47 protein-coding genes and 1 tRNA gene (1 of these 48 cut by a window edge) are annotated in these 53457 nt (G+C 66.1%); 29 read left to right on the plus strand and 19 right to left on the minus strand.

All coding sequences use genetic code 11. The features are described from left to right. From ybgC to folD, 11 genes are all read left to right on the plus strand, one after another. A protein-coding gene (ybgC, locus tag EYE42_RS13475) for a tol-pal system-associated acyl-CoA thioesterase (protein WP_165455796.1) crosses the window boundary here: on the plus strand, positions 1-207 show its 3' portion. The gene continues 207 nt to the left of window position 1, outside the view; the window shows 207 of its 414 coding nt (coding positions 208-414); its start codon lies off the left edge, out of view; its stop codon occupies positions 205-207. 116 nt (positions 208-323) lie between these two features. Then, positions 324-1016, plus strand: a complete 693-nt coding sequence (tolQ, locus tag EYE42_RS13480) for a protein TolQ (protein ID WP_130991843.1) — start codon at positions 324-326, stop codon at positions 1014-1016. A gap of 3 nt (positions 1017-1019) precedes the next feature. Continuing rightward, entirely contained in the window at positions 1020-1475 is a 456-nt protein-coding gene (locus tag EYE42_RS13485) for an ExbD/TolR family protein (RefSeq protein WP_130991844.1), read from the plus strand. Between the two features lie 4 nt (positions 1476-1479). Next, positions 1480-3279: a hypothetical protein gene (locus EYE42_RS13490; RefSeq protein WP_130991845.1), complete on the plus strand. Its 1800-nt coding sequence runs from the start codon at positions 1480-1482 to the stop codon at positions 3277-3279. 55 nt (positions 3280-3334) lie between these two features. After that, a complete protein-coding gene (tolB, locus tag EYE42_RS13495) occupies positions 3335-4642 on the plus strand; it encodes a Tol-Pal system beta propeller repeat protein TolB (protein WP_425466569.1) in 1308 nt (435 codons plus the stop codon). A gap of 26 nt (positions 4643-4668) precedes the next feature. Further along, a complete protein-coding gene (gene pal / locus EYE42_RS13500; protein ID WP_130991846.1) occupies positions 4669-5208 on the plus strand; it encodes a peptidoglycan-associated lipoprotein Pal in 540 nt (179 codons plus the stop codon). Next, entirely contained in the window at positions 5205-6083 is an 879-nt protein-coding gene (locus EYE42_RS13505) for a tetratricopeptide repeat protein (protein ID WP_130991847.1), read from the plus strand. The genes pal and EYE42_RS13505 overlap by 4 nt, the downstream gene beginning before the upstream one ends. A 4-nt stretch (positions 6084-6087) precedes the next feature. Beyond that, on the plus strand, positions 6088-7323 hold the full coding sequence (gene tilS, locus EYE42_RS13510) for a tRNA lysidine(34) synthetase TilS (RefSeq protein ID WP_130991848.1): 1236 nt from the start codon (positions 6088-6090) through the stop codon (positions 7321-7323). Between the two features lie 56 nt (positions 7324-7379). Then, positions 7380-9269, plus strand: a complete 1890-nt coding sequence (gene ftsH, locus EYE42_RS13515; protein WP_130991849.1) for an ATP-dependent zinc metalloprotease FtsH — start codon at positions 7380-7382, stop codon at positions 9267-9269. 94 nt (positions 9270-9363) lie between these two features. After that, positions 9364-9663, plus strand: a complete 300-nt coding sequence (locus tag EYE42_RS13520) for a chorismate mutase (RefSeq protein WP_246020800.1) — start codon at positions 9364-9366, stop codon at positions 9661-9663. A 14-nt stretch (positions 9664-9677) separates the two neighbouring features. Further along, positions 9678-10553 carry a bifunctional methylenetetrahydrofolate dehydrogenase/methenyltetrahydrofolate cyclohydrolase FolD gene (gene folD / locus EYE42_RS13525; protein ID WP_130991890.1) on the plus strand — a complete coding sequence of 292 codons (876 nt, stop codon included), beginning with the start codon at positions 9678-9680 and terminating at the stop codon, positions 10551-10553. Here the strand turns inward: folD and ruvB are convergent. From ruvB to dnaE, 5 genes are read right to left on the minus strand one after another with little or no spacing between them, the layout of a single operon-like run. Further along, complete coding sequence (gene ruvB, locus EYE42_RS13530) at positions 10550-11581, minus strand: Holliday junction branch migration DNA helicase RuvB (RefSeq protein ID WP_130991850.1); 1032 nt, start codon at positions 11579-11581, stop codon at positions 10550-10552. The genes folD and ruvB overlap by 4 nt on opposite strands. Beyond that, a complete protein-coding gene (htpX, locus tag EYE42_RS13535; RefSeq protein WP_130991851.1) occupies positions 11581-12486 on the minus strand; it encodes a zinc metalloprotease HtpX in 906 nt (301 codons plus the stop codon). The genes ruvB and htpX overlap by 1 nt, the downstream gene beginning before the upstream one ends. A 14-nt stretch (positions 12487-12500) precedes the next feature. Then, positions 12501-13190 carry a Holliday junction branch migration protein RuvA gene (gene ruvA, locus EYE42_RS13540; protein ID WP_130991852.1) on the minus strand — a complete coding sequence of 230 codons (690 nt, stop codon included), beginning with the start codon at positions 13188-13190 and terminating at the stop codon, positions 12501-12503. Continuing rightward, entirely contained in the window at positions 13187-13684 is a 498-nt protein-coding gene (ruvC, locus tag EYE42_RS13545) for a crossover junction endodeoxyribonuclease RuvC (RefSeq protein WP_130991853.1), read from the minus strand. The genes ruvA and ruvC overlap by 4 nt, the downstream gene beginning before the upstream one ends. A 57-nt stretch (positions 13685-13741) precedes the next feature. After that, complete coding sequence (dnaE, locus tag EYE42_RS13550) at positions 13742-17227, minus strand: DNA polymerase III subunit alpha (protein WP_130991854.1); 3486 nt, start codon at positions 17225-17227, stop codon at positions 13742-13744. 76 nt (positions 17228-17303) lie between these two features. On the opposite strand from dnaE, the gene EYE42_RS13555 reads away from it, so the two are divergent. Genes EYE42_RS13555 through EYE42_RS13570 form a run of 4 tightly spaced genes read left to right on the plus strand, consistent with a single transcriptional unit; the run spans position 17304 to position 21906 of the window. After that, positions 17304-18842, plus strand: coding sequence for an ABC transporter ATP-binding protein (locus EYE42_RS13555; RefSeq protein ID WP_246020802.1), 1539 nt, complete (start codon positions 17304-17306; stop codon positions 18840-18842). Then, positions 18839-19915, plus strand: coding sequence for an ABC transporter permease (locus EYE42_RS13560; protein WP_130991856.1), 1077 nt, complete (start codon positions 18839-18841; stop codon positions 19913-19915). Before EYE42_RS13555 ends, EYE42_RS13560 begins: the two co-directional genes overlap by 4 nt. Continuing rightward, positions 19912-20799: an ABC transporter permease gene (locus EYE42_RS13565; RefSeq protein WP_130991857.1), complete on the plus strand. Its 888-nt coding sequence runs from the start codon at positions 19912-19914 to the stop codon at positions 20797-20799. Before EYE42_RS13560 ends, EYE42_RS13565 begins: the two co-directional genes overlap by 4 nt. 27 nt (positions 20800-20826) lie before the next feature. Continuing rightward, a complete protein-coding gene (locus EYE42_RS13570; RefSeq protein ID WP_130991858.1) occupies positions 20827-21906 on the plus strand; it encodes a BMP family ABC transporter substrate-binding protein in 1080 nt (359 codons plus the stop codon). A gap of 301 nt (positions 21907-22207) precedes the next feature. On the opposite strand, the gene purU is transcribed toward EYE42_RS13570, so the two are convergent. Together purU and EYE42_RS13580 are read right to left on the minus strand one after the other, a co-directional pair. Next, entirely contained in the window at positions 22208-23092 is an 885-nt protein-coding gene (gene purU, locus EYE42_RS13575; RefSeq protein WP_130991859.1) for a formyltetrahydrofolate deformylase, read from the minus strand. A gap of 120 nt (positions 23093-23212) precedes the next feature. After that, positions 23213-24379 (minus strand): M20 aminoacylase family protein, encoded by a 1167-nt coding sequence (locus EYE42_RS13580; RefSeq protein WP_130991860.1) that lies wholly within the window; start codon positions 24377-24379, stop codon positions 23213-23215. 208 nt (positions 24380-24587) lie between these two features. Here EYE42_RS13580 and EYE42_RS13585 point away from each other — a divergent pair, with 208 nt between their 5' ends. After that, positions 24588-25745: a GGDEF domain-containing protein gene (locus tag EYE42_RS13585; protein ID WP_165455794.1), complete on the plus strand. Its 1158-nt coding sequence runs from the start codon at positions 24588-24590 to the stop codon at positions 25743-25745. A 19-nt stretch (positions 25746-25764) separates the two neighbouring features. On the opposite strand, the gene EYE42_RS13590 is transcribed toward EYE42_RS13585, so the two are convergent. Further along, positions 25765-27597: an ABC transporter ATP-binding protein gene (locus EYE42_RS13590; RefSeq protein ID WP_170309512.1), complete on the minus strand. Its 1833-nt coding sequence runs from the start codon at positions 27595-27597 to the stop codon at positions 25765-25767. A 255-nt stretch (positions 27598-27852) separates the two neighbouring features. Between EYE42_RS13590 and EYE42_RS13595 the strand changes: the two genes are divergently transcribed. The 8 genes from EYE42_RS13595 to EYE42_RS13630 all read left to right on the plus strand — a co-directional run bounded on the left by EYE42_RS13595 (position 27853) and on the right by EYE42_RS13630 (position 38287). After that, the gene (locus tag EYE42_RS13595; RefSeq protein WP_130991862.1) at positions 27853-29556 is read left to right on the plus strand and encodes a peptide ABC transporter substrate-binding protein; all 1704 of its coding nucleotides are present in this window, start codon (positions 27853-27855) and stop codon (positions 29554-29556) included. 97 nt (positions 29557-29653) lie between these two features. Continuing rightward, positions 29654-30661 (plus strand): ABC transporter permease, encoded by a 1008-nt coding sequence (locus tag EYE42_RS13600; RefSeq protein WP_130991863.1) that lies wholly within the window; start codon positions 29654-29656, stop codon positions 30659-30661. Further along, positions 30654-31649 carry an ABC transporter permease gene (locus EYE42_RS13605; protein ID WP_130991864.1) on the plus strand — a complete coding sequence of 332 codons (996 nt, stop codon included), beginning with the start codon at positions 30654-30656 and terminating at the stop codon, positions 31647-31649. Before EYE42_RS13600 ends, EYE42_RS13605 begins: the two co-directional genes overlap by 8 nt. A 70-nt stretch (positions 31650-31719) precedes the next feature. Further along, a complete protein-coding gene (locus tag EYE42_RS13610; protein WP_130991892.1) occupies positions 31720-34095 on the plus strand; it encodes an ATP-dependent helicase in 2376 nt (791 codons plus the stop codon). A 61-nt stretch (positions 34096-34156) separates the two neighbouring features. Further along, positions 34157-34438 (plus strand): hypothetical protein, encoded by a 282-nt coding sequence (locus EYE42_RS13615; protein WP_130991865.1) that lies wholly within the window; start codon positions 34157-34159, stop codon positions 34436-34438. A 12-nt stretch (positions 34439-34450) separates the two neighbouring features. Then, positions 34451-35014: a DUF1523 family protein gene (locus EYE42_RS13620; RefSeq protein ID WP_130991866.1), complete on the plus strand. Its 564-nt coding sequence runs from the start codon at positions 34451-34453 to the stop codon at positions 35012-35014. Continuing rightward, positions 35011-35952, plus strand: a complete 942-nt coding sequence (gene deoC, locus EYE42_RS13625) for a deoxyribose-phosphate aldolase (protein ID WP_130991867.1) — start codon at positions 35011-35013, stop codon at positions 35950-35952. Before EYE42_RS13620 ends, deoC begins: the two co-directional genes overlap by 4 nt. A 7-nt stretch (positions 35953-35959) precedes the next feature. After that, positions 35960-38287, plus strand: coding sequence for an aldehyde dehydrogenase family protein (locus EYE42_RS13630; RefSeq protein ID WP_130991868.1), 2328 nt, complete (start codon positions 35960-35962; stop codon positions 38285-38287). Here the strand turns inward: EYE42_RS13630 and folE2 are convergent. The 7 genes from folE2 to EYE42_RS13665 form a co-directional block, all read right to left on the minus strand. Beyond that, positions 38284-39246 carry a GTP cyclohydrolase FolE2 gene (gene folE2 / locus EYE42_RS13635; protein WP_130991869.1) on the minus strand — a complete coding sequence of 321 codons (963 nt, stop codon included), beginning with the start codon at positions 39244-39246 and terminating at the stop codon, positions 38284-38286. The genes EYE42_RS13630 and folE2 overlap by 4 nt on opposite strands. A 103-nt stretch (positions 39247-39349) precedes the next feature. Further along, positions 39350-40537 (minus strand): O-succinylhomoserine sulfhydrylase, encoded by a 1188-nt coding sequence (metZ, locus tag EYE42_RS13640; protein ID WP_130991870.1) that lies wholly within the window; start codon positions 40535-40537, stop codon positions 39350-39352. Between the two features lie 622 nt (positions 40538-41159). Continuing rightward, positions 41160-42485: a sigma-54-dependent transcriptional regulator gene (locus EYE42_RS13645; RefSeq protein ID WP_130991871.1), complete on the minus strand. Its 1326-nt coding sequence runs from the start codon at positions 42483-42485 to the stop codon at positions 41160-41162. 19 nt (positions 42486-42504) lie between these two features. Further along, positions 42505-44220, minus strand: a complete 1716-nt coding sequence (locus EYE42_RS13650; protein WP_246020805.1) for a sensor histidine kinase — start codon at positions 44218-44220, stop codon at positions 42505-42507. 141 nt (positions 44221-44361) lie between these two features. Continuing rightward, a complete protein-coding gene (gene purQ, locus EYE42_RS13655) occupies positions 44362-45030 on the minus strand; it encodes a phosphoribosylformylglycinamidine synthase subunit PurQ (protein ID WP_130991872.1) in 669 nt (222 codons plus the stop codon). Positions 45031-45137: 107 nt separating this feature from the next. After that, a complete protein-coding gene (locus EYE42_RS13660; RefSeq protein ID WP_130991873.1) occupies positions 45138-46349 on the minus strand; it encodes an NADP-dependent isocitrate dehydrogenase in 1212 nt (403 codons plus the stop codon). A gap of 206 nt (positions 46350-46555) precedes the next feature. Next, positions 46556-47218: an alpha/beta hydrolase gene (locus tag EYE42_RS13665; protein WP_130991874.1), complete on the minus strand. Its 663-nt coding sequence runs from the start codon at positions 47216-47218 to the stop codon at positions 46556-46558. A gap of 164 nt (positions 47219-47382) precedes the next feature. Here EYE42_RS13665 and iscR point away from each other — a divergent pair, with 164 nt between their 5' ends. Further along, positions 47383-47841, plus strand: coding sequence for a Fe-S cluster assembly transcriptional regulator IscR (iscR, locus tag EYE42_RS13670; RefSeq protein ID WP_130991875.1), 459 nt, complete (start codon positions 47383-47385; stop codon positions 47839-47841). Positions 47842-47844: 3 nt separating this feature from the next. On the opposite strand, the gene EYE42_RS13675 is transcribed toward iscR, so the two are convergent. The 3 genes from EYE42_RS13675 to gltX all read right to left on the minus strand — a co-directional run bounded on the left by EYE42_RS13675 (position 47845) and on the right by gltX (position 49945). Continuing rightward, complete coding sequence (locus EYE42_RS13675) at positions 47845-48384, minus strand: acyltransferase (RefSeq protein ID WP_130991876.1); 540 nt, start codon at positions 48382-48384, stop codon at positions 47845-47847. 46 nt (positions 48385-48430) lie between these two features. Further along, positions 48431-48507 (minus strand) — tRNA-Met (locus tag EYE42_RS13680). Between the two features lie 112 nt (positions 48508-48619). Further along, entirely contained in the window at positions 48620-49945 is a 1326-nt protein-coding gene (gene gltX, locus EYE42_RS13685; RefSeq protein ID WP_130991877.1) for a glutamate--tRNA ligase, read from the minus strand. A gap of 77 nt (positions 49946-50022) precedes the next feature. On the opposite strand from gltX, the gene EYE42_RS13690 reads away from it, so the two are divergent. Next, a complete protein-coding gene (locus EYE42_RS13690; RefSeq protein WP_130991878.1) occupies positions 50023-50430 on the plus strand; it encodes a metallopeptidase family protein in 408 nt (135 codons plus the stop codon). Then, positions 50427-51392, plus strand: coding sequence for a 1-phosphofructokinase family hexose kinase (locus EYE42_RS13695; RefSeq protein WP_130991879.1), 966 nt, complete (start codon positions 50427-50429; stop codon positions 51390-51392). Before EYE42_RS13690 ends, EYE42_RS13695 begins: the two co-directional genes overlap by 4 nt. A 66-nt stretch (positions 51393-51458) precedes the next feature. Here the strand turns inward: EYE42_RS13695 and EYE42_RS13700 are convergent, their stop codons facing one another. Further along, positions 51459-51785, minus strand: a complete 327-nt coding sequence (locus EYE42_RS13700) for a DUF6280 family protein (RefSeq protein WP_130991880.1) — start codon at positions 51783-51785, stop codon at positions 51459-51461. Positions 51786-52134: 349 nt separating this feature from the next. Here EYE42_RS13700 and efp point away from each other — a divergent pair, with 349 nt between their 5' ends. Both efp and EYE42_RS13710 read left to right on the plus strand, forming a co-directional pair. After that, positions 52135-52698, plus strand: a complete 564-nt coding sequence (gene efp, locus EYE42_RS13705; RefSeq protein ID WP_130991881.1) for an elongation factor P — start codon at positions 52135-52137, stop codon at positions 52696-52698. A 74-nt stretch (positions 52699-52772) separates the two neighbouring features. Continuing rightward, a complete protein-coding gene (locus tag EYE42_RS13710; protein ID WP_130991882.1) occupies positions 52773-53342 on the plus strand; it encodes an MOSC domain-containing protein in 570 nt (189 codons plus the stop codon). The last annotated feature ends 115 nt before the right edge of the window (positions 53343-53457 follow it).

Genomic DNA, 53457 nt, shown 5'->3' on the forward strand with positions numbered 1-53457 from the left:
TTTGACGATCTGCTGAAGATCGGAACGGTCCTTGTCCAGATCACCGCAGCCCGGATCGTGGTGGATCAGGCGGTTCGTCGGGACGGCGCGACCTTGTTCCAGGCCCGCGTGACGGTGGCCTGCCTGGACGGCGCGGGGCGACCGGTGCGCCTGCCCGGCATCGTGACCCGCGCCTTGACGCGGCCTGCTGGACCTGTCGAAAAGTGACGGCATTGTGTTGCGGCAAGGGGCTGCCACCCGTGCCGCGAAGGCGCTAAAAGGCCCCAAAACCGGTCGCGAAACCGGCCATGCCCGCGACGCATCACGACAAGAAGGCAGTGACGATGGAACCCATCCAGGCCGCCGAGGCCATTGATTTCTCGCTGATGGCGCTGTTTGCGCGGGCGTCGCCGACGGTGCAGGTGGTGATGGTGCTGCTGGTCATCGCCTCGGTCTGGGCCTGGGCGATCATCATCCAGAAGTTCATGGTCTTTGCCCAGGCCCGGCGCGAGGCCGCGCGGTTCGATCGCAGCTTCTGGTCGGGCGAGCCGCTGGACGATCTGTATGACCGGTTGGGCGACCGCCCGAGAGGCGCCCCCGAACGCATCTTCGCGGCCGGGATGACCGAATGGCGCCGCAGCCACCGCGAAGACGGCCGGCTGATCCCGGGCGGTCCGGCCCGCATCGACCGCGCCATGAACGTGGCCATCCAGCGCGAGGAAGCCCGGCTGTTCCGGGGCCTGTCATTCCTGGCGACCGTGGGATCGACTGCGCCCTTTATCGGGCTGTTCGGCACCGTCTGGGGGATCAAGACCGCCTTCGAGGGGATCGCCCTGTCGCAGGACACCAGCCTGGCCGTCGTGGCGCCGGGGATCGCCGAGGCGCTGCTGGCCACCGCCCTGGGCCTGCTGGCGGCGATCCCGGCCGTGGTGTTCTACAACAAGCTGTCGGGCGATGCGGAACGCGTGACCGGCAACTGGGAGGCGTTCGCTGACGAATTCTCGACCCTTCTGTCGCGCCAGATGGACGAGGCCTGAACGATGTCCGCCGCCGTCGTCAAGCGTGTCAGCCGCAAGGGCCGGGGTCGGCGCCGCAACGCGCCGATGGCCGAGATCAACGTGACGCCCTTTGTGGACGTGATGCTGGTGCTGCTGGTGATCTTCATGGTGGCCGCGCCGCTGATGACGGCAGGGGTGCCGCTGAACCTGCCGCAGACCGCCGCCACCGCAGTGCCCGCCGAGCAGGAAGAACCGCTGGTCATCTCGATCCCTGTCAGCGGCGAGGTGATCGTGATGGACGAACCCGTCGCGCCGGACCGGATTGTCACGCATCTGCGCACGATCCTGGCCGGCCGTCAGAGCGAGCGCGTCTTTCTGCGCGCCGACGGGCAGATCCCTTATGCCCGTGTCGTCGAGGTGATGGGCGCGCTGAATGCCGCCGGGCTGACCGACATCGTGCTGGTCACGGATACCGGCGGTCCCCGGATGGACGGCTAGGCCGATGAGCGACCGGGCGGAGCGCATCGGCTGGTGGGTTTCGGGAACGGCGCACGGCGCGCTGATCCTGTGGGCGGTGCTGGGCGGGGTGTTCCTGCGGCCGCAGCCCTCGACCCCGCTGCGTTCCACCCAGGTCGACACCATCAGCAGTGCCGAGTTCGAGGCCCTGGCCGCAGCCTCGCGCGGGGCCGGGCCGGTCGGGTCGGGCGCCACGACGGTTGCGGATCTCGCCGCGCCGCCTGCCGATGCCGGGGCGGCCGAGGCCCCCGCGCCCGCCAGTCCGCCCGACGCCGAAGAGGCGGCGCAGCCCCTGACCCAGCCGGAAGCACCCGAGGCGCGTCCCGACCTGTCCGATTTCGCCCGCCCCGACCCCGTGGCCGTGACCGCCGACCTGTCGCCCCCGGCACTGAACCAGACCCTTGCCGAGGCCGCGCCCGAGGCGCCCTCCGATGCCGAGGCCCGTCCCATCGACACGCAGCCCGCACGGCCCGAGACCCCGGTCGCGGATCAGGCCGCGCAGCCCGTCGCGCCGCGGTCGGAACTGGCGCTTGACCGGTCCGCGCTGCCCCACAGCCGTCCCGAGGGCTTGGTGGAGCGCCGTACCGAGCGGCTTGCCCGGCAGGAGGCCGAACGCCGGGCCGTGGCCGAAGCTGCCCGCGCAGCCGCGGAAGCAGAGGCCGCTGCGGCCGAGGAACGCCGCCTGAGTGCCGAACGCGCGGCCGCCAAGGAAGCCGCCCGCCGCGCCGAGGCCGAGCGTCAGGAAGCCCAGCGTCAGGCGGAAGCAGAGGCCCAGCGTCAGGCGAAGGAAGCCCGCAGCGCGGAGGCCGAACGGCAGGCTCGGGCCGAGCGCGAGGCTGCCGAGGCGGCCAGCCGGGCCGAGGAGGAACGCCAGGCCGAAGCGCAACGGGCCGCCGAACGGCAGGCCGAGGAGGCGCGTCGGGCCGCCGAGGCGCGGGAAGCAGAGCGGCAGGCTGAGGAACGGCGACAGGCCGAGGCCGAGCGGCAGGCTGCCGAGGCGCGCCGGGCCGAGGAGGAACGCCAGGCCGAAGAACGCCGCGCCGCCGAGGCGGCAGAGCGGGAAGCCGAAGAACGCCTTGCCGCCGAGCGGGAATCGGCGGAACGCGAAGCTGCCCAGCGGGAGGCTGCGGCGCGCGAAGCCCAGGAACGCGAGGCTGCCGCCCGGCAGCAGGCGCTCGAGGATGCGCTGCGGGAAGCGCAGGAGAACACGGACGCCGCCGGCCAGGATCAGACAGCGGCAACCGGAGAGGGGCCGGGCGCCGCCACGCAGACGATCGAAGGGGGTTCGGGGGCATCCGCCGCTCAGGATCCGCTGGCGGCGGCGTTGGCCGGGGCCATGTCGGCCTCGGAGGCGCCGGCTGATCCGGCCCCCCTGCCCGGCACGGCCGAGCCGATGCAGCTTGCCCCCTCGTCCCTGCAGGCCCTGCCCGACGAGATCGGGATGTCCAGCCTGTCGCAGGACCAGCCTCTGTCGCTGGCCGAACGCGACGTCTTTCGCACGGCCCTGCGCCAGTGCTGGAACGAGGGCGCGCTGTCGGTCGAGGCGCGGGGGATGGCCGTCGCGGTGGCCTTCAGCATGACCGCCGACGGCCGGCCGATCGGCGACACGCTGCGCATCGCCGATTTCCGGGGCGGTTCCGAGGACGGCGCCCGCCATGCCTTTGACGTGGCGCGGCGTGCGATCATGATGTGCGGGGCAACGGGCTTTCCGTTGCCTTTGGACAAGTATAGCCGTTGGCGCGATGTGGTTGTCGAGTTTCGCCCCGACGGGATCGGGTTCGACTAGGCCTTGCCGGTTTCCCGGCGGCGCCGGAAAGGAAAAGGACATGATGCTTCGCCTTCTGACATTCGCCCTGTCCCTGACAGTTGCGGGCATTGCCCTGCCGGTCCCGCCCGCCTTGGCGCAGGACGGCCCCCTCAGGATCGAACTGACCGATGGCGTGACGGAACCCCTGGCCATCGCTCTTCCGCCCTTTCACGGGGATGCCGGGATCGCGGCCCGTATCCGCGACGTGGTGGCGGCCGACCTGACGGGCACCGGCCTGTTCCGGGATGTCGGTCCGGGCAGTGCCGCCTCGCAGCCTGCCAGCTTTTCCGAGGCCATCGCCTATGAAGACTGGCGCGCCCTGGGCGCCCAGGCGCTGGTGTCGGCCGAGGTGACGCAGGCGGAAGAGGCCATCAGCGTCAAGTTCAGGCTGTTCGATGTTTATGCGGGCGAGGCGCAGGGCGACGGGATGCAGTTCGATGCCCGGGCGGCCGACTGGCGCCGCGCAGCCCACAAGATCGCGGACCAGATCTATGCACGCTTGACGGGCGAGCAGCCCTATTTCGACAGCCGGGTGGCCTTCGTGCAGGAAACCGGTCCCAAGGATGCGCGGATCAAGCGGATCGGCGTCATGGACTATGACGGGCAAAACATCCTGTGGATGACCGACAGTTCCTCGCTGGTCCTGGCCCCGCACTTCTCGCGCGATGGGCAGCGGCTGGTCTATACCAGCTTCGACAGCGGGTTTCCCCAGATCCGCGTCATGGACATCGCAACGGTTTCGTCACGCCCGCTGACCCAGGACACCGGCAGCATGGCCTTTTCGCCCCGCTTCAGCCCCGACGGGCGCTGGATCGCCTATTCCCGCGAGCAGGGCGGCAATACCGACATCTGGCTGATGGACGCGGCCACCGGCGCCCAGCGGCCGCTGGTCCAGTCGCCTGCCATCGACACGGCGCCCAGCTTCAGCCCCGACGGGCAGCGGATCGTGTTTGAATCCGACCGCTCGGGCAGTCCGCAACTTTATATCGCCGGGCTCGAGGGGGGCGAACCGGTGCGCATCACCTTTGGCGACGGGCGCCACGGATCGCCCGCCTGGTCACCCAAGGGGGACCTGATCGCCTTCACCCGGCAGGTCGGCAACCGGTTCCAGATCGCGACCGTGGCAACCGACGGATCGAACGAGAAAACTTTGACCGAATCCTTTCTTGACGAGTCCCCCTCCTGGGCGCCCAATGGCCGGGTCGTGATGTTCACCCGCGTGACGCCGGGCGGCAACGGCCAGCCGCAACTGCATTCGGTGGATATCACCGGGCGCAACATGCGTCCGCTGAACCTTGACTTTGCCGCCTCGGACCCGTCTTGGGGTCCATTGATGCCTTGAAGCCCCGCATCGGAAGGATAAGCCCGATGAGTCTGCCCGCACGATCCCCCGCCGCCCTTCTGCTGCTTGGCCTGGCCGCCTGCGCCCAGCCCGCGCCCCCGCCGGTCCAGACGGCGGTGATCGACCCCTATGCCAATGCGACGGGGGGCGCGCTGTATCAGGGCGATCTGGCCGGCGGAACCCTGGGGATCGAGGCGACGGCCGAATATTTCAACGGCACCGTGGGCAACACGGTGCTGTTTGCCGCCGATCAGGCAACCCTGACGGCCGAAGCGCGGGCGATCCTGACACGGCAGGCGGAATGGCTGAAAACCCATACGACCTTCAACGCCGTGGTGCAGGGCCATGCCGAGGAAACCGGCACCCGCGAATACAACCTGGCCCTGGGCGCCCGCCGCGCCAGTGCGGTGCAGGAATATCTGGTCGCGCAGGGCGTCGGATCTGGTCGGGTGCGCACGCTGAGCTTTGGCAAGGAACGTCCCCTGGCGGTCTGTTCGGACGAGGCCTGCTGGGCCCAGAACCGTCGTGCCGTGACCGTGGTCAGCCCGGCCGGGACCGGATCGTGATCGCCCGCCTTGTCATCCTGGCTGTCCTGACGCTGGGCCTGCCGGCTGTGGCGCAGGAACCCACCCTGGCCGATTTGCGCGCCGAACTGGCTGAACTGCGCGGTCAGGTGCAATCGCTGCGCTCGGAACTGGTCGCCTCGGGAACCGAGGGCTATCAGGCGGTGGGCGGCGTCGAGGCGATCGACCGCATGAATGCCATGGAACACCGACTGGCGCGACTGACCGACCAGACCGAGCAGTTGGGAAACCGCATCGACCGGATCGTGACCGAGGCCGGCCGCCGGATGGCGGACTTTGAATTCCGGCTGTGCGAAATGGACACGGCCTGCGACCTGTCTGCGCTGACCATGCAGGACCTGGGGCGGACAGGCAGCCCGGTGCCGAACCTCGGCCCCGCAATGCCGCCCGCCGACACGAACCGCAAGCCCACCAGCGCGGGCGAACAATCGGATTTCGACGCGGCCCGGCAGGTCATGGCCAGCGGCGATTTCCGCCGCGCGGCGGAAATGTTCGGGGCGGTGGCCCAGGCCCATGCCGGCGGCGCCCTGACGGCCGAGGCGCTGTTCCTGCGGGGTGCGGCCCTGGACGGCGCGGGTGACGCAACGGCCGCAGCCGCAGCCTGGCTGGAAGGCTTTGCAGCCGATCCCGACGGCCCCCGCGCCGCCGAAAGCCTGCTTGGCATCGCCCGCGTCATCGCCGACGAGGGCGATCCGACCGCAGCCTGCCTGTATCTGTCCGAGATTCCGGCGCGCTTTCCCGGCACCCCCTTTGCCGCCGAGGCCGAAACCCGGCTGAGCCGACTTGCCTGCGGCGACCGTGGCCTTGCCGCGAATGACGGGATGGATCTGTCCGGCGATCCGGCCGATCAACCCTGACGCCATGACGTTGACCGCCGCCGATCCAGCCTTTGCCGTTCACGCCGCGCTGGACCGGCTGGCCGCCGACATGCCCGCGCTTGGCATCGCGGTGTCGGGCGGCGGCGATTCGGTGGCGCTGATGCATATGGCGGCGGACTGGGCCCGCGGCCGCCGGATCATGGTGGCCACCGTGGATCACGGCCTGCGGGCCGACAGCGCCGCCGAGGCACGCGGGGTCGCCCGAGCCGCCCGCGCCCTGGGCTTGGCCCATGCCACCCTGCTGTGGCAGCGCGACACCGAGGCCGGCAACCTGATGGCCAATGCCCGCGACGCGCGGCTGCGCCTGCTGGCCGGATGGGCGCGGCGCAACGGCCTCTCGGCCGTTCTTTTGGGGCATACGGCGGATGATCAGGCGGAAACGTTGCTGATGCGGCTTGCGCGGGGGTCGGGCATCGACGGCCTGGCCTCGATGGCGGAATGGCGCGACGCCTTCGGGATCAGGTGGCTGCGTCCCATGCTGGGGGTCGGGCGGCAGACGCTGCGCGATTGGCTGGAGGTGCGTGCCATTCCCTGGATCGACGATCCCAGCAACGACAGCGACGATTTCGAGCGTATCCGGGTCCGAAAGACCATCGGCGCAGCGGGCCTGGACATCGCGGCCCTGGCCCGCGCCGCCAGACACATCGGCGAGGCGCGCGATGCCCTGGCCCATTATGCGGCCCATGCCGCGCGTGATGTCGTTGTCCGCAACGGCAGCCTGATCCTGCCGCGCCGTCCGTTTGTCGAAGCCCCGCCCGAGATCCGGCGGCGGCTGATCGTCGCAGCCTGCCGCTGGATCACAGGCGCGGATTATCCCCCGCGCCGCAACACGGTGCTGCACGCCCTGGGCGCCATCGCCACCAGCCAGCGCGTCACGCTGGACGGCGCCTTGATCGACCCGGCCGGCGACCGCATCCGCCTGTTCCGCGAAACCGCCGCCGCCCTGCGTGCCCCCGACGTTCATAGCGGGGTTTGGGACAATCGCTGGATCATCAGCGGCCTGAAACCCGGCCAGCGCGTCGCGGCCCTCGGCACCGGAGAGGTCGCGCGCGTGAAATGGCGTCTGGCGGGCCTTGCCCGGGACGAAGCCGCCGCGACCCCGGCGATATGGGACGGCGATCGACTGGTCGCGGCACCCCTGGTTCGCGCCACCGCGCCCTATGACGTGCGTCCCCTGCGCAGCATCGCCGATTTCCGCCGCCTTGTAATGGCGCATTGAACCTGCGCCAATAATCCCTATTTTCAACGCAAACGTCCTTCCCCCGGAGATCCGCCTTGGGCAATGCACGCAACCTCGCCTTCTGGGTCGTTCTGTTTCTGATGATCCTGGCGCTGTTCAACCTGTTCAGCGACGGCGCGAACACCATGAACAGCCGGCAGATCAGCTATTCCGACTTCATCCAGCGGGTCGATAACGATCAGGTTGCCGGTGTGGTGATCGACGGTGAGGAGCTTGCGATCACCGGCACCGACGGAAACCAGTATTCGACCATTCGCCCCCAGGGCGAAGATATTGCCGAACGGCTGATCGCGCAGAATGTCGATGTCCGGGTCGTGCGCCAGCAGCAGTCGGGCTTCATGTCCCTGCTGGGGGTCTGGCTGCCCTTCATCCTGCTGATCGGGGTCTGGATCTTCTTCATGAACCGGATGCAGGGCGGCGGCAAAGGGGGTGCGATGGGCTTTGGCAAGTCGCGCGCCAAGCTTCTGACCGAAAAGCACGGCCGCGTCACATTCGACGACGTGGCGGGCATCGACGAGGCCAAGGAAGAACTGGAAGAAATCGTCGAATTCCTCCGCAACCCGCAGAAGTTCAGTCGCCTGGGCGGCAAGATTCCCAAAGGCGCGCTGCTGGTCGGACCTCCGGGAACCGGCAAGACCCTGCTGGCCCGCGCCATCGCCGGCGAGGCGGGCGTGCCGTTCTTCACCATCTCGGGCTCGGACTTCGTGGAAATGTTCGTGGGCGTCGGCGCGTCCCGCGTCCGCGACATGTTCGAACAGGCCAAGAAATCCGCCCCCTGTATCGTCTTCATCGACGAGATCGACGCCGTGGGCCGTGCCCGTGGCGTAGGGATCGGCGGCGGCAACGACGAACGTGAACAGACGCTGAACCAGCTTCTGGTGGAAATGGACGGATTCGAGGCGAACGAGGGCATCATCATCGTTGCCGCCACCAACCGCCGCGATGTTCTGGACCCCGCCCTGCTGCGTCCCGGCCGCTTTGACCGCCAGATCCATGTGCCCAATCCCGACATCAAGGGCCGCGAAAAGATCCTGTCGGTTCATGCCCGCAAGGTGCCGGTCGGCCCGGACGTGGATCTGCGCATCATCGCACGCGGCACGCCCGGTTTCTCGGGCGCCGACCTGATGAACCTGGTGAACGAGGCCGCGCTGATGGCCGCCCGCATCGGTCGCCGTTTTGTCAGCATGGAGGATTTCGAGAACGCCAAGGACAAGGTGATGCTGGGCGTCGAACGCCGCAGCATGGTCCTGACGCCGGAACAAAAGGAAAAGACCGCCTATCACGAGGCCGGCCATGCCGTCGTCGGGCTGTCGCTGCCGAAATGCGATCCGGTCTACAAGGCCACGATCATTCCGCGCGGCGGGGCCTTGGGGATGGTGGTGTCCCTGCCCGAAATCGACCGTCTCAACTTTCACAAGGACGAGGCCAAGCAGAAGCTGGCGATGACCATGGCCGGCAAGGCCGCCGAGATCATCAAATACGGCGAAGAAGGCGTGTCCAACGGGCCGGCGGGCGATATCCAGCAGGCCAGTTCCCTTGCCCGTGCGATGGTGATGCGCTGGGGCATGTCCGACAAGGTCGGCAATATCGACTATGCCGAGGCGCACGAGGGCTATAACGGTTCGACCGGCGGCTTTTCGATTTCCGCGGCGACCAAGGAACTGATCGAGCAGGAAGTCCGCGATCTGATCGAGGAAGGCTATCAGACCGCGCGCCGCATCCTGCTGGAAAAGGAAACCGAATTCGAACGGATGGCCCAGGGCCTGTTGGAATACGAGACCCTCACCGGCGAGGAAATCGGCAAGATCCTGCGGGGCGAACCGCTTGGCGGTGATGACGATACGCCAAGCAGCCTGATCCCCTCGGTCACGGCAATTCCGAAGGCGGGCAAGCCAGCCACTGGTGGCGATCCCGCCCCGGCATGACGACCCCATCCCCGGCCTTTGTGCCGGGGTCTTTCTTTATGTCTTGCAGCCCGGTGCCGTCCGGTGCATCCCCCGCCAGATGATGGAGGGTCCGATGCAGACAGACGACATCTCGGACATGAACACGCTGCGCGCCCATATCGACGCGCTTGACGAACAGGTGATCGGCCTGCTGGCACAGCGCCATGCCTTGATCGCCCGCGCCGCTCAGATCAAGAAACAGATCGGCCTGCCCGCCCGCATTGATGACCGGGTCGAGGAAGTTGTCGCAAATGCCGGCCGCCACGCCGCATTGCGCGGGCTGGACCGGACCTTGATCGAGAATATCTGGCGGCAACTGGTCGAGGCTGCGATCGCGCAGGAAGACCGCTATCTGAACGGAGATCGCCCGTGACCGCCACCCCGCCCATGACTGCACGACTGATCGACGGCAAGGCATTCGCCGCCGACCTGCGCGTCCGCATCGCAAGGGAAGTCGCGGCCCTGGAAAAGCGGGGCATCACCCCCGGCCTTGCCGCGGTCCTGGTGGGCGACAATCCGGCAAGCCAGGTCTATGTCCGGTCCAAGGGCCGGATGACGCAGGAGGTCGGCATGAACTCGTTCGAGCACCGCCTGTCCGCAGACACGCCGCAGGCCGACCTGCTGGCGCTGATCGGCCGGTTGAATGCCGATTCGGCGGTGAACGGCATCCTTGTGCAACTGCCCCTGCCACGGCAGATGGACGAATCGGCGGTCATCAATGCCATCGACCCGGCCAAGGATGTGGACGGCTTTCACATCCAGAACGTCGGGCGGCTTGCGACGGGCCAGAAGGCGATGGTGCCCTGCACGCCGCTGGGCTGTCTGATGCTGTTGCGCGATCAGATGGGCGACCTGTCGGGCAAAAGCGCGCTTGTGATCGGGCGCAGCAATATCGTCGGCAAGCCGATGGCCCAGTTGCTGCTGCGTGACAGCGCGACGGTGACGATTGCCCATTCCCGGACCGCCAACCTGCCCGACCTGTGCCGTCAGGCCGACATCATCGTGGCAGCGGTGGGCCAGCCGTGCTTCGTGCAGGGCGACTGGATCAAGCCGGGGGCGACGGTGATCGACGTGGGCATCAACCGGGCCGGTGACCGGCTGATCGGCGACGTGGATTTCGACACGGCCCGCCATGTCGCAGGCGCCATCACCCCCGTCCCCGGCGGCGTCGGTCCCATGACAATCGCCTGCCTGCTGGCCAATACCCTGACCGCCACGGCGCGCGCCAACGGCCTGCCCGATCCCGAAGGGCTGACCCCCTAACTGTCAAACAGGTTGGGCTGCGATGGCTGGGCAGGCGCCGCAAGACCCAGGTGCCGCCAGGCGCCCGCGGTCAGTTGCCGGCCACGGGGGGTCCGGGCGACCAGGCCCTGCTGCAGCAGATACGGCTCGATCACTTCCTCGATCGCATCGCGGCTTTCGGACAGGGCGGCGGACAGGGTTTCCACCCCCACCGGGCCGCCACCGTAATGTTCGGCCATCTGCATCAGGTAACGCCTGTCGGCCCCGTCCAGCCCCATGTCGTCCACGCCCAGACGGGTCAGGGCGGTGTCGGCGATCCGGCGCGTCAGACGGCCGTCGCCCTCGACCAGGGCGAAATCCACCACGCGCCGCAGCAATCGACCGGCGATGCGGGGGGTGCCACGGGCGCGGCGGGCGATTTCGCGCGTGCCGTCGGGTTCGGCGTGGATGCCCATCAGACGCGCGCCCCGCTGCACGATCAGGTCCAGTTCGGCGATCGTATAGAACTCCAGCCGGGTCGGAATGCCGAACCGGTCGCGCAACGGCGTGGTCAGCAGGCCAAGCCGAGTGGTGGCGCCGACCAGCGTGAAGGGCTGCAATTCGATCCGCACGGTCCGCGCGGCAGGCCCTTCGCCGATCACCAGATCCAGTTCGAAATCCTCCATCGCGGGATACAGGATCTCCTCGACCGCCGGATTCATCCGATGGATTTCGTCGATGAACAGCACGTCGCGGGATTCCAGGTTGGTCAGGATCGCGGCCAGATCGCCCGCCCGCGCCAGCACCGGCCCGGATGTCATGCGGAAGTTGACGCCCAGTTCGCGCGCCATGATCTGCGCCAGCGTGGTCTTGCCCAGGCCGGGCGGGCCGAAGAACAACGTGTGATCCATGGCCTTGCCGCGCATCCGGGCGCTTTCGATGAACACGCGCAGGTTCGCGCGCGCATCCGCCTGGCCCACGAATTCGGACAGCATCTGCGGGCGCAGGGCGCGGTCCTCGGTTTCGCCTTCGATGGGTTCGGGGCGCAGGGTGGGATCGGGCTGGATCATCAGCGGCCCCAGGGACCGTCGTCGCGGCCGCTGCGCGGGATCGGCGAACGACGTTCGGCTGCAGCAGGGCCGTGGCCGTTCATCGCCATCAGCCGGGCGATCCGTTCCTCGGTCGGGGGATGGGTGGCAAACAGGCTGTCCATGCGCAACCCGTTCAGCGGGTTGATGATGAACAAGGAGGCCGCCGCCGGGTTCTTTTCCGCCGGAATGTTCAGCGTCCGCCCCGCCAGTTGCGAAATCCGCGCCAGGGCCGAGGCCAGGGCCTGCGGCTGGCCGCTGATCTGCGCGCCTGTCGCGTCGGCCTCGTATTCGCGGGCGCGGGAAATGGCCATCTGCACCATCATCGCGGCCAGCGGCGCAAAGATCATCGCCAGGATCGCGCCCAGGCCACCGCCCCGGTCGTCGCGCCCGCCGGTGAACAGCATCATGTTGCCCATCATGGCAATGGCGCCCGCCATGGTCGCGGTGACGGTCATGGTCAGCGTGTCGCGGTGCTTGATATGGGCCAGTTCATGCGCGATCACGCCCGCAATTTCATCCCGCGACAGGCTGGCGACCAAGCCCTGAGTCACCGCGACCGCAGAGTTTTCCGGGTTGCGGCCCGTCGCGAATGCATTGGGTTGCTGGGTCGGCAAAAGATACAGTTTCGGCATCGGCAGGTCGGCCCGCCGCGCCAGTTCGGCGGTCAGCGCGTAAAGATCGCCGCCCTGTTGCGGCGACAGTTCCACCGCGCCCTGCTGGCGCAGCACCATCTTGTCGCTGTTCCACCAGGAAAAAACGTTCATGCCGCCGGCCAGCACCAGCGCCATGACCGCGCCGCCCTGTCCGCCCAGCATCCAGCCCAGGGCCATGACCAGGGCGGTCATGGCGGCCATCAGGACAAAGACCTTTGCGTTTCCGTGCATCGTCAACCCCCGCGTCATTCCTTGGGCGCAAGCAGGCGCAGCGCCGCCCGGATCAACGCGGGCGTTTGGGCGGTGGGTTCCCGCGCCTGCGCCTCGGCCACGGCCTGGGCCGCTTCGCTGGCAGCATAGCCCAGATTGGTCAGGGCGGACAGCGCCTCGGACGTGGCGCGGGCGGCCAGCATCGCGTCGGACGGTGCGGCGGGCCTGGCTGCGGGGGGCGTGGCGGTTTCGATGACCGCTGCATCGGCCTCGACCATCGTCACGCCCATGTCCACCGACAGCGTCGCGCCCAGGGCCATGATCGCGGGCGCCTTGTCTTTCAGTTCCAGCACCACCCGCTGCGCCAGCTTCGGACCCACACCGTTGGCCTTGCGGACCATGGCCCAGTCACCCAGTGCGATCGCGCGCGCCAGCCCTTCGGGGCCAAGCGTGCCCAGGATCGCCAGCGACACCTTGGCGCCGACGCCCTGCACGCCGGTCAGCAGCCGGTGCCATTCCTTTTCCAGCATCGACGCAAAGCCGAACAGTTGCAGCAGATCCTCGCGCACCATCAGGTCGGTATAAAGCGCGACCGCCTGCCCCACCGGCGGCAGGCTGGCCGCGGTGCGTTCGCTGACATGGACGATATAGCCGACGCCGCGCACGTCGATCAGGACGTGATCGCGGGCCCGATGCAGGATGATCCCGGCGATGCGCCCGATCATGCGGACCGTTCCACGATGCGCAGCGACCGGCCCTGCAGATGGCGGGCATGGCAGATGGCGATGGCCAGCGCGTCGGCCGCGTCGGCGCTGTCGAAGACGACACCGGGAAGCTGGACCTTTACCATGTGCTGCACCTGTTCCTTGCCGGCGTGTCCCACGCCGACCACGGTCTTCTTCACAGCATTCGGGGCGTATTCGCCGATGGCCAGCCCCGCCTCGGCGGGTGCCAGCAGGGCGATGCCGCGTGCCTGTCCCAGCTTCAGCGTGCCGACCGCGTCCTTGTTGACAAAAGTCTGTTCCACCGCCGCGGCATCGGGCGCATGGGCCGCGATCACCCCGCACAGTCCGCGATACAGTTGCGACAGCCGTGTGCCCAGATCGCCCGCCTCGGTCTGGATCACGCCGTTGGCGATATGGCGCAGGCGCGAACCATCGACGGCGATCACGCCCCAGCCCATGTTCCTCAGCCCAGGATCGATGCCCAGAACCCGCATGACGCCCCTTTCGTTTTCCGAAGGACTAGCACGAAAGGCGAACATTTGCCTAGGGGCCTATTCCTCGATCACGTCCAGGACGCCGGGAACGGCGCGCAGGGCCTGGCGGGCGGGGGTGGTCAGGGGGGCATCGTTCGCGACCTCGATCTCGATCACCGTGCCGCCGTCGCGGAGGCGCAGCACAACCGGGCCCCGAGAGCGGGCGGGGACGGTGATCTCGGTCCGGATGCGGGCCAGCGTCTCGGCCAGGCGGGCGATGGTGTCGCCGCCCTGCATCTCGACCGCCAGGCAGCCCGCGCCCGCATCGGCCACCACGTTGTCCAGCAGATCAATCGCATTCGCCAGCATCTTCACCCCATCGCCAGATGGTTCGGCCTTGACCTGCAGGACCACGTTCTGTCCCGGTTCCAGCCGGTCGCGGGATGCCGTCAGCAGGTCGGAAAACACCGTCACCTCGTAAAGCCCGGTCGGGTCGGACAGGCTGACAAAGGCATAGGGCGTGCCCTTGGCCGACTTGCGTTCCATTCGCGCGGCGACCGTGCCGGCGATGCTGGCAACCAGCGGCCCGCCCAGCGCCGCTTGGCCGATTTCGGCCAGGGTCTGGACCTTCTTGCGCCTCAGCGCGGGCAGGTAGTCGTCAAGAGGATGGCCCGACAGATAGAACCCGATGGCCTTGTGCTCCTCGCCCAGCTTTTCGGTGGGCAGCCAGACGGGGGCAATGGGCGCACGGGGCGGCGGCAGATCCTCGCCCCCGCCGAACAGCGATGTCTGGCTGGACGCCGCCTGATCCTGCACCGCCGCCGACCAGGCACACAGCGCATCCAGCCCTTTCAGGATGCGGGCGCGGTTGTCGTCCAGGCCGTCAAAGGCCCCGGCGCGGGCCAGCATTTCCAACGGGCGCTTGCCTACGCGCTTCATGTCCACGCGGCGGGCAAAATCGTGAAGATCGCCGAACGGCGTGTCGCCGCGGGCTTCGTGGATCAGCTTCATCGCCTCGATGCCCACGCCTTTCAATGCGCCGAGGGCGTAGTGGATGCGGCCTTCCTGCACGCTGAAAGTGGGGGCCGACCGGTTCACGCAGGGCGGCACGATCTCGATCCCCATCCGGTCGCATTCGCGTTTGTAGACAGCCAGCTTGTCGGTCAGGTGGATATCGCAGTTCATCACCGCGGCCATGAACTCGACCGGGTGGTTCGCCTTGAGCCACGCCGTCTGATAGCTGACCACGGCATAGGCCGCCGCGTGCGATTTGTTGAAACCGTAGTTGGCGAACTTTTCCAGCAGATCAAAGACCTCGCCCGCCTTCTTGGCGTCCACGCCGTTTGCCACCGCGCCATCGACGAATTTCGGGCGCTCCTTGGCCATTTCGCTGGCGATCTTCTTGCCCATCGCGCGGCGCAGCAGGTCGGCGCCGCCCAGCGAATAGCCCGCCATGACCTGCGCGATCTGCATCACCTGTTCCTGATAGACGATGATGCCCTGCGTTTCGGCCAGGATATGGTCGATGCTGGGATGGATGGATTCCAGTTTCCGCAGGCCGTTCTTGACCTCGCAATAGGTGGGGATGTTCTCCATCGGGCCGGGACGGTACAGCGCCACCAGCGCCACGATATCCTCGATGCAGGTGGGGCGCATCCGGCGCAGCGCGTCCATCATGCCGCTGGATTCCACCTGGAACACGGCAACAGTACGGGCACTGGCGAACAGGTCGTAGCTGGCCTTGTCGTCCAGCGGGATATGGGCGATCTGGTTTTCGGTGCCGGACGGAGGGTCGTAGATCTGTCGCCCGTCCGCCGCGACATGCAGCGGCCGGCCCTGCCCGTTGATCAGGTCCACCGCGTTCTGGATGACGGTCAGCGTCTTCAGGCCCAGGAAGTCGAACTTGACCAGCCCGGCCTGTTCCACCCATTTCATGTTGAACTGCGTGGCCGGCATGTCCGAGGCCGGATCGCGATACAGCGGCACCAGCCGGTCCAGCGGGCGGTCGCCGATCACCACGCCCGCCGCATGGGTGGATGCGTTGCGGTACAGACCTTCCAGCTTTTCGGCGTAATCCAGCAGCCGGGCCACCACCTCCTCGCGCGCGGCCTCGCGCAGGCGGGGTTCGTCGGCGCGGGCACGCGCGATGCTGACGGGCTTGACGCCCTCCAGCGGGATCATCTTGGACAGGCGGTCCACCTGGCCGAATGGCATCTGCAGCACGCGGCCCACGTCGCGCACCGCGGCCTTGGACAGCAGCGCGCCGAAGGTGATGATCTGGCCCACCTTGTCCTTGCCGTAACGGTCCTGGACATAGCGGATCACCTCCTCGCGCCGGTCCATGCAGAAGTCGATGTCGAAATCGGGCATGGACACGCGTTCGGGGTTCAGGAACCGTTCGAACAGCAGGTTATAGCGCAGCGGATCCAGGTCGGTGATGGTCAGCGCATAGGCCACCAGCGACCCCGCCCCCGAACCCCGGCCCGGACCCACGGGAATGTCGTGATCCTTGGCCCATTTGATGAAATCGGCCACGATCAGGAAATAGCCGGGAAAGCCCATCTGCTCGATGATGCCCAGCTCAAACTCCAGCCGGGCCTGGTATTCCTCGACCGGGACGGCATGGGGGATGACGCGCAGCCGCGCCTCCAGCCCGGCGCGGGCCTGACGGCGCAGCTCGTCCACCTCGTCGTCGGCGAATCGGGGCAGGATCGGGGCATGCTTTTTCACCGCAAAGGCGCAGCGGCGGGCGATTTCCACGGTGTTCTCCAGCGCCTCGGGCAGGTCGGCGAACAGCACCGCCATTTCCTCGGCCGACTTGAAGTAATGCTGCGGCGTCAGGCGGCGGCGGGGCTGTGACTGGTCCACATAGGCCTTTTCGGCGATGCAGATCAGCGCGTCATGGGCCTCGAACATGTCGGGCCTGGCGAAATAGACGTCGTTCGTGGCGACCAGCGGCAGGGATTTCGCATAGGCCAGATCGATCAGCCCGGCCTCGGACGCGGCCTCGGCGGCCATCAGATGGCCGTTCTCGCCCGGATGGCGCTGCAGTTCGACGTAAAGCCGGGTCGGAAAGGCTGCGGCCAGCCGGTCGGCCAGGGCATCGGCCCTGTCCCCCTGCCCCTGCGCGATCAGGCAGCCCAGCGGCCCGGCAGGCCCGCCGGTCAGGCAAATCAGCCCCTCGGCATGGGCGCACAACTCGTCCACCGTGACATGCGGCAGGGCGCCGCCATCGCGCAGATACAGGCAGGACGACAGCGCCATCAGGTTCAGCCAGCCCGCCTGATTCTGCGCCAGCAGCACCATCGGCCCGGTGGCATGGCTTGAAATTTCGGGGGCCTGCACGGTGATCTGGCAGCCGATGATCGGCTGGACGCCCTTGTCCATCGCCTTTACGCTGAATTCCAGGGCCGCGAACAGGGCGTTGGTGTCGGTCAGCGCCACGGCCGGCATTCCGGCATCCGCCGCCAGTCCGGGCAGCTTGCCCACCGGGATTGCACCTTCCAGCAACGAATGTTCGGAATGTGTGCGAAGGTGAATGAATCGGGGGGGGTGCGCGGGCATATCCGGTTTTTATCGCGAACTGTCGAAACAGCGCAATTGCCCAAGACCATCCGACCGGGATAAGCAGGACAAGGACTTGACCAAGGGGACAAATTTGACCGACGCGGCAGTTTTCCGGGCACAGGGGATCGGCAAATCCTATCCCGGCGTCCGCGCCAATGATGACGTGTCCTTTTCGGTCGAGGCGGGGGAAATCCACGCCCTGCTGGGCGAGAACGGCGCGGGCAAGTCCACCCTGGTCAAGATGATCTATGGCCTCGTGCGTCCCGATGACGGCGAGATGACGCTGAACGGCCAGCCGCACCAACCTGCCGATCCCCGCGCGGCGCGGGCTGCGGGCGTGGCCATGGTGTTCCAGCATTTTTCGCTGTTCGACGCGCTGACGGTCGCCGAAAACATCGCCCTGGGGATGGAGAACCCGCCCCACCGGCACGCCTTGTCGGCCCGGATCGCGCAGGTCAGCCAGGATTTCGGCCTGCCCCTGAACCCCGCGCGCCGTGTCGTCACCCTGTCGGCGGGCGAGCGCCAGCGGGTCGAGATCATCCGCTGCCTGCTGCAGAACCCGCGCCTGCTGATCATGGACGAACCCACCAGCGTCCTGACCCCGCAAGAGGCCGAGTTGTTGTTCGCCACCCTGCGCAAGCTGGCCGACGGGGGAACGGCGATCCTGTATATCAGCCACAAGCTTGACGAAATCCGCGCCCATTGCGACCGCGCCACGATCCTGCGCCATGGCCGCGTGGTGGACAGTTGCGATCCCCGCGCCCACTCCGCCCGCACCCTGGCGGCAATGATGGTGGGCGGCGAGATGCGCCCCATCGACCGCAGCGGACGCCGGACGGGCGAGGTTCTTTTGCAGGTGCGCGCCCTGTCCCAGCCCGCCCCCACGGCCGAAGGCACGGCGCTGAAGGGCGTTACCCTGACCCTGCGCGCGGGCGAGATCCTGGGCATCGGCGGGGTTGCGGGCAACGGCCAGGACGAGTTGCTGGCCGCGCTGTCGGGCGAGGTTCGCAGCGCCCCCGGCACCGTTCTGCTGGAAGGCGCCGACCTGTCCCGCCTCGGCCCCGAGGGCCGCAGGGTGGCAGGCCTTCTGGCCGCGCCCGAGGACCGGCTGGGCCATGCCGCTGTTCCGGATTTCAGCCTGACGGACAACACGCTGCTGACCGCAGGGGCGCGCAAGGGACTGGTCCGCAAGGGATTGATCGACCGCCCCGCCGCCCGCGCCTATGCCGCCGATGTCATCCGCGCCTTCGACGTGCGCACCCCCGGACCCGGCACCACCGCCAAGGCCCTGTCGGGCGGCAACCTGCAAAAATTCGTCATCGGCCGAGAGGTCATGCAGACCCCCCGCGTGCTGGCGGTGAACCAGCCCACCTGGGGCGTCGATGCGGGCGCCGCCGCCGCCGTGCGCCAGTCGCTGCTGGATCTGGCGCGATCGGGCGCGGGCGTGATCGTGATCTCTCAGGATCTGGATGAACTGCTGGAGCTTTCAGACCGCTTCTGCGCCCTGAACGAGGGCCGCCTGTCCGATCCCGTCACGACCGAGGGGCTGACCCTGGACCGGATCGGCCTGATGCTGGGCGGCGCGCACGGGATGGAGGTCGCCCATCCATGATCCGCCTTGTTCCCCGCACCGAAACCCCTGCCCTGCTGCAGGTCGCCATTCCTCTTCTGGCGGTGCTGGCGACGATGCTGGCGGGCGGCATCCTGTTCGGCGTGATGGGCTATGACCCTGTGGCCGCCATCAAAACGATCTTCTGGGATCCGCTGTTCGGCCCTGCCGCCAGCTATTCCCGCCCGCAACTGCTGGTCAAGGCCGCGCCTCTGATCCTGATCGCCTCGGGCCTTGCAGTGGGCTTTCGCGCAGGCATCTGGAACATCGGGGCCGAAGGGCAATACATCGTCGGCGCCATCACCGGCGCCGCCGTGGCGCTGGCGGCCTATCCTGCCCAAGGCATGTGGATCTTTCCGGCCATGGTCGTGGCGGGCGCAGCCGGCGGCTGGGCCTGGGGGATGGTTCCTGCCCTGCTGCGCAACTGGTTCGGCGCCTCGGAAATCCTTGTGTCGCTGATGCTGGTCTATGTCGCGCAGCGTATCGCGGCCTGGATGGCCTTTGGCCCGATGAAGAACCCCGAAGGCTTCGGCTTTCCGGGATCGCGCAACCTGCAGCAGTATCCCCCGGCCTCGAATCCCGAACTGGTCGCCGGAACGGGCGCGCATTGGGGCGTGGTCGCCGCGGCCGCAGCCGTTCTGGCGACCTGGTTCCTGATGTCGCGCCATATCCGCGGCTTCCATCTCCGCGCGGCGGGACTGGCCCCCCGCGCCGCCCGCTTTGCCGGGGTCCGCCCCGAAACGCTTGTCGCATTCTGCCTGGGGCTCTCGGGCGCCTTGGCCGGCATGGCCGGACTGTTCGAGGTCGCTGGCCCCGCAGGCCAGATCACCGACAAGGTGGGCGTGGGTTATGGCTTTACCGCCATCATCGTGGCCTTTCTGGGGCGGCTGCATCCGGTGGGCATCCTGCTGGCCGGACTTTTGCTGGCCCTGACCTATATCGGCGGCGAACTGGCGCAGTTGACGATGAACCTGCCCGCCGCCACCGTGCAGGTGTTCCAGGGGATGCTGCTGTTCTTCCTGCTGGGATTCGACCTTCTGACCCGTTACCGCATCGCCCGAAGGATCACGGCATGATCGACCCCGTCGCCCTGTTCGTGCTGCTTCTGTCGGCATCGACCCCGATCCTGTTCGCCGCGCTTGGCGAACTGGTCGTCGAACGCGCGGGCGTGCTGAACCTGGGGGTCGAGGGGATGATGATCACCGGCGCCCTGGCCGGTTTCGCCGCCGCCTATCACACGGGCAATCCCTTTGTGGGCTTTGCCGCGGCTGCCTTGGGCGGGGCGCTGATCGCCATGCCCTTTGCCGCCCTGACCCAGTTCCTGCTGTCGAACCAGGTCGCCTCGGGCTTGGCGCTGACGCTGTTCGGCCTGGGCCTTGCCGCGCTGTTCGGCAAGCCGATGGAGGGGGTCAAGGCCCCCGCCATGGCGGCCGGGCCGCTGGGCCTGAACTGGATCGTCTGGCTGGGGCTGCTGATGGTGCCCGCGATCTGGTGGTTCCTGAACCGGTCCCGCACGGGGCTGGTGTTGCGGGGCGTCGGCGAAAACCATGATGCCGCCCATGCCTTGGGCTACGACGTCCGCCGGGTGCGCATCGCGGCGATCGCCTTTGGCGGGGCCATGGCGGGGATCGGCGGGGCCTTCATCTCGATCGCGACCGTGCTGCAATGGACCGAAGGGATGACCGCCGGCGCGGGATGGATCGCGCTGGCGATCGTGGTATTCTCGAACTGGACCGCACCGGGCGTTCTGGCGGGCGCCTGGCTGTTCGGCGGCGTCACCGTGCTGCAACTGCGCCTTCAGGCGGCGGGCGTCCGGGTTCCGGTGCAGCTTTTGTCCATGGCGCCTTACCTGGCAACCATCATCGTGCTGGTCGCCATCTCGGCCCGGCAGAAATTCAGCCGCCGCGCGGGCACTGCCGCCCCCGGATCGCTGGGTCAGGATTTTCACGCCCTGCGCTGAACGCCGGGTTTCAACTGAGAGGGAAACATGAACCGCAGACAGCTTATCGCCAGCGTCGCCGCCGTGACGACGATCAGCCTTGCCGCGCCGACCTGGGCGCAGGACGAACCGCTGAAGGTCGGCTTCATCTATGTCGGCCCGGTCGGCGACGGCGGCTGGACCTATCAGCACGACCAAGGCCGCCTGGCGGTCGAGGAGGAGTTCGGCGATCGCGTGGAAACCACCTTTATCGAAAGCGTCCCCGAAGGCGCCGATGCCGAACGGGCCATCACCCAGTTGGCGCTGGCCGGCAACAAGCTGATCTTCACCACCAGCTTCGGCTTTATGGACCCCACCATCAACGTTGCGGCCAAGTTCCCGGACGTGAAGTTCGAGCACGCCACCGGCTACAAGCGGGCCGAGAACGTCGCCACCTATGACGCGCGCTTTTATGAGGGCCGCGCGGTGATCGGCACCATCGCGGGCCGGATGACCAAATCCAACAAGATCGGCTATATCGGGTCGTTCCCGATCCCCGAAGTGATCCAGGGCATCAACAGTGCCTTCATTCATGCCCGCAAGGTGAATCCGGATGTCGAAATGCGCGTCGTCTGGGCCTATAGCTGGTTCGATCCCGCCAAAGAGGCCGATGCCGCCGCCGCCCTTCTGGCAGAGGGCGTCGACGTGATCATGCAGCACACGGATTCGACCGCCCCGCTGGCCAAGGCGCAGGAAGCCGGCGCCATAGGCTTTGGCCAGGCCAGCGACATGGCGGCCTTTGCCCCGACCCCGCGCGTGTCCTCGATCATCGACAACTGGGCGCCTTACTACATCAAGCGCGTCGGTCAGGTTCTGGACGGCACCTGGACATCCGAGGCGACCTGGGCCGGCATCGGCGACGGCGAGGTCGTGATCGGAGAGATCACCGAGGCCGTGCCCGCCGAGGTCAAGGCCGAAGCCGAGGCGCTGCGTGACCGGATCGGCGCGGGCGAATACCATCCCTTCACCGGCCCGCTGAACAAGGCCGACGGATCGGCCTGGCTCGCCGACGGCCAGGTTGCCAAGGACGAGGAACTGTCGGGCATGAACTTCTATGTCGAAGGGATCACGGCCGAGATTCCGCAATAGGGGAAAAAAGGGGGCGCTGCCCCCGTCCCTGCGGGACTCCCCCGGGATATTTGGATCAAGGCAAAACATGAATGACGCCCCGCTTCCAACAGGAAACGGGGCGCTTTGCCTTGAACGGTCATCGGCGTCCCCGCCTGTACCGCAGCTTCGATATTACCCGGCGCAGGTTAAGAAAGCCTTTCGGTCTTTGCCTTGACCGAAATATCCTACGGGGTGAGGAGCGCCCGGAAAAAGGTCCAGTGGACCTTTTCCAGCGACGAACGCGCGTCAGCGCGGCGGGGGCGCAAAGCCCCCTTCTGTTTCATCCCATCCGTTCACTGGCATAGCTTCCGGGCGACGGGGGAAAGACCACGGTCTTTTCGCCGTTTAGGAACACCTGGCCATGGATATGGGCGTGGATGGCGCGGGCCAGAACCTGCGCCTCGACATCGCGACCCAAAGACACATAGTCCCCGGTTGATTGGGCATGGGTCACGCGTACCGTGTCCTGTTCGATGATCGGGCCTTCGTCCAGGTCGGCGGTCACGTAATGGCTGGTCGCGCCGATCAGCTTGACCCCGCGTTCATAGGCCTGCTTGTAGGGATTTGCGCCCTTGAAGCTGGGCAGGAAGCTGTGATGGATGTTGATGATCCGGCCCGACATGGCCTGGCACATCTCGTCCGACAGAACTTGCATGTAGCGAGCCAGAACGATCAGTTCGGCCCCCGTCTCGCGGACGATGCGCATCTGATCGGCCTCGGCCTGGGCCTTGGTTCCGGGCGTGACCTTGATGCAGTAATAGGGCAGATCGTGGTTCACCACGACCTTCTGATAGTCCATGTGGTTGGAAATCACCGCAACGATGTCGATGGGCAGGGCGCCGATCCGCCAGCGATACAGCAGGTCGTTCAGGCAATGGCCGAACCGGCTGACCATGATGACCACCTTTTTCTTCACCGCATCGTCGCTGAACTCGGATTCCATCCCGAAGCGTTCGGCGATGGGGGCGATCCCGTCCTGCAACTGGTCCAGCGTGGCCTTGCCTTCGGATCGGAACCGGACGCGCATGAAGAACCGGCCGGTTTCGGTGTCGTCGAACTGCGCGCTGTCGGTGATGTTGCAATCATGCCCGGCCAGAAAGCCGGAAATGGCCGCCACGATCCCGCGGGTCGAACGACAGGTGACGCGCAGCGTGTAACTGTTCATGGAGGGTTCCGCTTTCCTGGCTGTCTGGTAACGCCATTTCGGATGATCGCAGCGGAATGACAATCATGTTTCCGACACCGCCGGGGGGCGTTGCGACATCCCCCCGGCGGCGTGCCTGAATCAGGCGGCAGGCATCCGCGCCTCGACCATGCCGGCGTACCAACTGGACCCCGCCGGGATCGCGTCGTCGTTGAAATTATAGGCCGGGTGATGGACCATCGCCGTGTCGCCGTTGCCCACGAAGATATAGGCGCCCTGCCGTTCGTTCAGCATGTAGCTGAAATCCTCGCCCCCCATCATCGGCTGCATCGACAGGTTCACGTCGCCCGCGATGTCGCGCGCGACCTCGGCCGCCCATTCGGTCGCCTGTTCGTCGTTCATCGTGACCGGATAGCCCCGCTGGTAATCGACCTGGGCACTCGCCCCCATTGCGGCTGCGACGTTTGTGGCAATCCGGGCGATACCTTCCTCGAGCTGGTCGCGGACGCCGGGGTCCAGGCTGCGCGCCGTGCCCTTCAGCCTGACCACCTGGGGGATCACGTTATGCGCCGTCGAATCGGTGGAGACCACGCAGACCGAGATCACGGCGTTTTTCAGCGGATCCACATTGCGAGAAACGACCGATTGCAGCGCCACGATGATCTGCGCGGCGGTCAGGGTGGTGTCGATGCATTCGTGCGGCTTGGCCGCGTGCCCGCCCTTGCCGGTCACGATGATGTCGAACTGGTCGGCCGCCGCCATCATCGGGCCGGGCTTGATCGAGAAGCTGCCGACCGGCATTCCCGGCATGTTGTGCATCCCGTAGAATTCCTGGATGTTCCAGCGGCTGACAAGCCCGTCCTTGACCATCGCGTCGCCGCCGCCGCCGCCTTCTTCGGCAGGCTGGAAGATCACCACCGCGGTGCCGTCGAAATTGCGCGTCTCGGCCAGGTATTTCGCGGCGCCCAGCAGCATGGCGGTATGGCCGTCATGGCCGCAGGCGTGCATCTTGCCGGGTGTCTTGGACGCATAGTCCAGACCGGTCTGCTCAATGATCGGCAAGGCGTCCATGTCGGCGCGCAAGCCCACCACGCGGCCCTGGCTGTCGGTCCTGCCCTTGATGACCCCGACCACGCCGGTCCGGCCCACGCCCTCGACCACCTCGTCGCAGCCGAACTCGCGCAGCAATTGGGCCACGCGGCCCGCCGTGCGGTAGACATCGTAGAGCAGTTCGGGATGTTCGTGAAAATCGCGCCGCCAGGCGGTGATTTCGGGCAGAAGTTCGGCAAAGCGGTTCTTGACGGGCATTCAGTATCTCCTTTGCGACAGTGTGGCCCGCACGGGCCGTTGCTGCAAGAGGGGGTGGCGGGGCCGCAGGGTTAACACTCTGTTAACGCATCCACCCTAAGAATCACGGGCAATGCAGGTTAGCGCTAAAGGCTTGTCGCGGGGCCATGGGACCAATCGGTCTGAGCCCCCGAAACCTGCCCCCCCGCTGGATCAGGATCATTCGCCCATGCTTGCCGATCTGATTGTTGTCCTGAACCAGTTCGGCCTTGTGTCGATCTGCTCGCTGCTGGCCGGTGCGGTGATCCGCTGCGGAACGGGGCCGGAAAAGCTGAAGATGGCGGCGGTGGGGGTCGTGTTCGGCCTTGGATGCTGCGCCGCGATGCTCTCGCCGCTTCGGTTGGAGGATGGGGTGTTTTTCGACCTGCGCAGCCTGTTCATCGGGTTGAGCACGGGGTTGTTCGGGCTGGTTCCCGGACTGCTGACGCTGGGTTTCGGGATCGCGTTCCGGCTGGAACTTGGGGGTGCCGGGGTCGAGCCAGGGGTCACCTCGATGCTGGGAACCTGGGTGCTGTGCCTGGTGTGGCGGATTGCCTTTGGGCCGACGCTGCGTCAGGGGCGCGGGGCAGTTCCGGCCCTGGTGATGCTGGGCGCTGCCATGTCCCTGTCGATCCTGGCGGGGTTGCTTCATTCACCGGACCTCATCATCCGGGCATTGCGGAACGGCTTCATAGGCTGGCTCATGCTGGGCGACATGGTCGGCGCGGTGTTTCTGGGCACCCTGATCCTGGGGGTGTTGGACACGATCAGCCGGGAAAAGACCTTTTCGCGCCTGGCGATGACCGATCCGCTGACGGGCCTGCTGAACCGGCGCGGATTGGACACGGCCTATGAGGCGTGGCAGCAGGGGGCCCACAGCCGCGCGGGTGCGCTGATCGTCACGATCGACATCGATGCGTTCAAGCAGTTCAACGACGAGAACGGGCACCCGCTGGGCGACAAGGCCCTGATCGCCGTGGCCGACGCGATCCGCGACAGCCTGCGGGATGGCGACCTGGGCGCGCGGATCGGCGGGGACGAATTCCTGATGGTCGTCCGCGATGTTGCCCCCGACGACAGCCGCCTGATTCGCAGCCGCATCCACGGCACCCTTGCCGAGGTGCATGTCGCGACCCGGACCGGCGATCGCCGTCCGATCCGCCTCTCCATCGGCAGCAGCTACATTCTGGCATCGGCCCCGCTGCGGGATGGATCGAACCTGTCGGACCAGCAGATGTATCGCGAAAAGCGGCGGGGCCGCGCGTCCCTGACCGCCGAGGAGCGGTCGGCAGACAGCACCATCGCCCCGGGCCGCGAGACGCCAGAGGCGCCGGTCCTGGCCGAATGACCCGTGGTTCCAGCCGGGGTCAGTGGTGGGTCGAAGGTTCCACCAGAACCTTGTGGCCCGGCGCGACCTCTCGGTACACGGACGGCGCCGCCTGATAGTCCACGGGATGGATCGGCGACGGAATCGGCTTGAACTTCAGATCCTCGCTGATCTTCTTCTGACGGGGATCGGCCACCGGAACCGCCGCCATCAACTGTCGGGTATAGTTGTGCTGCGGGTTTTCAAAGACCTGTCGGCGGGTGCCCATTTCCACGATCCGGCCCAGATACATGACGCCGACGTGATGACTGACGCGTTCGACCACCGCCATGTCATGACTGATGAACAGCATGGAAATGCCCAGGTCGCCCTGCAATTCCATCAGCAGGTTCAGCACCTGCGCCTGCACGGACACGTCCAGCGCGGACACGGCCTCGTCGGCGATGATCAGCTTGGGGTTCAGGGCCAGGGCGCGGGCGATGGCGATGCGCTGGCGCTGGCCGCCCGACATCTCGTGCGGGTAACGGCGCATGAAGCTGCGCGGCAGTTCCACGCGGTCGAACAGCGCGGCGATGCGGTCCTTGCGTTCCGACCGGCTGCCGATGCCGAAATTCTCTAGCGGTTCGGCCACCTGGTCATACAGCTTCATGTGCGGATCCAGGCTGGCGAAGGGATCCTGAAAGATCATCTGCATGTCGCGCCGCGCCCGCCGCAGGTCGCCGGGCGACAGGGCCAGGATGTCGGTACCATCAAGCGACACCCGGCCCGATTCCGGTTCCACCAGCCGCAGGATCGACCGGCCGCAGGTGGATTTGCCGCAGCCCGACTCCCCCACCAATGACAGCGTTTCGCCCGCATTGATGGTCAAGCTGACATCCTCGACCGCGTGGACGCGGGCCATGGTGCGGCGCAACAGGCCGCCCTTGACCGGAAAGCGGGTGGTGAGGTTCCGGACCGTCAGCAGGGGCCGGGGATCCTTGACGATGATCGGTTCGGGTGCAGAGACGCTGCCGTCGCGCATCAGGCGCATCCGTTCGGGGGCGGACTTGCCGGTCATCTCGCCCAGGCGCGGGACGGCGGCCAGCAGCATCTTGGTATAATCCTCGCGCGGGTTCTCGAAGATCTGCGCGACCGGGCCTTCCTCGACCTTGTTGCCGCGATACATGACGACCACCCGGTCGGCCATCTGCGCCACCACCGCCATGTCATGGGTGATGAAAAGAACGGCAATCTGCTTTTCACGCTTCAGCCGGTCGATCAGCGCCAGGATTTCCGCCTGGATGGTCACGTCCAGCGCGGTCGTGGGTTCGTCGCAGATCAGCAGACGCGGCTCGCAGGCCATGGCGATGGCGATCACGACGCGCTGGCGCATCCCGCCAGACAGTTCGTGCGGATACTGATCCAGCCGGCGTTCGGGTTCGGGGATGCGGACCTGGCGCAGAATTTCCAGCGCGCGGGCGCGGGCATCGGACTTTTTCAGGCCGCGGTGAACGATCAGCCCCTCGGTCAACTGCTCGCCCACGGTGAAGACCGGGTTCAACGCCGTCATCGGTTCCTGGAAGATCATGCCGATCTGGTTGCCCCGGATGTCGCGCATGGCGGGCAGGGACTGCTGCGCCAGGTCGATCACGCGCCCGTCGTCGGCTTCGAACATCAGGCGTCCGCCGGCGATGGTGCCGCCGCCGAATTCCACCAGCCGCATCAGCGACAGGGAACTGACCGATTTGCCCGACCCGGATTCGCCCACCACGCAGACGCATTCGCCCGGCTTGATATCAAAGGTGACATCCCTGACGCCCACCACGACGCCGTCCGAGGTTTCGAATTCGACCCGCAGGTTTTCGATGGAAACAAGCGGCTTGTCATCCAGCATCAGGCGGCCCCGTTGAATGCGTTTCGGCAAGGCTAGCCGTGCCTTGCCGAAAGTCAAAGCCGAAAGAACCGATGTGACGTTGCGCGATAGCGCTTGCTTTCCCGAGAGGCTTGGATTGAAACTGATGTCATTCCGCAAGGCCCATGGGCGGGACATATTCCCGATGACCCGAGGGAAACAAGAACATAAACCCGGCAAGGGTTCAGAACCGTTCGGACCGGCCCTGCGGGTCGCAACTTCCGACAGGAGAGATCGATGAAAACAAGAACCGTGTTGTTGGGCGCAGTTGCCTCTTTTGCGATGGCGTCCGCCGCGATGGCGGAACGGGGCAGCGACGGCGCCCTGAACATCATCATGTGGCAGGCCCCGTCCACAATGAACCCCTATCTGTCCGGGGGCACCAAGGAAATCATCGCCTCCAGCATGACGCTGGAACCCCTGGCGGGAATGACGCCCGAGGGGGAGCATTACACCCGCCTTGCGGCCGAGATCCCGACGCTGGAAAACGGCGGCATCGCCGAGGATCTGAAATCGGTCACCTGGAAATTGCAGGAAGGGCTGAAGTGGTCCGACGGCAGCCCTGTCACGGCCGAGGACGTGGTCTTTACCGGCCAGTACTGCATGGACCCCAACGGCGGCTGTTCGCAACTGGCCAAGTTCGAGGGGATCGAGTCCATCGAGGCGGTCGATGATCTGACCGTCAGGATCAATTTCACCGACGCCATGCCCGATCCCTATTCGGCCTTCGTCGGCTCGCAGTCGCCGATCCTGCAAAAGGTCCAGTTCGAGAACTGCCTGGGCGCCAATGCCCCGACCTGTACGGACCAGAACTTCAACCCGATCGGCACCGGCCCGTTCCGGGTGACGCAGTTCCTGACCAACGACGTCATCACCTTCGAGGCCAACCCCGAATACCGCGATCCGGCCAAGCCCGCCTTTGCCACCGCGACCGTCAAGGGCGGCGGCGATGCGGCGGCAGCCGCGCGCGCGGTTCTGGAAACGGGCGAGTTCGACTATGCCTGGAACACCCAGCTTGCCCCCGACGTGATCGCCGGGATGGAACAGATGGGCCGAGGCAAGGTCAGCGCGGCCTTTGGCAGCCTTGTGGAACGCATCCATGTCAACCTGACCGATCCGTCGTCGTCCCACCCCGAAGGCGAGCGTTCGACCGAGGCCCACCCCCACCCCTTCCTGACCGATCCGGCCGTGCGCCAAGCGCTGTCCATGGCCATCGACCGCCAGTTGTTGACGGAAATCGGCTATGGCACATCGGGCCAGCCCACCTGCAACTATGTCCCCGCGCCCGAGGCCTGGGCGTCCGACAACACCGAATGCCTGACCCAGGACATCGAAGGCGCCAAGGCGCTGCTGGAGGAAGCCGGCTGGACCGTGGGCGGCAACGGCATCCGCGAAAAGGACGGCGTGCAACTGCGCATGGTTTACCAGACCTCGGTCAACGCGGTGCGCCAGGACTTTCAGGCGCTGATCAAGCAGTGGTGGTCGGAAATCGGCATCGAGACCGAACTCAAGACCATCGACGCCTCGGTATTCTTCGGCTCGGACCCCGGCTCGCCGGACACGCTGCAGAAATTCTATGCCGACGTGCAGATGTATGCCGACAACTTCGAGGGCGGCAATCCCGCGCCCTATCTGGCAAAGTGGACTTGCGACAAGGCCCCCAGCCCCGCGAACCAGTGGCAGGGTGAAAACATCAGCCGTTACTGCGACCCGGCCTATGACGAACTGATGGCCGAACTGTCGCGGACCGTGGATCCGGCCGAACGCGCCGAGATCGGCAAGCGGCTGAACGACATGCTGACCAAGGAAAGCAACGCGATCATCCCGCTGGTTTATCGCGGCACCGCCTCGGCCCATTCCAACACCTTGGGCGGCGTGCAACTGAACGCCTGGGATTCCGAGATGTGGAACGTCGCCGACTGGACCCGCGTCAGCCAGTGACGTTGGCAGGCCCTGCGATCCGTCGCGGGGCCGCACAGGGCGCGGGCCGCATCCAGGGCGGCCTGCGCCATCCGATTCCGCCTGATCGAGGCATACGATGCTGACATTCACCATCCGGCGCCTGCTGCTGGCCATCCCGACGCTGCTGTTCATTTCGCTGGTGATCTTTCTGCTGCTCGAGGCCTCGCCCGGCGATCCGCTGGCCGACGTTCCCCTGACGGTCCCGCCCGAGGTCCGCGAGCGCATGCGCGAGGCCCTGGGCCTGGGGTCGCCCTGGTATGTGCGCTATGTCCTGTGGCTGAAGCAGTTCTTCTGGGTGGAACCGCTCTACTGGTTCGACCAAGCTTTCGGCACGCAGTTCAGCGCCGGGATGCAGCGCATCATCAGCTTCCAGTCGCGCAGCCCGGTTTTCGACATCATCGCACAGCGCGTGCCGCAGACGCTGACCGTCGTGGGGTTCAGCTATCTGGTCGGCATCCTGATCGCGATCCCCATCGGCATCCTGTCGGCCTACAGGCAATATTCCTGGTTCGACCAGATCGGCACCTTCGTGTCGATGATCGGCTTTTCGATGCCCACGTTCTTCACGGGGGTGGTTCTGATCATCATTTTCGGGGTCAAGCTGCAATGGTTCCCCTCGGTCTATGACACCACCCTGGTGGTGCGCGACTGGGACAGCTTTCTGGCGCAGGTGCGGCAGATGATCATGCCGGTGACGGTTCTGGCGCTCTACAACGCGGCGCAGATCAGCCGCTTCATGCGCGCCTCCATGCTGGACAACCTGCGGCAGGACTATGTCCGCACCGCCCGCGCCAAGGGCCTGTCAGAGCGGACCGTGGTGCTGAAGCATGTCCTGCGCAACAGCCTGATCCCGGTGATCACCGTGATCGCACTGGGCCTGCCGACGGTGTTTGGCGGCGCCATCATCACCGAACAGGTCTTCAAGGTGAACGGCCTGGGCCAGTTGCTGATCACCGCGATCCACGGCAACGACATTCCCATGGTGCTGACGCTGACATTCATGTTCGCGATCCTGATCGTGCTGTTCACCCTGATCGCCGACATTCTGTACGGCATCCTTGATCCGAGGATCCGCTATGACTGAGACGGAGCGCCAGCACCAACTGAGCGTGGCCGAAACGGTTGACGCGGCCGCCGCTCAGGCCGGGGCCGCCACCGCCCTGCCGCCCGACGACCCCCTTCATGCCGGAGGTGAGACGCGCAGCCAGTGGCGCGACATCTGGCGCCAGTTCCGCAGCCACAAGGGCGCCATTGTGGCGCTGGTGCTGTTCGTGGGGATCATCCTGTTTGTTCTGGTGGGTCCGCTGATCTGGACCATCGACCCGACTTATGTGGACATCCGCGCGCGCAATTCGGGCTTTTCGGCGGCCCATCCGCTGGGTACCGACCAGTTGGGCCGCGACATGCTGGCGCGGCTGATGGCGGGGGGGCAGGTGTCCATCGCGGTCGGCCTGACCGCCATGATCATCGCGGTGTCGCTGGGCAGCCTGATCGGTCTGCTGTCGGGCTATTTCCGGCGGCTGGATGCGCCCCTGATGCGGCTGACGGAACTGTTCCTGGCCCTGCCGCTGCTGCCGCTGCTGCTGCTGATGGTGACGCTGTTCCGCGAGCCCCTGTCGCAGAACTTCGGCCCGGCCCTGGGCATCTTCATCCTGATCGTGTCGGCCATCGGCGCGACAAGCTGGATGCAGGCCGCGCGCATCGTGCGCGGCGACGTTCTGGGCCTGAAGGAACGCGAGTTCATCCTGGCCGCCAAATCCATCGGCACGCCCGCCCACCGCATGATCCTGCGCCACGTCCTGCCCAATGTCCTTTCGCCCATCATGGTGGCCGCGACCCTGGGCATCGCCACGGCGATCATCACCGAAAGCGCGCTGAGTTTCCTCGGCCTGGGCTTTCCGCCCGATTTCCCGACCTGGGGGCGGCTGCTCTATGACGCGGTGGACCAGATGATCCAGTATCCGTCGCGGGTGATCCTGCCGGGGGTGTTCATTTCGCTGACGGTTCTGTGCGTGAACTATATCGGCGACGGGCTGCGCGACGCGATGGACCCCCGCATCCGAGGACGCTAATTCGCGCCCGACGTGAACGAAGGCGGAACATGGGCTTTCCATGATCCGCCCTTGCCCCTATGTTGGCGGGATGGAGCTTCTGGACGATTCCGACGACATGGGCGATGTGCCGCTGTCCCGCCGTGCGATGGCCGCACGGCCTGCGCCCTATCTGGACGGGCTGAACCCGGCGCAACGCACCGCGGTGGAAACGATGGACGGCCCCGTCCTGATGCTGGCGGGCGCCGGCACCGGCAAGACGCGGGCGCTGACCACGCGCATCGCGCATCTGCTGACTCTGGGCCGGGCGCGGCCGGGCCAGATCCTGGCCGTGACCTTTACCAACAAGGCCGCGCGGGAAATGAAGAACCGCATCGCCCGCCTGCTGGGCGAAACGGTCGAGGGGATGCCCTGGCTGGGCACCTTTCACAGCATCAGCGTCAAGATCCTGCGCCGCCATGCCGAACTGATCGGCAATGGCGCGGTGCACCTCAAGCCCAGCTTCACCATCCTGGATACCGACGACCAGATCCGGCTGCTGAAGCAACTGATCCAGGCCGAGAACCTGGACGAGAAACGCTGGCCCGCCCGGCAGTTAGCCGGGTTGATCGACGGCTGGAAGAACCGCTGCCTGACCCCCTCTCAATTGCCCAAGGGGGAAATGACCGTCTTCGACGGATGGGGCGGACGGCTTTACAAGGCGTACCAGGACCGGTTGCTGACGCTGAACGCGGTCGATTTCGGCGACCTGCTGATGCACTGCGTGACGCTGTTCCAGGCGCATCCCGACGTGCTGCGGTCCTGGCAGGATCGGTTCCGCTATATCCTGGTGGACGAATATCAGGATACCAACGTCGCCCAGTATCTGTGGCTGCGCCTGCTGGCCCAGGGGCACCGCAACATCTGCTGCGTGGGGGACGACGACCAGTCCATCTATGGCTGGCGGGGGGCCGAGGTCGGCAACATCCTGCGGTTCGAGAAGGACTTTCCCGGCGCGCAGGTGATCCGTCTGGAACAGAACTATCGCTCTACCCCGCAGATTCTGGCTACTGCATCCGGCCTGATCGCCGCCAATCAGGGCCGCCTTGGCAAGACCCTGTGGACCGAGGCCGAGGGCGGAGAGAAGGTGCGCCTGATCGGCCATTGGGACAGCGAGGCCGAGGCCCGCTGGATCGGCGAGGAGATCGAGGCCTTTCACGGCGGCCACCGCGCCGCCATCGGCCGCACCAGCCTGAACGACATCGCCATCCTGGTGCGCGCGTCCCATCAGATGCGGGCCTTCGAGGATCGCTTCATGTCGATCGGCCTGCCCTATCGCGTGATCGGCGGCCCGCGTTTCTATGAGCGTGCCGAGATTCGCGACGCGATGGCCTATTTCCGGCTGGTGGTCAGCCCCGCCGACGATCTGGCCTTTGAACGGATCGCCAACACGCCCAAGCGCGGCCTGGGCGAAAAGGGGGTGCAGGCGATCCAGGCCATGGCACGGGCGCGCGGGCTGTCGTTGCTGGACGGGACCGTGGCCGCGCTGACGGCGGGCGATCTGTCGGGCAAGGCCGCCGCCAGTATGCGCCAGTTCACCGAGGCCGTGGGCCGCTGGCACGCCGACGCCTTGGACGATCGCGTGAACCATGTCGAACTGGCCGAACGGATCCTGGACGAATCCGGCTATACCGCGATGTGGCAGAATGACAAATCACCCGATGCGCCGGGGCGGCTGGACAACCTCAAGGAACTGGTCAAGGCTTTGGAGGAATTCGAGAACCTTCAGGGCTTCCTGGAGCATGTCGCCCTGGTCATGGACCGCGACGACGGCGAATCCGCCGAACAGGTCAGCATCATGACCCTGCACGCCGCCAAGGGGCTGGAGTTTCCCGTCGTCTTTCTGCCGGGCTGGGAGGACGGGCTGTTCCCCAGCCAGCGCGCCATGGACGAAAGCGGCACCAAGGGATTGGAGGAGGAACGGCGGCTGGCCTATGTCGGCATCACCCGCGCCGAACGCCTGGCGACGATCAGCTTTGCCGGCAACCGGCGGCTTTACGGCCAGTGGCAGAGCAGTATGCCCTCGCGTTTCGTCGATGAACTGCCGGCCGAGCATGTCGAAGTCCTGACCCCTCCGGGCCTTTACGGGGGCGGCTACGGCGCGGCGATGGCATTCGCGGCGGGCGGGCCGGTCAATGCGCTGCAGGAACGCGCGGCCAAGGCCGATGTGTATAATTCGCCCGGCTGGAAGCGGATGCAGACGCGGGCGGGTGAACGCAAGGCGCCGGTCCACCGCACGCCCGTCATCATCGACGCCGAACCGGCGGCGAAATTCGCCGTGGGCGACCGCGTGAGCCACGCGAAATTCGGCGACGGCACGATCATGGGCATTGCCGAGGATACGCTGACCATTCAATTCGCAACCGGCTTCAAGACCATCAAGGCGGCCTATGTGCAGCCCGTGGGGGGTGGCGACGTGCCGTTCTGACCCGCTGGCCCCCTGTCCGGCGTGGTGCTAGGTTGCCGGAAACCATCGGGACCACCACGCCTTGGCCGCCTTTTTCCGCCTGATCCTGTTCCTGCTGATCGCCCAGACGGTGTTCTATCTGCTGTTGCGGGTCTATCTGCGATCGCTGCGGACCGAGCGGCTGGAAGACATCTGGGACGAACGCCATCCCGCCATGCCGGGGAACACCCCTGCACGGCGCGCGTTCGTCCGCAGGTCCATGATCGGCTTCGACAGGACGCTGCGTTCGCGGCTGTTGCTGCTGGTCTTCGTGCTGCCCAATCTGGCAGTGGCGGGCATCATCTATTGGGTCAACTGGCAATAAGGACGCTGGCACATGCATTATTTCAAGGTCGTGGTCGGCGTGCTGTTCGGCATCGCGGTGTTCCTGTTTCTGGATTATACCCTGCCGTCCCAGAACACGGTGCGGATCACCAACACCTATAACCGCCTGACCTCGGTCACGGCATCGAACGCCATCTTCTATGCGTCCGACAACACCGGCACGGTGGAAAATGCCCAGGGCCAGCGGGACGTTCGCTTCATCGAAACCGTGCGCCCGAACGGTGAAGTCTTCGTTTATCGCAACGAGGATACCGGCTGGATCTGGCCGCCCTATTTCAAATACGACAGCGCCAACCTTCAGGCCGAGGCGACGAACCTGCAATCGACCCGCGACAACCCGCAATGGGTCAACATCACCGCCTATGGCTGGCGGCTGGCCTTCCTGTCCACCTATCCCAACGCGGTCAGCATCGACACGCTGGCCGGGCCGAACGAACGCCCGCGCAACTGGGCCGCATCCATCGTGTGCATGTTGCTGCTGGCGCTGCTGGCCTTGTTCTGGCGGATGTGGTCGCAGTTCCAGGAACGCGGGATCGCCTGGCGGAGGAGGGCATGACGCTCAATCCCGGCACCGACCTGCGCAGCGATGCATTGTCCGAAATCCGCATCAACACCCCAGCCGTGGAACGCCGCGCGGCCACCCTGCCCGCCCGACGCAGCCTGAAAAGGGATCACCAGGCGGCCTGGCTGCTGAACGCCGTGCGCTGCATCGACCTGACCACCCTGGCGGGCGATGACACGCCCGACAGGGTGGCGCGGCTGTGCGCCAAGGCCCGCCAGCCCATCGCGCCCGAGCTGCTGGAGGCGATGGGCGTTTCCGGCCTGACCACCGGCGCGGTCTGCGTTTATCCGACCATGATTGCGCCTGCAAAACGCGCGCTTGGCAATTCCGGCATCCCGGTCGCCAGCGTCGCCACGGGCTTTCCGGCGGGCCTGATGCCCCTCAACCTGCGCCTGGCCGAGGTCCTTTATGCCGTCGAGCATGGCGCGGATGAAATCGACATCGTCATCACCCGTGCCCATGTCCTGCGCGGCGAATGGACGGCGCTGTATGACGAACTGCGCGCGATGCGCGAAGCCTGCGGGTCGGCGAAGATGAAGGCGATCCTGGCGACGGGCGACCTGAAATCGCTGGAAAATGTCGCCAGGGCCAGCCATGTGGCCATGCAGGCGGGCGCGGACTGGATCAAGACCTCGACCGGCAAGGAAGCTGTGAACGCCACCCTGCCCGTGTCGCTGGTCATGTGCCGCGCGATCCGCGACTATCGCGACCAGACCGGCCATGTCGTCGGCTTCAAGCCTGCCGGCGGCCTGCGGACCGCCAAGGACGCGCTGAACTGGCAGGTGCTGATGGCCGAGGAACTGGGCCGCGACTGGCTGCGTCCCGAGTTGTTCCGCATCGGCGCATCATCCCTGCTTGGCGATATCGAACGCCAGATCAGCCACTATGTGACCGGCCGCTATGCCGCCGCCCATCGCCAAGCCATTGCCTGAGGCCCAAATGACCAGCGTGAGCGACCTGATGGAAACGATGGAATACGGCCCTTCGGCAGAGGACAGCAGCGCGGCCCGCGATTGGCTGGCGCGGCGGGGCGCCTTTGGGCATTTCATCGGCGGCACTTTTGCCGAACCGGGCACGCTGTTCGACACGCGCGATCCGGCCACGGGCCATGTTCTGGCGCAGGTCACTCGGGGAACAGCCGATGACGTGGCGGCGGCGGTGGCGGCGGCGCGGCAGGCGCAGCCCGGCTGGGCGGCGCTGTCGGGGACAAAGCGGGCGCAGTATCTGTATGCCCTGGCCCGCCATGTCCAGAAACGCGAACGCTTCCTGTCGGTGCTGGAGACTCTGGACAACGGCAAGCCGATCCGGGAATCGCGCGACATCGACGTGCCGCTGGTCGCGCGGCATTTCTATCATCACGCCGGTTGGGCCGAACTGCGCGACAGTGCGTTTCCCGGCCATGCGCCGCTGGGCGTCTGCGGCCAGATCATCCCGTGGAACTTTCCGCTGCTGATGCTGGCCTGGAAGATCGCCCCGGCCCTGGCCGCAGGCAACACGGTCGTCCTGAAGCCCGCCGAATATACGCCGCTGACCGCCCTGGCATTCGCCGAAATCTGCCAGGAAATCGGCCTGCCCTCGGGCGTGGTGAACGTCGTGACCGGCGACGGCGATACCGGCGCGGCCCTTGTCATGGCGGATGTGGACAAGATCGCCTTCACCGGCTCGACCGAGGTGGGGCGCGCCATCGCAGGCCAACTGGCTGGAACGGGCAAGCGGCTGACGCTGGAACTGGGCGGCAAGTCGCCCTTTGTGGTGATGCCCGATGCCGACCTGGATGCAGCGGTCGAGGGGGTGGTGGACTCGATCTGGTTCAACGGGGGCCAGGTCTGCTGCGCCGGATCGCGCATCCTGGTGGCCGAGGCCGTGGCGGATCGGTTCGAAGCCCTGCTGTCGGCGCGGATGGCACGACTGCGGGTCGGATCGCCCTTGGACAAGTCCACCGATGTGGGCGCCATCGTCGATCCCATCCAGAAGGACCGAATCCTGTCGATCTGCAAGGCGGCCACCGATGCCGGTGCGGAACTGGTCGGCGGCGCGGCGGGGGACGGCTGCTTCATCGCGCCGGGCTATCTGCGAAACATCGGCCCCGCCAATCCGGGGTTCGAGCAGGAAATCTTCGGTCCCATCGCCACCCTGTCCACCTTCCGCACCGCAGACGAGGCGGTCGAGCTGGCCAACAACACCCGCTATGGGCTTGCGGCCTCGGTCTGGTCGGAAAGCGCGGCCGTGGCGACGGACATCGCGGCCAAGGTCAAGGCTGGCGTGGTCTGGATCAACTGCGCCAACCTGTTCGACGGGGCTGCCCCGTTCGGGGGCTACCGCGAAAGCGGTTTCGGCCGCGAAGGCGGGCGTGCGGGGATGCTGGACTATCTCTCAGAAATTCCAGCCGAGGCGATCACGGAACCGGTCCCCGCGACCCCTGTCGCCACGACGACGGGCTCGGGCCGGCCGGTGGGCCTGGACCGCACGGCCAAGCTGTATATCGGCGGCGCGCAGAAACGGCCCGATGGGGGGGCCAGCTATGCCGTGCCGGGCGGCCTTGCGCCGCTGGGCAACCGCAAGGACATCCGCAACGCCGTCGAGGCCGCCGCGAAGGCCGGCAAATGGGCGGCGATGGGCGGTCCTGCCCGCGCGCAGGTGCTGTATTACATCGCCGAGAACCTGTCGGCGCGAGCCGATGAATTCGCTGCCCGCACCAGCCCGGCCGAGGTCGATGCCGCCATCGCCCGCGCCTTTCACTATGCCGCCTGGGCCGACAAGTTCGACGGGGCGAATGTGCAGGCCAGGCCGGGACACCTGCTGAACGTCGTCCATGAACCCTTTGGCGTCATGGGCATCGCCTGTCCCAATGCGCAGCCCCTGGCGGGCTTCATGTCGCTGGTGATGCCCGCCATCGCGATGGGCAACCGCGTCGTGGCGATCGCCGCGCAGGACGATCCGCTGGCGGTGACGGATCTGTATCAGGTCTTCGACACCTCGGACCTGCCGGGAGGCGTGGTCAACATCGTGACCGGCCCGCGCGACGATCTGGCAAAGGTGCTGGCCGCCCATGACGAGGTTGCGGCGATGTGGATGGTCGGCGGCGATCTGGCGGGGGCCAAGAAGGCCGCGGGCGGCAACCTCAAGCCCGTCTGGGCGCCCGACCATCGCGATTGGTGCGGCCCGCAGGCGCAGGGCGAGGTTTTCCTGCGCCACGCCACCCAGACCAAGACGATCTGGCTGCCCTATGGCGCGCTGCCCGAAGGCACCGGGTCTGCGGCCTATTAGGCGCGCAGGCCCGCGAAGGTCATCGGATCCAGCGAGGCTTGGGCAAAGGTCGGGCCGCTGACCATCAGGCTGACCGCGTCATGCGAATGCAGCGATTCCTGGTGGCTGGCGACCACGCGGAAATCGCCGCAACGCGGATCGGCCATCAGTTCCTGGGCAAAGGCGCGCACCGCATCCTCGACAAAGATCGGGTTCGCGGCGTTGAGTTCGGCAAAGGCCTGTTCGTCCTCTCGCTTGACCATCACCTGCGTTTCAGTCGGCACGGCCCGGCGGCAAAGTTCGACCATATCCTCGAACCAGATTTTCTCGGGGCCAAGCATCACGACCGAAATCCGCGCGATGGATCGCTGCGAATGGGGCGTCGCCAGCCGCGAGCGGGTTTCGCGGGCATGTTCCGACAGTTCCAGCGAACAGGGGCAGGTCGAGGAATAGACGTAATCGAAATGCATGATCCGCAATCGCTGACCATGCAGGTCCAGAACCTCCATCGCGATGTCGTAATACTGCCAGCCGGACAGGCCGGACCGCAGTGAATCGACGCGGATCGGATAGGAGAAGCGCATCTGGATACGCGCGTCATAGGCGTCCAGATCGGCCTGATAGTCGTCCAGCGCGGATTCGAGCACCTTGAGGCTGAAGGCATGTTCTGAATGGGCATAGAAGGACCGCATGATGCGGGACATGTTGATGCCTTTCCGGTCCGCCTCGAGGCTGACGGTACCGGTCACGCTGGTTTCGAGCGCGATCTCACCGCCGTCGCGGGTCTGATAGCGGATCGGCAGGCGAAAGTTCGAGATGCCGACATGCTGGATCGGCGCGCGCGCGCCCACGATCAGGCTGGCCGGGCCGTTCTGAAGGTCGGGCAGACCGGCCCTGTAGGTTTCATCCACCCGAAATCCCGCGTCATAGCTGCGCGCCAGGGCCGGATAGGCGGGGATCATCGGGCGGGCTTCGGTCATGGGGGCATCCTTCCGGGCGGATCGCGGCCCAATATGGGGTCAAAGGACCGGATTCCAAAGTGCTAATCCGGCAAGAGAGAGCAGCCGGCGCGGCCCCCGCGCCCTACGATGCCAAGGCCTGATGCAGATCGTCGATCAGATCCTGCGCGTCCTCAAGCCCGACGGATAGCCGCAGCAGGCCGGGCGTGATGCCCAGATAAGCCCGATCCTCGGGGCTCAGGCGCTGATGGGTCGTCGTGGCCGGATGGGTCACGATCGATTTGGCATCGCCCAGATTGTTGGAAATCCTGACGATCTTCAGCCGGTTCAGCGCGGCGAACGCGGCTTCCTTGCCGCCGGTGAGTTCGAAGGCGATCATGGTGCCTCCCGACCCCATCGCCTGCATGGCAAGGCCGTGCTGCGGATGATCGGCAAGACCGGGATAGATCACGCGGGACAGCGCCGGGTGGCCCTGCAACGCCCGCGCCACCGTCAGCGCGCTGTCGGCCTGCGCCCGGACCCGCAGGTCCATGGTCGTCAGCCCGTTCAGCATGATCCAACTGTGGAACGGGCTGATCGCGCCGCCCGTGTGTTTGAGGTAAGGCTCGGCCACCTCGCGCACGAACTGGCGGGTGCCGCAGATAACGCCTGCCAGGGCGCGGCCGCCGCCGTCGATATGCTTGGTTGCCGAATAGACCACCACATCGGCGCCCAGATCGACCGCACGCGAAAAGACGGGCGTGGCAAAGACGTTGTCCACCACGACCGTCGCGCCGACGTCATGGGCCAGCCGGGCGACGCCCTTGATGTCGATCACCTCCAATGTGGGGTTCGACACGCTTTCAAAGAAAACCGCCCTGGTGCCGGGACGCAAGGCGGTCCGCCATTGGTCCAGATCCGTGCCATCGACATAGGATACCTCGACCCCGAAGCGCGCCAGCAGGTCCAGGACATAAAGGCACGATCCGAACAGCGCGCGGGCGGCAACCACATGATCGCCCGGCTTGCACATGGAAAACAGCGCGCCGTTGACCGCCGCCATGCCGCTGGCGGTGGCAAAGGCGTCCTCGGTCCCTTCCAGCGCGGCGATGCGATCCTCGAACATGCGGCTGGTGGGATTGCCATAGCGGGCATAGATGAATTCGTCCGGGCCGGTGCCCTGAAAGCGCGCCTCCGCCTGTTCGGCGCTGTCATAGACAAAGCCCTGGGTCAGAAAGATCGCCTCGGCCATTTCGCCGTACTGGCTGCGGCGGATGCCGTGATGGACCGCTTGCGTGCGCGGGTGAAGAGCCTTGGACGGACTGTCGGTCATGCGAATGCCCCCTGCTGTAGGGCGGGGGTTAGCGCCCCGGCCCCTGCAACGCAAGACCCCAGGTTCCGCGGCCTCTGGTCTGGACGCGTCACGTCGCGGAAACAACCGCCCGAACCAGCGCAAGGCCCGTTCCGAATGCCGCATATCTTAATGATAACACCGTTTTGAGAGAAGATTTGACCAAATTGCCCAAATAGACAACTTGAGAGCTGGATGCCCCCCCGGTAGAGCGGTACGGCAGCCCAGGAGAACCGGGCTGCACGGAAGGTCGGCCCCTTATGCCGGAATGCGATGATGACTTTGGACTTTGTCAACGAATATCCCGAGGTCATGATGCGGCAAACCGATAGGCCTTTCATTCCGGGCCACGCCTTTGTTGCGGGCGCGGCTGTATGTGACCAGGATGGACAGTCTGTTTTTTGTTCGGAGGCGCGCCTTCTTCGTCGGACCGTGAATCGGACGGCGACCGGATCGCGCGACGTTGTATGGGTTCCTGGACTATCCGCCTGAAGCGATCCTTGTCCGCACGGGCCGTGTCATCGGTTTTGTTTTTCAGTAAAAGGCCCGAACAGCCTCGGGGGCGGAGAAATCCGCCCCTGCGACTTGTATCACAGGCAATCGCCTACAGGTAATCGCCGCGCTGAAGCCCGTACTTGGCCATCTTCTCGTTCAGCGTCCGGCGCGGCAGGCACAGTTCGTCCATCACGCTGGCGATGCTGCCCCTGTGACGACGCATGGTGTTGTCGATCAGCATCTTTTCGAAACTTTCCACATACTCCTTCAGCGGCTTGCCGTCAGTCGTGGTGGCCTGCTGGGTTTCCTCGCCATCCGCCATCAGCAGCGACGCGATGGACCCCGACCCGCGCCGGTTCTGCAGCACGGCGCGTTCGGCCACGTTGATCAACTGGCGGATATTGCCGGGCCAGGGGGCCTGCAGCAACTGGGCCGCCTCTTGCGCGGACACCTGCGGCGGCTCGCAGCCGTATTCCTCGGAAAACTGTTCGGTCATGCGGGCGAACAGTTGCAGGATATCCTCGCCCCGCGCGCGCAGCGGCGGCAGGGTGATCTTCAGCGCGGACAGACGATAGAACAGGTCGGGACGCAGCGAATCCTCGGCCTTGCGCCCCTCGCCGCGGGCATTGGAAATGGCGATGATCCGCGTGTCCGCCGGCGTGCCCTGGTCGCTGATGAAAGCCAGCAGGCGGGCTTGCAGGGGTTCCGACAGCGCCTCGATGTCTTCAAGGCAGAGTGTGCCGCCCCGCGCCTCCTCGACGGCGGGAATGCCGTCCTCCAGCGGGCCGAACAGGCGGGCCGACAAGGCGTCGTCGTTATAGGCGGCGCAAGACACCGGCACGAACTTCCGGGACGCGCGCGGGCCCACTGCGTGCAAGGCATGGGCCACAAGCGTCTTGCCGGTGCCGGTTTCCCCGTCGATCAGCACATGGCCGTCAGCCTGACCCAGATCCAGGATATCCTCTCGCAGGCGGTCCATCACCGGGCTGGACCCGATCAGCTTGGACATCACCTGCTGGCCTTCGGACAGGTCGCGCCGCAGCGCGCGGTTGTCCAGCGTCATTCGCCGCATCTGCGTGGCCTTCTTGGCAAGCGCGGTCATCTTGTCGGGGTTGAAGGGTTTTTCCATGAAGTCCATGGCGCCGATCCGCATCGCCTCGACCGCCATGGGCACGTCCCCGTGCCCGGTGATCAGGATGACGGGCAGGCCGGAATCCAGTCCCATCAAGCGTTTCAGAAAGGCGATCCCGTCCATGCCGGGCATCCGGATGTCGGACACCACGATCCCCGGCCAATCCGAACCGATGACCTTCAGCGCGTCCTCGGCGCTGGCATAGGTTTCGGTGTCGAATCCCGACAGGACCAGCCACTGGCTGATCGATTCCCGCATGTCCGGTTCATCGTCAACAATCGCAATCTTCAGCTTGCGGGACATTGAAGTCTTTCCTCTCTCGTCATTCGGCGGCAAGCGCCTGCCGGGCCTGCCCCGGCTTGTGCAGGGGCAGTTCCACGGCAAAGACGGCGCCGCCTTGATCTTCGTTGTGGGCGGTCAGGCGACCGCCGAAATCGGCCACGATGGACGAGGATATGGCCAAGCCAAGCCCCGTCCCCTCGCCCGGCTTCTTGGTGGTCCAGAACGGCTCGAACAGCTTTTCCAGATCCGAGATGCCGGTGCCGTTGTCGCGCACCAGCACATAGGCATGGGCGCCGGTTTCGACCGTGATCTCGATCCGGGCATCCCGCCGGTCGCGCACGGCATCGACGGCATTGCGCAACAGGTTGATGATGACCTGTTCCAGTCGGATGCGGTCGGCCATCACCGTCACCGGTCCGCGCGGCAGGTTGCGGGTAACGCGGATCGTGCGCGACCGCAACTGTGGCTCCATCATGGTCAGGGCGCTGCTGACGGCGGCGCGCAGATCGACGGGTTCCACCGCCTCGCCCCCCTTGCGGGCATAGGACTTCAGTTGCCGGGTGATGGCGCCCATGCGCTCGATCAGGTCATCGATGCGCTGGAAGCTGGACAGCGCCTCCTCGGAGCGGCCGCGTTGCAAAAGAAGCCGCGCCCCCGCCAGATAGGTCTTCATGGCGGCCAGGGGCTGGTTCAGCTCGTGGCTGACGCCGGCCGACATTTCCCCCAGGGCGGCCAGTTTCGAACTTTGCTGCACGGTCTGTTCGGCGACGCGCAGTTCCTTTTGCATCCGTTCCCGCTCGGCGATCTCGCGCGTCAGGCGCAGGTTCAGGGCACGCAGGTCGGCGGATTCGCGCATATAGGCAACCGACTGCCGCCGCGCCCGGCGCGACAGGGCATAAAAGGTGCCCGCCAGCAGGATGGCAAACCCCATGATCTGCAAGGCCAGCACCGCGTTCACCTGCTCGCGGACCGAGGCATAGGCCGTAAAGCTGGTCATCCGCCAGCCGCGAAAGGGGATGCGCGCCTCGGCCTGCATGACCGCGCGGCCCTCGAGATAGGCGTCGATGGGCGCGGCTGTCCAATCGGCCGTCACCTGAAAGGCCCGCTGGATGGCCGAGGGCGCATCCCGCACGGCCAGGGCCTCGGGCATGGACAGGCCGCGCCAACGGGGTTCGGTGGCCAGAATGATGCTTCCCTCGCTGTCGGTGACGGCCACGGCGTCGGAAATGCCGGCCCAGGATCGTTCCAGCCGCGACAGGTCCGCCCCCACCACGATCACCCCCAGCGTCCGCCCGTCCGAGATGACGGCCCGCGAATAGGTGAATTCATAGCCCCCCCCCTGGTGGTTGGTCACGGTGAAGACCGTGTCGCGCGACCGCAGCGCATCCACGTAATAGGGGGCAAGGACGTTGTTGGTGCCCAGCGTATAGCGGTCGGTGGCCCCCACCGTCCGGCCCGAGGCATCCAGAAGGCGGATCGAGGCCGCGCCGATTTCCTTTTGCGCGGCGATCAGCCGGGCCGACGTGGCCGAGAAATCGCCGCCGTTCAGCGATCCGATCAGCACCGGGTCGCGCGCCAGCAGCAGAGGCACAACCGCTGTGCGCTGCAATTCGGACAAGAGATTCCCGGTATAGAGGGCCAGACGCAGTTCAGAACGCACCCGGGTGTTTTCGGAAAACCGCTCCATCAGCCAGGCGTTCGTGATCCAGATCGACACACTGGCCAGCACGAAGATCAGGGCGATTGCCAGCCGCAGCCACCAGGGATTGGCCGGTTGCGCCAGACGCGGACGCCCGCGGTCCCACTCACTGGCGCTGTTTCTGTTCCTGATCACCTGAAAGGCCCGGCCATGTTGCACAACTGCCGCACTCTAGGCGCAGAAGGTCCGACGCTCAAGTCAGGCGTTGACAGCCGCCCCGACCACCGCGCGGAACAGCGCCGCCCCGTCCGTGCCCCCCAGAGCAGGGTCGGCGGCGCGTTCGGGATGGGGCATCATGCCCAGGACGCGGCGGTTTTCCGACAGCACGCCCGCAATGTCGGCGACCGAGCCGTTCAGGCCGGGCAAATAGGTAAAGGCGATCCGGTCCTGATCCCGCAACTGTGCCAGGCCGTCCGCCGTGATCTGGTAGTTGCCGTCGTGATGGGCCACCGGAATGGTGATGCGCTGGCCCTTGGCATAGCCCGCCGTGAAATCGCTGTCGGCCGTGGCCACCGTCAGGACCGCGGGCCTGCACAGAAAGGTAAGCCCTGTGTTGCGCATCAGGGCGCCGGGCAGCAGGCCCAGTTCGGTCAGCACCTGAAAGCCGTTGCAGATCCCCAGAACGTGACCGCCGCGTTGCGCATGGGCGCGCAGGGCGCCCGCGATGGGCGACTGCGCCGCAATGGCGCCGCAGCGCAGATAGTCGCCAAAGGAAAAGCCGCCAGGCACCGCCACCAGGTCGGTGCCGGCAGGCAGGCTGTTATCCTTGTGCCAGACACGCACCACCCGTGCTCCGGCCTGTTCCAGGGCCACGGCCAGATCGCGGTCGCAGTTGGAACCGGGAAAGGTGGTGACGGCGGCTTTCATGGCGCTGCTCCTGTCTGGGATCGCGCCACGCCATAGCGCAAGTCGGCCCTTGGCGAAAGGGGGGCCGCAGGGCCGGGCGGGGGTGTCCGGCCCTGCGGAATGCCTGGTCAGTCCAGAGCCCGGTTCAGGTATTCGTCCACCTTTTCCAGATAGCCGATGGTGGTCATCCATTTCTGGTCGGGGCCCACCAGCAGCGCCAGATCCTTGGTCATGAAGCCGTCCTCGACCGTCTGGACAGTGACATTTTCCAGCGTTTCGGCGAATTTCCTCAGCGCCGCGTTGTTGTCCAGACTGGCGCGATGCTTCAGCCCGCCCGTCCAGGCATAGATCGACGCGATCGAGTTGGTCGAGGTCTGGTTGCCCTTCTGGTGTTCGCGGTAATGGCGCGTCACGGTGCCGTGCGCCGCCTCGGCCTCGACGGTCTTTCCGTCGGGCGTCATCAGCACCGAGGTCATCAGACCCAGCGAACCGAAGCCCTGGGCCACGGTGTCGGACTGCACGTCGCCGTCATAGTTCTTGCAGGCCCAGACATAGCCGCCCGACCATTTCAGGTTCGAGGCGACCATGTCGTCGATCAGGCGGTGTTCATAGGTGATACCGGCCTTCTTGAAACGGTCCGCGAACTCGGCCTCGTAGATCTCCTGGAACAGATCCTTGAAGCGGCCGTCATAGGCCTTCATGATCGTGTTCTTGGTGGACAAATAGACCGGATAGCCGCGCTGCAACCCATAGTTCAGGGATGCCCGGGCGAAATCGCGGATCGAATCGTCCAGGTTGTACATGGCCATCGCCACCCCGGACGACGGCGCCTGGAACACCTCGTGTTCGATCGTCTCGCCGTCCTCGCCGACGAACCTGATGGTCAGCTTGCCCTTGCCCGGAAAGCGGAAATCGGTGGCCTTGTACTGGTCGCCAAAGGCGTGGCGGCCGACGATCACCGGCTTGGTCCAGTGCGGCACCAGGCGCGGCACGTTGCGGCAGATGATCGGTTCGCGAAAGATCACGCCGCCCAGGATGTTGCGGATCGTGCCATTGGGCGATTTCCACATCTTCCTGAGGCCGAACTCCTCGACCCGCGCCTCGTCGGGGGTGATGGTCGCGCATTTGACGCCGACGCCGTACTGCTTGATGGCATTGGCCGCGTCCACCGTCACCTGATCCTCGGTCCGGTCGCGCTCCTCGATACCCAGGTCATAGTATTTCAGGTCGATGTCCAGATAGGGCAGGATCAGCTTCTGCTTGATGAAATCCCAGATGATCCGGGTCATCTCGTCGCCATCGAGTTCGACGACGGGGTTATCGACCTTGATCTTTGACATGATCATTCCCTTTCGGCGTTGCAGGTTCCCGTGCGCTATAGACGGGAAAAGCCGGGATGAAAAGAATGTATGCGATTGCATACAGCCATCCCCTGCCGGCCCGTCCCCCGATCAGGGTCCGGCCCCGCCCGGTCTGATGCCCTTGCGAACTGACCGGGGCAACCCGGCAGCACCCCCTCCGGCACTGGCGTGCCAAGGGGTATCATTCAACGCGTGCTTTCCGTCAGCCGCCGGCGGACATAGCCCTGCACGAGGTTGATCATCGGCTTCATATGCGCCTCGTCGTCGCGAAAGAAGTGATCGGCCCCCTCGATTTCCTCGTGGGTGATGGTGATGCCCTTCTGCTCGCGCAGCTTGCCCACCAGGGTATGCGTGTCCTTGGGCGGCGCCACCCGGTCGGCGGTGCCGTTCACGATCAGGCCCGACGACGGGCAGGGCGCCAGAAAGCTGAAATCGTACATGTTCGCGGGGGGCGCCACGCTGATGAAGCCGGTGATTTCCGGCCGCCGCATCAGAAGCTGCATTCCGATCCAGGCGCCGAAGCTGAAGCCCGCGACCCAGCAATGCTTGCTGTTGGGATTCATCGCCTGCAGGTAATCCAGCGCCGAGGCCGCGTCGGACAGCTCGCCGATGCCCTGGTCGAATTCGCCCTGGCTGCGGCCGACCCCGCGGAAATTGAACCGCATGACGGTGAAGCCCATCTTGTGGAACGCGTAATGCAGGTTATAGACGACGCGGTTGTTCATCGTCCCGCCGAACTGCGGATGGGGATGCAGGACGATGGCAAGGGGGGCGTCGGGCTTGCCCGGTTGGGGATGATAGCGGCCCTCGAGCCGCCCTTCGGGTCCGGGGAAAATCAGCTCTGGCATCGTCTTCCTTTGACGCTTCAAGGGTTTCTTGACGCATTGGCGTCGTGCTTTTAGAGGCTATCTGGTGTGCCGCCGCACGATGCGCAAGAAACGGGCCATGGCGGCATAACGTGCAAGCCCGCGCGTCGTCAATGCGACGCCGCCCGTCCGAAGGGAGCCAGCCGATGAAACTGTCCACAAAGGGCCGCTATGCGATCATCGCCCTGGTCGATCTGGCCACCGCCCAGGGGGCGGAACTGACCTCGCTGGCCGAAATTTCGTCGCGCCAGGATATTTCGCTGCCCTATCTGGAACAGTTGTTCGTGCGGCTGCGCCGCGCGGGGCTGGTGGCCTCGGTCCGCGGCCCCGGCGGCGGCTACCGTCTGGCCCGCGCGCCCGAAACGATCCGGATCGCCGAAATCCTGGAGGCCGTGGACGAAACCGTCAGCGCCATGCATGTGGGCGCGGGCGCATCCGGCGGCGTGTCGGGATCGCGCGCCCAGACCCTGTCGAACAGGCTGTGGGAAAGCCTGTCGGCGCATGTCTATGTGTTTCTGCACAACCACACGCTGGCCGATGTTGCGCGAAACCAGTTGCTGCCCTGTCCGGCCTTGCCGCGGATTCTGGCCGTGGTGGATGACTGATCGTCAGATCGGAAGGCGCCGCCGGTCCCAGGTCACGCCGCTGCGGATGACCCGGGCGGGCGATCCCGCCACCAGCGTGTTCGGCGGAACGACCCCCCGGACGATCGACCCCGCACCCACGATGGAATGGCTGCCGATCACCGTTCCCTTGAGGATTGTTACCTGCTGACCGATCCAGACATGATCCCCGATCGTGATCGGCTTGGACGGATTGATCCGCTTGCCCGACGCCACGTCGATGATCGAATGGTTGTCGCTGGGGTCCATGGATATTCCCCCCGAGAACATGCAGTCGTTGCCGATGATGACCCGAGAGGTTTCGTGCATGTGCAGCCGCAACCCCATCGAGGTTGTCGCCGCGCCGATCTCGATCAGGCCGTTATCGCATTTCACGACGATCTGACCGGTCAGGCGGCATCCTGCCCCGATCCTGATGGTGTTGCGATGCCCTTCGACAACGATCCGTGTGACCTTGGCGTTGTCGCCCAAGGTCACGACGTTGTCCTGTCCCTTGTCGACGAACTGTTCGACACCGTCTGGCATGGGTGTCACCCTGCTTGGCCCAAAATTTAAGATCAGCGGAAAACCGTGGTAGCGGAGGAGGGATTTGAACCCCCGACACAAGGATTATGATTCCTCTGCTCTAACCAACTGAGCTACTCCGCCACGGGTGGGGGCGATGTAAGGGGTGGAACCGGGGGCGTCAAGCGGGTTTTTCGGGGAAACGGAAAACCCCGCCCTTGATCCGGGCAGCGCCGGTATCCGCTGTGGGACCGCGTCAGCGGCGCGCCTTGACCACCTGCAACAGCGGCATGACCTGTGCCATGTCGGGACCGTGGGCCTGGCCGGTGACGGCCTTGCGCAGCGGCATGAACAGGCCCTTGCCCTTGCGGCCGGTTGCGTCCCGGACGGCGGCGGTCCATTCGCCCCAGGTCGCATCCGTATAGGGCGGCGGGGGCAGCAGCGGCATGGCCTGGGCGATGAAATCGGCATCCTCGGGGTCGATCTGCGGCTCGGCCCCCTGGGAAAAGATCGTCCACCAGTCGGCCAGATCCTCCAGCGTCGTGATGTTCTGCGACGCCACCTGCCAGAACCGCTCGGCCAGATCGTCCGGCACGCCAAGCGCCGCGATCCGGTCGCGCACGGCGTCGAAGGGCAGCGCCTGGTTGCGCTCGCGGGTCAGCGGCCACAGATCCTCGGGGTCGAATTTCGTGGGAGAGGCGCCGAACTGCGACAGATCGAAGCCTTCGGCCAGATCGTCCAGGGTCATCCGCAACTCGACCGGCTGGCTGGACCCCAGCCGTGCCATCATCGACAGCAGCGCCTCGGGGGCCACGCCCGCCTCGCGCAGGTCGCGGATCGACAGCGCGCCGATACGCTTGGACAGTTCCTCGCCCTGCGCGCCGGTCAGCAGGCTGTGATGGGCGAAGGACGGAGGCGTGCCGCCCAGCGCGCGGATGATCTGGATCTGGGTCGCGGTGTTCGTCACATGATCCGCGCCCCGCACGATATGCGTGACGGCCATGTCCGTATCATCGACTGACGAGGCAAACGTGTACAGCACCTGCCCGTCCGCGCGGATCAGCACCGGATCGCTGACGGACGCCGCGTCGATGGAAATGTCGCCCAGGATCCCGTCGGTCCATTCGATGCGCTCCTGATCCAGCAGGAACCGCCAGTATCCCTCGCGCCCCTCGCCGCGCAGCCGGTCTTTGTCGGCATCCGACAGCCCGTGCCCCGCGCGGTCATAGACCGGCGGGCGGCCCATGTTCAGCAGCTTCTTGCGCTTCAGGTCCAGTTCGGTGGGCGTCTCGAAAACCTCGTAAAGACGGCCCGCCGCCCGCAATCGGTCCGCAGCCTCGGCATAGCGGTCCAGCCGCAGCGACTGGCGTTCGACGCGATCCCAGTGCAGGCCCAGCCAGTCCAGGTCGCGCTTGATGCCGTCGGCGTATTCCTCCTTGCTGCGTTCACGGTCGGTGTCGTCCAGCCGCAGGATGAAGCTGCCGCCGGCCTTGCGCGCGATCAGATAGTTGAACAGCGCGGTCCGCAGGTTGCCGACATGGATGTGGCCCGTGGGCGAGGGGGCGAAGCGGGTGGTGGTCATGACACGTCTCCTGTTGCGCTTGCTCTTTCATACGCGGCGATTCTTGTCCATATGGGGGCCACAGGCAGGAGAAGCCGATGACCAACTGGAACGACCTGACCGCCCCTGACGCGGGCCGGATCGAGGCGCTGGCGCGCCAGGCCATGGCGGCGCTGCCCGCCGAATTCGCCGGACATGCCCAGGACATCGCCGTTCAGGTGGCCGAATTCCCACCCGAGGATGTGCTGGACGAATTGCAGATCGACGATCCGTTCGACCTGACGGGCCTTTACGATGGCATTCCGCTGACGGAAAAGTCGGTCTCGGACCAGCCGGGCCAGCCCGACATCATCTGGCTGTACCGCCGCCCGCTGCTGGACGAATGGGCAGCGCGCGGGAACGTGACGCTGGGCGAACTGGTCGGCCATGTCGTCACGCACGAGATGGCGCACCATTTCGGCTGGTCGGACGACGACATCGCCCGCATCGACCGGTGGTGGGAATGAGGTGGAAAGGCTCGGGGCAGGCGCCGATCCTGACGGTGACGCTGAACCCCGCGCTGGATCTCTCGACCACTGCGGACGAGGTGCGCCCCGAGCTGAAGCTGCGCTGCGACAAGCCGGCGGCCGATCCGGGCGGCGGCGGCATCAATGTCAGCCGCGCGATCGGGCACATGGGCGGGCAATCGACGGCCATGGTGGCGCTTGGCGGGGCCACGGGCACCCGCATCGCCGAAATGCTGAAGTCGGATGGCCTGTCCGTGATCCGCCTGACCGCGCCGGGGGAAACCCGACAGTCGCTGGCCGTGACCGACCGGGCGACGGGCCAGCAATACCGCTTCGTGATGCCCGGCCCCGAATGGCACAAGACCCATGTCGCCGACATGACCCAGGCCATCGCCGAAGGGGCGTCCCCCGGCGGCTGGGTGGTGGTGTCTGGGTCGAACCCGCCCGGCGTGCCTGCGGGGTTCGAACAGATGCTGACCGTGCGGCTGAAGAACAGCGGAGCGCAACTGCTGGTCGATACCTCGGGCGAGGCGTTGCGGGTGCTGGCCGGATCATCGACCCCCGTGGACGTGCTGCGCATGGACAGCCACGAGGCCGAGGAACTGGCGGGCCGCGCCCTGCCCCGCCGCGAGGACAGCGCAGGCTTTGCCGCCGGTCTGGTCAGGGACGGCGCGGCGCGGTCCGTGATCGTGGCACGCGGGGCCGACGGATCAGTGATCGCAGGCCCCGATGGCGCCTGGCACGCGGCGGCGGCAAAGGTAAGGGTGGTCAGCGCGGTCGGCGCGGGCGACAGCTTTGTCGCGGGCTTCGTGCTGGCCATGGCACGCGGCTGGCCCGCCCCCGAAGCCCTGGCCCTGGGTGCCGCCGCCGCATCGGCCGCGGTAATGACGCCCGCCACCGACCTGTGCCGGGCCGAGGACGTGACGCGCTTTTACGCGGAACGGGCCGTCACGAGGCTTTAGCGGAAACAAGAAAGCCGCCTCGAGGGCGGCTTTTCGCGGGCTGCTTTCGCAGGCGGGCAGCCCCGATCAGGCGGCTTCGGCCTCCTCGGCCTCGGCGGCCATGCGGCGTTCGCTTTCCTCGCGCGACAGCGCGACCGAGGTGCGCACGCCCTTGGACACGAACTCCATCAGACCCTTGACCACGCGCTCGTTGGGGTCGATCCCGGCACAGGACAGCACTTCGCGCCCGTCGCGCGACCGCGCCCAGCGGGCGATCTGCTCGGCGCCATTGCCGTATTTCTTGTCATCCGCAATGGCATCGTCCAAGGCGGCCAGAACCACTGCCGCAAACAGCTTGCGGGCGCGTTGGCCCTGTTCGAAGTTGAAAGCCGATCCATCGACAAAATCGCGCATATCGTTCGTCCATTTCCAGTGCCGCCCTGGGACAAGGCAGCCGTGGGCAGGCATGAAGCCAACCCATGATTATCATTTCCGTTTCTGTGACGGTTCCGCTGCTTAGCGCATATCACCGCCGATTCGTTATTCCTCAGAACGCATAACACCCATGCGCCTGACGCATGTCATAAAAAAACAGGCGGAATCTGCAATTACACCCGATATTTCAGGATGCCATGCCGGGCGCCGCACCTTGACAACACCACAATTCCCTTTTGGTTGCCTTGCAGCGAAGGCCCAGATATAGGGGCGGCGCAACGCCGTTCAACATGGACGGCAGGAAATTCCCAAACTCCGATAGGTTCCCATGCCCAAGATCAACGGCAACGAAATCCGCCCCGGCAACGTGCTGGAGCATGACGGAGGCCTGTGGGCAGCCGTGAAGGTCAGTCATGTCAAGCCCGGCAAGGGCGGCGCCTTTGCCCAGGTCGAACTCAAGAACCTGCGCGATGGCCGCAAGCTGAACGAACGCTTTCGCAGCGAGGACAAGGTCGAACGGGTCCGCCTGGACCAGAAGGATCAGCAGTTCCTGTACGAATCCGATGGCAAGCTGGTGTTCATGGACAGCGAGACGTTCGAGCAGACCGAACTGGATGCCGACCTGCTGGGCGATCGCCGTCCCTTTCTGCAAGACGGCATGACCGCCACCATCGAGTATTACGGCGACGAGGCCCTGTCGGTGTCGATCCCGCAGAAGGTGACCTGCATCGTGACAGAGACCGAGCCCGTGGTGAAGGGCCAGACCGCGGCCAACAGCTACAAGCCCGCGATCCTGGACAACGGCGTGCGCATCATGATCCCCCCCTTCGTGGGCGAGGGCGAAAAGATCATCGTGAACACCGAGGTCTTTGAATACAGCGAACGGGCCTGAAGCCGATCGCCGATCAGTGGCGCCTTGGGCTTTGCCCGGGGTGCTTGTTTTCCGTTCAGTCGCCGGAGCCCTCCATGCCCGACACGACGATTCGCCAGGCCACGCCCGAGGATCTGGCCCGCGCCCTGCCCCATGTGCTGGCGGCACCCAAGGATGACGCAACGGTCGAATGCCTGTGTTTTCGTCCGGGCTTCAACAAGCGGACATTCCCGGACCGCCTGACGCTGACGCGGGACAGGGGCATTCCCGGTGAGCGCTGGCTGACGATGCCGTGGCTGAAGCTGCCGGACGGATCGCCCGATCCGCGCATCCAGGTGTCGATCCTGCCGCGCAGGGTGATGGACGCGGTCTGGCTGGACCGCGAGAACACCCTTCATCCCGGCGATACGATCATCTGCGACCTGGACATGTCCGAGGACAACCTGCCCGTGGGCTGCCTGTTGCAGGTGGGAACAGCGGTGGTGCGCGTGTCGGATGAATTCAACGATGGGTGCGTCAAGTGGAAGGTCCGCTATGGCCGCGCGGCCAAGGAATGGATCACCGCCCCCGGCCACCCCGCATTGCGCCTGCGCGGCATCCTGTGTTCGATCGAACAGGACGGAGAGGTGGCCCTGGGCGACCGGATCCGCAAGCTGGCCGCCTAGTGTCTGGACCCATAAACGGGATTCCCCGCTGGGCCGAAGTGTGATTCCCTGCGGTTTGAAGCAGGAGGACGGACATGGCTTCGGAGTTCTGGTTAAGCGACGCGCAGTTTGAACG

It is taken from the genome of Paracoccus subflavus, from assembly GCF_004310345.1.
Taxonomy (GTDB): domain Bacteria; phylum Pseudomonadota; class Alphaproteobacteria; order Rhodobacterales; family Rhodobacteraceae; genus Paracoccus; species Paracoccus subflavus.

Bases quoted from the DNA above. Each gene is read 5' to 3' on its own strand.
- tolQ (WP_130991843.1), top strand. From the start codon at position 324: ATGGAACCCATCCAGGCCGCCGAGGCCATTGATTTCTCGCTGATGGCG.
- EYE42_RS13485 (WP_130991844.1), top strand. From the start codon at position 1,020: ATGTCCGCCGCCGTCGTCAAGCGTGTCAGCCGCAAGGGCCGGGGTCGG.
- EYE42_RS13490 (WP_130991845.1), top strand. From the start codon at position 1,480: ATGAGCGACCGGGCGGAGCGCATCGGCTGGTGGGTTTCGGGAACGGCG.
- pal (WP_130991846.1), top strand. From the start codon at position 4,669: ATGAGTCTGCCCGCACGATCCCCCGCCGCCCTTCTGCTGCTTGGCCTG.
- tilS (WP_130991848.1), top strand. From the start codon at position 6,088: ATGACGTTGACCGCCGCCGATCCAGCCTTTGCCGTTCACGCCGCGCTG.
- EYE42_RS13520 (WP_246020800.1), top strand. From the start codon at position 9,364: ATGCAGACAGACGACATCTCGGACATGAACACGCTGCGCGCCCATATC.
- folD (WP_130991890.1), top strand. From the start codon at position 9,678: ATGACTGCACGACTGATCGACGGCAAGGCATTCGCCGCCGACCTGCGC.
- ruvB (WP_130991850.1), bottom strand. From the start codon at position 11,581: ATGATCCAGCCCGATCCCACCCTGCGCCCCGAACCCATCGAAGGCGAA.
- htpX (WP_130991851.1), bottom strand. From the start codon at position 12,486: ATGCACGGAAACGCAAAGGTCTTTGTCCTGATGGCCGCCATGACCGCC.
- ruvA (WP_130991852.1), bottom strand. From the start codon at position 13,190: ATGATCGGGCGCATCGCCGGGATCATCCTGCATCGGGCCCGCGATCAC.
- ruvC (WP_130991853.1), bottom strand. From the start codon at position 13,684: ATGCGGGTTCTGGGCATCGATCCTGGGCTGAGGAACATGGGCTGGGGC.
- dnaE (WP_130991854.1), bottom strand. From the start codon at position 17,227: ATGCCCGCGCACCCCCCCCGATTCATTCACCTTCGCACACATTCCGAA.
- EYE42_RS13560 (WP_130991856.1), top strand. From the start codon at position 18,839: ATGATCCGCCTTGTTCCCCGCACCGAAACCCCTGCCCTGCTGCAGGTC.
- EYE42_RS13565 (WP_130991857.1), top strand. From the start codon at position 19,912: ATGATCGACCCCGTCGCCCTGTTCGTGCTGCTTCTGTCGGCATCGACC.
- EYE42_RS13570 (WP_130991858.1), top strand. From the start codon at position 20,827: ATGAACCGCAGACAGCTTATCGCCAGCGTCGCCGCCGTGACGACGATC.
- purU (WP_130991859.1), bottom strand. From the start codon at position 23,092: ATGAACAGTTACACGCTGCGCGTCACCTGTCGTTCGACCCGCGGGATC.
- EYE42_RS13580 (WP_130991860.1), bottom strand. From the start codon at position 24,379: ATGCCCGTCAAGAACCGCTTTGCCGAACTTCTGCCCGAAATCACCGCC.
- EYE42_RS13585 (WP_165455794.1), top strand. From the start codon at position 24,588: ATGCTTGCCGATCTGATTGTTGTCCTGAACCAGTTCGGCCTTGTGTCG.
- EYE42_RS13590 (WP_170309512.1), bottom strand. From the start codon at position 27,597: ATGCTGGATGACAAGCCGCTTGTTTCCATCGAAAACCTGCGGGTCGAA.
- EYE42_RS13595 (WP_130991862.1), top strand. From the start codon at position 27,853: ATGAAAACAAGAACCGTGTTGTTGGGCGCAGTTGCCTCTTTTGCGATG.
- EYE42_RS13600 (WP_130991863.1), top strand. From the start codon at position 29,654: ATGCTGACATTCACCATCCGGCGCCTGCTGCTGGCCATCCCGACGCTG.
- EYE42_RS13605 (WP_130991864.1), top strand. From the start codon at position 30,654: ATGACTGAGACGGAGCGCCAGCACCAACTGAGCGTGGCCGAAACGGTT.
- EYE42_RS13610 (WP_130991892.1), top strand. From the start codon at position 31,720: ATGGAGCTTCTGGACGATTCCGACGACATGGGCGATGTGCCGCTGTCC.
- EYE42_RS13620 (WP_130991866.1), top strand. From the start codon at position 34,451: ATGCATTATTTCAAGGTCGTGGTCGGCGTGCTGTTCGGCATCGCGGTG.
- deoC (WP_130991867.1), top strand. From the start codon at position 35,011: ATGACGCTCAATCCCGGCACCGACCTGCGCAGCGATGCATTGTCCGAA.
- EYE42_RS13630 (WP_130991868.1), top strand. From the start codon at position 35,960: ATGACCAGCGTGAGCGACCTGATGGAAACGATGGAATACGGCCCTTCG.
- folE2 (WP_130991869.1), bottom strand. From the start codon at position 39,246: ATGACCGAAGCCCGCCCGATGATCCCCGCCTATCCGGCCCTGGCGCGC.
- metZ (WP_130991870.1), bottom strand. From the start codon at position 40,537: ATGACCGACAGTCCGTCCAAGGCTCTTCACCCGCGCACGCAAGCGGTC.
- EYE42_RS13645 (WP_130991871.1), bottom strand. From the start codon at position 42,485: ATGTCCCGCAAGCTGAAGATTGCGATTGTTGACGATGAACCGGACATG.
- purQ (WP_130991872.1), bottom strand. From the start codon at position 45,030: ATGAAAGCCGCCGTCACCACCTTTCCCGGTTCCAACTGCGACCGCGAT.
- EYE42_RS13660 (WP_130991873.1), bottom strand. From the start codon at position 46,349: ATGTCAAAGATCAAGGTCGATAACCCCGTCGTCGAACTCGATGGCGAC.
- EYE42_RS13665 (WP_130991874.1), bottom strand. From the start codon at position 47,218: ATGCCAGAGCTGATTTTCCCCGGACCCGAAGGGCGGCTCGAGGGCCGC.
- iscR (WP_130991875.1), top strand. From the start codon at position 47,383: ATGAAACTGTCCACAAAGGGCCGCTATGCGATCATCGCCCTGGTCGAT.
- EYE42_RS13675 (WP_130991876.1), bottom strand. From the start codon at position 48,384: ATGCCAGACGGTGTCGAACAGTTCGTCGACAAGGGACAGGACAACGTC.
- gltX (WP_130991877.1), bottom strand. From the start codon at position 49,945: ATGACCACCACCCGCTTCGCCCCCTCGCCCACGGGCCACATCCATGTC.
- EYE42_RS13690 (WP_130991878.1), top strand. From the start codon at position 50,023: ATGACCAACTGGAACGACCTGACCGCCCCTGACGCGGGCCGGATCGAG.
- EYE42_RS13695 (WP_130991879.1), top strand. From the start codon at position 50,427: ATGAGGTGGAAAGGCTCGGGGCAGGCGCCGATCCTGACGGTGACGCTG.
- EYE42_RS13700 (WP_130991880.1), bottom strand. From the start codon at position 51,785: ATGCGCGATTTTGTCGATGGATCGGCTTTCAACTTCGAACAGGGCCAA.
- efp (WP_130991881.1), top strand. From the start codon at position 52,135: ATGCCCAAGATCAACGGCAACGAAATCCGCCCCGGCAACGTGCTGGAG.
- EYE42_RS13710 (WP_130991882.1), top strand. From the start codon at position 52,773: ATGCCCGACACGACGATTCGCCAGGCCACGCCCGAGGATCTGGCCCGC.